Source organism: Bradyrhizobium sp. Bra64 (assembly GCF_024519875.1).
GTDB classification, from domain to species: domain Bacteria; phylum Pseudomonadota; class Alphaproteobacteria; order Rhizobiales; family Xanthobacteraceae; genus Bradyrhizobium; species Bradyrhizobium japonicum_G.
The window spans coordinates 219,519-261,938 of the sequence record NZ_JALJRD010000008.1; the positions used below are offsets into that span (position 1 = coordinate 219,519).

At 64.8% G+C, this 42,420-nt stretch carries 44 protein-coding genes and 1 pseudogene (1 of these 45 cut by a window edge); 25 read left to right on the forward strand and 20 right to left on the reverse strand.

Going from position 1 to position 42,420, the window contains the following annotated elements; genetic code table 11:
• From thrS to NR187_RS23475, 5 genes are all read left to right on the forward strand, one after another.
• A protein-coding gene (gene thrS, locus NR187_RS23455) for a threonine--tRNA ligase (RefSeq protein ID WP_256807824.1) crosses the window boundary here: on the forward strand, positions 1 to 740 show its final stretch. It extends 1,330 nt beyond the left edge of the window; only the last 740 of its 2,070 coding nucleotides appear in the window; its start codon lies beyond the left edge, outside the window; it ends in the stop codon at positions 738 to 740.
• Between the two features lie 87 nt (positions 741 to 827).
• On the forward strand, positions 828 to 1,832 hold the full coding sequence (locus NR187_RS23460) for a hypothetical protein (protein WP_211386843.1): 1,005 nt from the start codon (positions 828 to 830) through the stop codon (positions 1,830 to 1,832).
• 9 nt (positions 1,833 to 1,841) lie between these two features.
• The gene (locus NR187_RS23465; protein ID WP_211386842.1) at positions 1,842 to 2,066 is read left to right on the forward strand and encodes a hypothetical protein; all 225 of its coding nucleotides are present in this window, start codon (positions 1,842 to 1,844) and stop codon (positions 2,064 to 2,066) included.
• A gap of 126 nt (positions 2,067 to 2,192) precedes the next feature.
• Positions 2,193 to 2,756, forward strand: a complete 564-nt coding sequence (locus NR187_RS23470) for a nitroreductase (protein ID WP_211386932.1) — start codon at positions 2,193 to 2,195, stop codon at positions 2,754 to 2,756.
• Positions 2,757 to 2,819: 63 nt separating this feature from the next.
• Positions 2,820 to 4,088 (forward strand): serine hydrolase, encoded by a 1,269-nt coding sequence (locus NR187_RS23475; protein WP_211386841.1) that lies wholly within the window; start codon positions 2,820 to 2,822, stop codon positions 4,086 to 4,088.
• Here NR187_RS23475 and NR187_RS23480 read toward each other — a convergent pair.
• The 3 genes and pseudogenes from NR187_RS23480 to NR187_RS23490 form a co-directional block, all read right to left on the reverse strand.
• Positions 4,074 to 6,536 (reverse strand): annotated as a pseudogene (locus NR187_RS23480) (putative bifunctional diguanylate cyclase/phosphodiesterase). The gene NR187_RS23475 and the pseudogene NR187_RS23480 overlap by 15 nt on opposite strands.
• Positions 6,537 to 7,062: 526 nt before the next feature.
• On the reverse strand, positions 7,063 to 7,497 hold the full coding sequence (locus NR187_RS23485) for a hypothetical protein (RefSeq protein ID WP_256807825.1): 435 nt from the start codon (positions 7,495 to 7,497) through the stop codon (positions 7,063 to 7,065).
• A gap of 1 nt (position 7,498) precedes the next feature.
• Entirely contained in the window at positions 7,499 to 8,362 is an 864-nt protein-coding gene (locus tag NR187_RS23490) for a LysR family transcriptional regulator (protein ID WP_256807826.1), read from the reverse strand.
• A gap of 103 nt (positions 8,363 to 8,465) precedes the next feature.
• On the opposite strand from NR187_RS23490, the gene NR187_RS23495 reads away from it, so the two are divergent.
• A complete protein-coding gene (locus tag NR187_RS23495; protein WP_256807827.1) occupies positions 8,466 to 9,458 on the forward strand; it encodes a zinc-dependent alcohol dehydrogenase family protein in 993 nt (330 codons plus the stop codon).
• A gap of 40 nt (positions 9,459 to 9,498) precedes the next feature.
• Here NR187_RS23495 and NR187_RS23500 read toward each other — a convergent pair whose 3' ends face one another.
• Both NR187_RS23500 and NR187_RS23505 read right to left on the reverse strand, forming a co-directional pair.
• Entirely contained in the window at positions 9,499 to 9,693 is a 195-nt protein-coding gene (locus NR187_RS23500) for a hypothetical protein (RefSeq protein WP_211385092.1), read from the reverse strand.
• A gap of 302 nt (positions 9,694 to 9,995) precedes the next feature.
• Positions 9,996 to 10,979: an aldo/keto reductase gene (locus NR187_RS23505; protein ID WP_211385093.1), complete on the reverse strand. Its 984-nt coding sequence runs from the start codon at positions 10,977 to 10,979 to the stop codon at positions 9,996 to 9,998.
• A 102-nt stretch (positions 10,980 to 11,081) separates the two neighbouring features.
• On the opposite strand from NR187_RS23505, the gene NR187_RS23510 reads away from it, so the two are divergent.
• Positions 11,082 to 11,975, forward strand: a complete 894-nt coding sequence (locus tag NR187_RS23510) for a LysR family transcriptional regulator (protein ID WP_256807828.1) — start codon at positions 11,082 to 11,084, stop codon at positions 11,973 to 11,975.
• A gap of 112 nt (positions 11,976 to 12,087) precedes the next feature.
• Here NR187_RS23510 and NR187_RS23515 read toward each other — a convergent pair whose 3' ends face one another.
• Positions 12,088 to 13,185, reverse strand: a complete 1,098-nt coding sequence (locus NR187_RS23515) for a hypothetical protein (protein WP_256807829.1) — start codon at positions 13,183 to 13,185, stop codon at positions 12,088 to 12,090.
• Positions 13,186 to 13,431: 246 nt separating this feature from the next.
• Here NR187_RS23515 and NR187_RS23520 point away from each other — a divergent pair, with 246 nt between their 5' ends.
• The gene (locus NR187_RS23520) at positions 13,432 to 14,481 is read left to right on the forward strand and encodes a patatin-like phospholipase family protein (RefSeq protein ID WP_256807830.1); all 1,050 of its coding nucleotides are present in this window, start codon (positions 13,432 to 13,434) and stop codon (positions 14,479 to 14,481) included.
• Positions 14,482 to 14,498: 17 nt separating this feature from the next.
• Here NR187_RS23520 and NR187_RS23525 read toward each other — a convergent pair whose 3' ends face one another.
• Together NR187_RS23525 and NR187_RS23530 are read right to left on the reverse strand one after the other, a co-directional pair.
• A complete protein-coding gene (locus NR187_RS23525) occupies positions 14,499 to 14,927 on the reverse strand; it encodes a CBS domain-containing protein (RefSeq protein WP_211385097.1) in 429 nt (142 codons plus the stop codon).
• 190 nt (positions 14,928 to 15,117) lie between these two features.
• Complete coding sequence (locus NR187_RS23530; RefSeq protein ID WP_211385098.1) at positions 15,118 to 15,939, reverse strand: rhomboid family intramembrane serine protease; 822 nt, start codon at positions 15,937 to 15,939, stop codon at positions 15,118 to 15,120.
• A gap of 453 nt (positions 15,940 to 16,392) precedes the next feature.
• Between NR187_RS23530 and NR187_RS23535 the strand changes: the two genes are divergently transcribed.
• Together NR187_RS23535 and NR187_RS23540 are read left to right on the forward strand one after the other, a co-directional pair.
• Positions 16,393 to 16,947, forward strand: a complete 555-nt coding sequence (locus NR187_RS23535; protein ID WP_211385099.1) for a PAS domain-containing protein — start codon at positions 16,393 to 16,395, stop codon at positions 16,945 to 16,947.
• A 55-nt stretch (positions 16,948 to 17,002) separates the two neighbouring features.
• Complete coding sequence (locus NR187_RS23540) at positions 17,003 to 17,431, forward strand: cupin domain-containing protein (protein ID WP_211385100.1); 429 nt, start codon at positions 17,003 to 17,005, stop codon at positions 17,429 to 17,431.
• A 61-nt stretch (positions 17,432 to 17,492) separates the two neighbouring features.
• Here the strand turns inward: NR187_RS23540 and NR187_RS23545 are convergent, their stop codons facing one another.
• The gene (locus tag NR187_RS23545) at positions 17,493 to 17,882 is read right to left on the reverse strand and encodes a hypothetical protein (RefSeq protein ID WP_256807833.1); all 390 of its coding nucleotides are present in this window, start codon (positions 17,880 to 17,882) and stop codon (positions 17,493 to 17,495) included.
• Between the two features lie 139 nt (positions 17,883 to 18,021).
• Here NR187_RS23545 and NR187_RS23550 point away from each other — a divergent pair, with 139 nt between their 5' ends.
• Positions 18,022 to 18,543 carry a GNAT family N-acetyltransferase gene (locus NR187_RS23550; RefSeq protein WP_211385102.1) on the forward strand — a complete coding sequence of 174 codons (522 nt, stop codon included), beginning with the start codon at positions 18,022 to 18,024 and terminating at the stop codon, positions 18,541 to 18,543.
• 18 nt (positions 18,544 to 18,561) lie between these two features.
• Here NR187_RS23550 and NR187_RS23555 read toward each other — a convergent pair whose 3' ends face one another.
• Positions 18,562 to 20,511 (reverse strand): DEAD/DEAH box helicase, encoded by a 1,950-nt coding sequence (locus tag NR187_RS23555; protein WP_211385379.1) that lies wholly within the window; start codon positions 20,509 to 20,511, stop codon positions 18,562 to 18,564.
• 378 nt (positions 20,512 to 20,889) lie between these two features.
• Here NR187_RS23555 and NR187_RS23560 point away from each other — a divergent pair, with 378 nt between their 5' ends.
• On the forward strand, positions 20,890 to 21,243 hold the full coding sequence (locus NR187_RS23560) for a cupin domain-containing protein (protein ID WP_211385103.1): 354 nt from the start codon (positions 20,890 to 20,892) through the stop codon (positions 21,241 to 21,243).
• An 18-nt stretch (positions 21,244 to 21,261) separates the two neighbouring features.
• Here NR187_RS23560 and NR187_RS23565 read toward each other — a convergent pair whose 3' ends face one another.
• The 3 genes from NR187_RS23565 to NR187_RS23575 form a co-directional block, all read right to left on the reverse strand.
• Positions 21,262 to 21,774 carry a hypothetical protein gene (locus NR187_RS23565; RefSeq protein ID WP_211385104.1) on the reverse strand — a complete coding sequence of 171 codons (513 nt, stop codon included), beginning with the start codon at positions 21,772 to 21,774 and terminating at the stop codon, positions 21,262 to 21,264.
• A gap of 114 nt (positions 21,775 to 21,888) precedes the next feature.
• Positions 21,889 to 22,317: a VOC family protein gene (locus tag NR187_RS23570; RefSeq protein ID WP_249129203.1), complete on the reverse strand. Its 429-nt coding sequence runs from the start codon at positions 22,315 to 22,317 to the stop codon at positions 21,889 to 21,891.
• 113 nt (positions 22,318 to 22,430) lie between these two features.
• Positions 22,431 to 23,582 (reverse strand): zinc-binding dehydrogenase, encoded by a 1,152-nt coding sequence (locus tag NR187_RS23575; protein ID WP_211385106.1) that lies wholly within the window; start codon positions 23,580 to 23,582, stop codon positions 22,431 to 22,433.
• 107 nt (positions 23,583 to 23,689) lie between these two features.
• Between NR187_RS23575 and NR187_RS23580 the strand changes: the two genes are divergently transcribed.
• The 5 genes from NR187_RS23580 to NR187_RS23600 all read left to right on the forward strand — a co-directional run bounded on the left by NR187_RS23580 (position 23,690) and on the right by NR187_RS23600 (position 28,404).
• On the forward strand, positions 23,690 to 24,028 hold the full coding sequence (locus NR187_RS23580; RefSeq protein WP_256807834.1) for a GNAT family N-acetyltransferase: 339 nt from the start codon (positions 23,690 to 23,692) through the stop codon (positions 24,026 to 24,028).
• Between the two features lie 273 nt (positions 24,029 to 24,301).
• Positions 24,302 to 25,549 carry an MFS transporter gene (locus NR187_RS23585; protein ID WP_256807835.1) on the forward strand — a complete coding sequence of 416 codons (1,248 nt, stop codon included), beginning with the start codon at positions 24,302 to 24,304 and terminating at the stop codon, positions 25,547 to 25,549.
• A gap of 51 nt (positions 25,550 to 25,600) precedes the next feature.
• The gene (locus NR187_RS23590; protein WP_256807837.1) at positions 25,601 to 26,767 is read left to right on the forward strand and encodes a CynX/NimT family MFS transporter; all 1,167 of its coding nucleotides are present in this window, start codon (positions 25,601 to 25,603) and stop codon (positions 26,765 to 26,767) included.
• Positions 26,768 to 26,835: 68 nt separating this feature from the next.
• Positions 26,836 to 27,447 carry a PilZ domain-containing protein gene (locus tag NR187_RS23595; protein ID WP_094895511.1) on the forward strand — a complete coding sequence of 204 codons (612 nt, stop codon included), beginning with the start codon at positions 26,836 to 26,838 and terminating at the stop codon, positions 27,445 to 27,447.
• A gap of 330 nt (positions 27,448 to 27,777) precedes the next feature.
• Positions 27,778 to 28,404 carry a transglutaminase-like cysteine peptidase gene (locus NR187_RS23600; protein WP_211385108.1) on the forward strand — a complete coding sequence of 209 codons (627 nt, stop codon included), beginning with the start codon at positions 27,778 to 27,780 and terminating at the stop codon, positions 28,402 to 28,404.
• A 119-nt stretch (positions 28,405 to 28,523) separates the two neighbouring features.
• Here the strand turns inward: NR187_RS23600 and NR187_RS23605 are convergent, their stop codons facing one another.
• Together NR187_RS23605 and NR187_RS23610 are read right to left on the reverse strand one after the other, a co-directional pair.
• Positions 28,524 to 30,293 (reverse strand): CYTH and CHAD domain-containing protein, encoded by a 1,770-nt coding sequence (locus NR187_RS23605; RefSeq protein ID WP_256807840.1) that lies wholly within the window; start codon positions 30,291 to 30,293, stop codon positions 28,524 to 28,526.
• Positions 30,294 to 30,583: 290 nt separating this feature from the next.
• Positions 30,584 to 31,291 carry a GntR family transcriptional regulator gene (locus NR187_RS23610; RefSeq protein WP_256807841.1) on the reverse strand — a complete coding sequence of 236 codons (708 nt, stop codon included), beginning with the start codon at positions 31,289 to 31,291 and terminating at the stop codon, positions 30,584 to 30,586.
• 265 nt (positions 31,292 to 31,556) lie between these two features.
• On the opposite strand from NR187_RS23610, the gene NR187_RS23615 reads away from it, so the two are divergent.
• The 6 genes from NR187_RS23615 to NR187_RS23640 all read left to right on the forward strand — a co-directional run bounded on the left by NR187_RS23615 (position 31,557) and on the right by NR187_RS23640 (position 37,129).
• Entirely contained in the window at positions 31,557 to 32,543 is a 987-nt protein-coding gene (locus NR187_RS23615; RefSeq protein ID WP_211385111.1) for an ABC transporter ATP-binding protein, read from the forward strand.
• Positions 32,544 to 32,585: 42 nt separating this feature from the next.
• Positions 32,586 to 33,875, forward strand: coding sequence for a PotD/PotF family extracellular solute-binding protein (locus tag NR187_RS23620; RefSeq protein ID WP_211385112.1), 1,290 nt, complete (start codon positions 32,586 to 32,588; stop codon positions 33,873 to 33,875).
• A gap of 4 nt (positions 33,876 to 33,879) precedes the next feature.
• Positions 33,880 to 34,839 carry an ABC transporter permease gene (locus NR187_RS23625; protein WP_211385113.1) on the forward strand — a complete coding sequence of 320 codons (960 nt, stop codon included), beginning with the start codon at positions 33,880 to 33,882 and terminating at the stop codon, positions 34,837 to 34,839.
• A gap of 3 nt (positions 34,840 to 34,842) precedes the next feature.
• Positions 34,843 to 35,721 (forward strand): ABC transporter permease, encoded by an 879-nt coding sequence (locus NR187_RS23630; protein WP_211385114.1) that lies wholly within the window; start codon positions 34,843 to 34,845, stop codon positions 35,719 to 35,721.
• 4 nt (positions 35,722 to 35,725) lie between these two features.
• Entirely contained in the window at positions 35,726 to 36,457 is a 732-nt protein-coding gene (locus NR187_RS23635; RefSeq protein ID WP_211385381.1) for an aspartate/glutamate racemase family protein, read from the forward strand.
• A 177-nt stretch (positions 36,458 to 36,634) separates the two neighbouring features.
• A complete protein-coding gene (locus NR187_RS23640) occupies positions 36,635 to 37,129 on the forward strand; it encodes a hypothetical protein (protein WP_211385115.1) in 495 nt (164 codons plus the stop codon).
• Positions 37,130 to 37,298: 169 nt separating this feature from the next.
• On the opposite strand, the gene NR187_RS23645 is transcribed toward NR187_RS23640, so the two are convergent.
• Together NR187_RS23645 and NR187_RS23650 are read right to left on the reverse strand one after the other, a co-directional pair.
• Positions 37,299 to 37,634: a hypothetical protein gene (locus NR187_RS23645; protein WP_211385116.1), complete on the reverse strand. Its 336-nt coding sequence runs from the start codon at positions 37,632 to 37,634 to the stop codon at positions 37,299 to 37,301.
• Positions 37,635 to 37,738: 104 nt separating this feature from the next.
• Positions 37,739 to 38,041 carry a hypothetical protein gene (locus NR187_RS23650; protein ID WP_211385382.1) on the reverse strand — a complete coding sequence of 101 codons (303 nt, stop codon included), beginning with the start codon at positions 38,039 to 38,041 and terminating at the stop codon, positions 37,739 to 37,741.
• A 91-nt stretch (positions 38,042 to 38,132) separates the two neighbouring features.
• On the opposite strand from NR187_RS23650, the gene NR187_RS23655 reads away from it, so the two are divergent.
• Positions 38,133 to 38,348, forward strand: coding sequence for a hypothetical protein (locus NR187_RS23655; RefSeq protein ID WP_211385392.1), 216 nt, complete (start codon positions 38,133 to 38,135; stop codon positions 38,346 to 38,348).
• 30 nt (positions 38,349 to 38,378) lie between these two features.
• Here NR187_RS23655 and NR187_RS23660 read toward each other — a convergent pair whose 3' ends face one another.
• From NR187_RS23660 to NR187_RS23670, 3 genes are all read right to left on the reverse strand, one after another.
• The gene (locus NR187_RS23660) at positions 38,379 to 40,073 is read right to left on the reverse strand and encodes a PAS-domain containing protein (RefSeq protein WP_211385117.1); all 1,695 of its coding nucleotides are present in this window, start codon (positions 40,071 to 40,073) and stop codon (positions 38,379 to 38,381) included.
• A gap of 103 nt (positions 40,074 to 40,176) precedes the next feature.
• Positions 40,177 to 40,707 (reverse strand): gamma carbonic anhydrase family protein, encoded by a 531-nt coding sequence (locus tag NR187_RS23665; RefSeq protein WP_256807842.1) that lies wholly within the window; start codon positions 40,705 to 40,707, stop codon positions 40,177 to 40,179.
• 80 nt (positions 40,708 to 40,787) lie between these two features.
• The gene (locus NR187_RS23670) at positions 40,788 to 41,117 is read right to left on the reverse strand and encodes a hypothetical protein (protein WP_211385119.1); all 330 of its coding nucleotides are present in this window, start codon (positions 41,115 to 41,117) and stop codon (positions 40,788 to 40,790) included.
• A 221-nt stretch (positions 41,118 to 41,338) separates the two neighbouring features.
• Between NR187_RS23670 and NR187_RS23675 the strand changes: the two genes are divergently transcribed.
• Positions 41,339 to 42,046, forward strand: coding sequence for a hypothetical protein (locus tag NR187_RS23675; RefSeq protein WP_256807843.1), 708 nt, complete (start codon positions 41,339 to 41,341; stop codon positions 42,044 to 42,046).
• The last annotated feature ends 374 nt before the right edge of the window (positions 42,047 to 42,420 follow it).

Genomic DNA, 42,420 nt, shown 5'->3' on the forward strand with positions numbered 1-42,420 from the left:
TGTCGACTTACGCCGATTTCGGCTTCACCGGCGATCTCACCGTGAAGCTGTCGACGCGGCCGGAGAAGCGCGTCGGCACCGACGCGATGTGGGACCACGCCGAGCGCGTGATGGCCACCGTGCTGCGCGAGATCCAGTCGCAGAACAATCACATCAAGACCGAGATCAATCCGGGCGAAGGCGCCTTCTACGGGCCGAAGTTCGAATATGTGCTGCGCGACGCCATCGGCCGCGACTGGCAGTGCGGCACCACCCAGGTCGACTTCAACCTGCCGGAACGGTTCGGTGCGTTCTACATCGACCACGACAGCGGCAAGAAGCCGCCGGTCATGGTGCATCGCGCGATCTGCGGTTCGATGGAGCGCTTCATCGGTATCCTGATCGAGCACTATGCCGGCAACTTCCCGCTCTGGCTGTCGCCGGTGCAGGTGGTGGTCACCACCATCACGTCGGAGGCCGACGAGTATGCCAAGCAGGTGCTGGAGCAGGTCCGGCGCGCGGGGCTTCGGGCCGAGATCGACCTGCGCAACGAAAAGATCAACTACAAGGTCCGCGAGCATTCGCTGGCCAAGATCCCGGCGCTGCTCGTGGTCGGCAAGAAGGAGGCTGAGACGCAGTCGGTTTCCGTCCGCCGGCTCGGCAGCGACGGCCAGAAGGTAACGACGACGGTGGAGGCCATCGCCGCCCTCGTCGACGAGGCGACCCCGCCGGACGTGAAACGGGCGCGTGCGGCCGGCTAGCAGCCGCGCGTCCCTGCGACGCTTTGCGACTCGATTTCGCAACCTGAAGATGTAGTATCCCTCCGTCGTCATGACGGGGGGATCAGCATGAAGCTCGAATCCGCGCGCGCATTGAAGCTGGAGATCGCCAGCGAGGTCGTGCCTCCCGCCGTGGCCGCCATCAGCGCCGCCGGCGGTTTTTCGGTCACCACCTTCGCGCTGCACAAGCTGACCAATGCCGAACCCCTGGTCGCGCTGGGTGTTGCACCGGGAAAAACCGAGAATGACGTCAGGCTCGCTGTCAGATTGCAGCGCCATTCGCTGGAGCGATCGGGCGGATTGCTGGAAAATATCCGCAAGCGCGCCAAGAACGAGGTCGATGTCCGCTTCGTCGGCCGGATCGCCAAGCACGCCCTGCCTTGGTATCGCCAGCGCCAGCGGCCGCTTCAGTGCGGCTGTTCCGTCGGACACTTCAAGATCACGGCGGGAACGATCGGTGCGATCGCCAGGCAACGCAAGACCGGCCATGACGTCATCCTGAGCAACAACCATGTGCTCGCGAACGAAAACGACGCCAAAGCCGGCGACGCCATTCTGCAGGCGGGCGCCTTCGACAAGGGCAAGATGAAGGATGCGGTGGCCAAGCTCACGAAATGGGTGGACCTGCGGCCCAATGGCGCCAATCTGCTCGACGCTGCCATCGCTGCATTGTCAAAGGGCATCGACGCAGACCCGCTGGACTACAAAGGCATCGGCACGCTCGCCGGGGCGCGCATCGCGCCCCTGTCCCCCGGAATGGCGGTATCCAAGGTCGGACGGACCACCGGCGTTACCCATGGGCGGATCAGCGCGATCGAGCTCGACAAGGTCGTGATCCAGTATGACCTCGGAATGATCTCGTTCGACGACCAGGTGGAGATCGAATCCACCGGCGCCACCTCGTTCAGTGCGGGCGGCGATTCCGGCTCGCTGATCCTGGATGGGGAGAACCGCGGCTGTGCCCTGCTGTTCGCCGGCAGCGAAACCGGCGGATCGAACGGCCGCGGCCTCACCTATGCCAATCCGCTCGCAATCGTGCTCAAGAGGCTGGCAATCGACCTGCATGGCAACTAGATTACGGCCATGAACGAGACCAAGATGGCGGCGGTTCGCCGCGCCAAGGAACGGTTCAGCGCGTTGATGCCGAAGGGCCTCGACGTGGTCGGGGTCGGCATCGGCTTGAAGGGCGACGACCCGGCCCTGAAGGTCAATCTTGGAACCGCTCCGAAAGACGACAGCCTGCTGCCGGAAACGATCGACGGCGTGCCCGTTGTCTACGACTATGTCGGCAAAATCCTCAAACGCTGACCGAGGCCGCATCGCAAATCCGGCCGTCCGTCTTTTTACAATCTCTCGAAACAACCTTCCGGTTGCTTCGTCGCCGACCTATCTCGGTGACAGGAGTTGCCACTCCCTATGACGAAAGAGATCTCCGTGCCCGACGCCATCGAACTCCTGAAGACCCGCCGCTCGGTCAAGCCGCGCGAGATGTCCGGCCCCGGCCCCTCCCCGGCCGAGCTCGAGACGATCCTCACCATCGGGGCGCGCGTGCCCGACCACGGCAAGCTCGCGCCCTGGCGCTTCATCATTTTCGAGGGCGATGCACGCCAGCGCGCCGGCGAGGTGATCGCGAAGGTCTTTGCCCGGAAGAATCCCGGCGCGCCCGCGGCGGATGTCGAGACCGAGCGCAAACGCCTCACCGATGCGCCGCTGGTGATCGGCATCGTCAGCTTCACCAGGCCGCATCCCAAGGTGCCGGCCTTCGAGCAGGAATTGTCGGCGGGCGCCAGCGTCATGAACATCGTCACGGCCGCGACCGCGCTCGGCTACGGCGCCTGCTGGCTGACCGGCTGGTTCTCCTTCGATCGCGACGTGCTGGACGGTCTCGGCCTCAAGCCGGACGAGAAGCTTGCCGGCTTCGTCCATATCGGCAAGCCGACCAAGCCGAGCGAGGACCGCCCGCGACCGGTCCTTTCTGAAATCGTGACGCGATTTTAATCGAAGGCTTGTTGACGCCCCCGACGTCTTGCGGCTTTGATCCCGGCGAGGGAGGAAGCCCGGATGATGCGTCGTGAATTTCTGGTCGGGGCCGCGCTGCTTGCAGGTACGATGGCGCGAGGCCGCGCCGCCGACATCCCGGCGCCGTCGTCCGACGGGCTCGACCGCATCACGGCGTACTTCGACAACGAGGTGACGAGCGGCCGGCTGCCGGGCGCCGTGATCCTGGTCCAGCAGCACGGCAAGCCGGTCTATCTGAAGACGTTCGGCGTGCGCGACACCAGGACGGGCCTCGCGATGACGCCCGATACGGTCTTCGCCATCCACTCCATGACCAAGCCGATCACGTGCCTTGGCGCGATGATGTTGATCGACGACGGCAAGCTCGCGCTCGCCGATCCCGTCTCGAAATACATCCCCCTCTTTGCCGATACCAAGGTGGGCCTCGAGGTCACCAATCCCGACGGCACGCTGGCGGTGGATCTCGTGCCGCCGGTCCGTCCCGTCAACATCGAGGATCTGCTGCGGCACACCTCGGGCATCAGCTACGACTATATCGGCGGCAAATGGGTCGAGCAGGCCTACAAGGCCGCCAACATCTTCGAGGGGCAATTCAACAACAGGGAATTCGCCGAGCGCATCGCGAAATTGCCGCTGGCGCGGCAGCCGGGAACGCTGTGGCGCTACGGCCATTCCACCGACGTGCTCGGCAGCGTCATCGAGATCATCTCGGGGCAGACGCTGTACGCATTCCTCAAGCAGCGCATCTTTGATCCACTCGGCATGAGCAGCACCAAGTTCACGCTGGCGACGGAAGACGAGCTCGCGCGGATGGCGCGGCCGCTGCCGAACGACTACATCCTGCTCGCCGCCGAGCGCGACCGCCTCGACCATCCCGAATGGCAGTCCGGCGGCGGCGGGCTGCTCTCGACCATCAGCGACTATCAGCGCTTCTCGCAGATGCTGCTCAACGGCGGCGAGTTCGAGGGCAAGCGCTATCTGAGCGCTGCTGCCTTCAAGGCCATGACGACCGATCACATCGGGCCGGGCTCCGGCGTTGCCCGCGACTATTTCTATTTCCCGGGCGACGGCTTCGGCTATGGCTACGGCCTCGCGATGCGCACCGATCCCGGCAATGCGAAACCTCCGCCGCCGGGCTCGCTTGGCGAGTTGAAATGGGACTCAGGCAGCGGCACCTATTTCGGCGTCGATCCCAAGCTCGACATGGTCTATCTGTTGATGCAGCAGACCCAGAACGAGCGTGGCCGCATCACGCCCGCGTTCAAGGCGCTGGTCTATGATTGCTATCCCGAAGGGCTACGCCGCCCGTGAGGCGCGCCGGCCGAAATCGGCGAGCAGCTTTGCGATCTCGGCAGCAGGCCGCGCCGCGCTGAACAAGAAGCCCTGCACCTCGTTGCAGCCTTCGGCGCGGAGCCAGTCGAGCTGATCCTCGGTCTCGACGCCCTCCGCGGTCGTGGTGATGTTGAGGCTGCGGCCGAGGCCGGAGATCGCGCGCACGATCGCTCCGCAATCGGGCCGCAGCGCCAGATCCTTGACGAAGGAGCGGTCGATCTTGATCTTGTCAAAGGGAAAGCTGCGGAGATAGCTGAGGCTGGAATAGCCGGTGCCGAAATCGTCCATGGAGATGCTGACGCCGAGCTCGCGCAACTGATGCAGGATGGCGAGATTGGCGTCGGTCTCGGCCAGGAAGATCGACTCGGTGATCTCGAGCTCGAGCCGCTTCGGCGACAGGCCGGACCGCGCCAGTGCCGAGATCACGACCTGAACCAGATTGCGGCTGCGGAATTGCGCCGGCGACAGATTGACCGCGACCTTGACGTCGACCGGCCATTTCACCGCCTCGGCGCAGGCCTCGCGCAGCACCCACTCACCGAGCTGGGTGATCAGGCCGATGTCTTCTGCGACCGGAATGAACTCCGCCGGTGAGATCATGCCCTTGTCCTGGTGACGCCAGCGCAGCAGCGACTCGAAGCCGGAGATGCGGTCGGAGGCGGTCGACACCAGCGGCTGGTAGTGCAGCTCGAACTCGCCATTGGCAAAGGCGCGGCGCAGATCGAGCTCCATGTCGCGGCGCTTCTGCGCCTGCAGATCCATCTCGCGCTCGAAGAAATGATGCACGCCGCCACCGTCGGACTTCGCCCGGTACAGCGCCATGTCGGCGTTGCGCATCAGCTCTTCCGACGTCACGCCGTCACCCGGCGACAGCGCGATGCCGATGCTGGCACCGATCACCATCTCCTGGCCATCGAGCTCGTAGGGCGCCTTCAGCATGTCGATCAGCAGGCTCGCACAGGCGCTGGCTTCGTTCGGCGAGACATCGGCCGCGAGAATCACGGCGAACTCGTCGCCGCCGAGCCGCGCCGCGATATTGGCGCCGCGGACCGTGGTGCCCAGACGTGCGGCGACTTCCTTCAACAGGCGGTCGCCCACCGGATGGCCGAAGGAATCGTTGATGTTCTTGAACAGATCGAGATCGATGTAGAGCACGCCGACCCGTTTCCCCGCGGCCTGGTCGAGCGCCTGCTTCAGGCGCTCCTGGAAATATTCGCGGTTCGGCAGGTCGGTGAGCCCGTCATGGTGCGCCATATGGGCGATCCGCGCCTCCGCCTTGCGCCGTTCGGTGATGTCGACCACCGCGACGAGATAACCGTCGCGATCGTCGAAGGCAACGCGGCGGCCGAAGGTGAGCACCTCGATCTCGCTGCCGTCGGCGCGCAGATGCCGCCAGTTGCGCGAGGAGTGATAGGTGTCGCCGACGCATTCGAGCGCCTCGGCGTGGCTGTCCCACTCGTCCTGCGGCCAGATCTCGTGCAGCCTCATGCGCAGGAAGACGGCACGGCTGTAACCGTAATGCTGGACCGCCGCGTCGTTGACGCCGAGGAACTGCTTGGTCTAGGCATCGAACACCCACATCGGCATCGGGTTGTTGTCGAACAGCAGGCGGAACGAGGCGTCGCGCCGCTTCAACACGGTGACATCCGAGATCGTCAGCGAAACCATGTCGGCGAAGGCGGTGGCGCTCAGCCGCAGGTTCCGGCCATCGCTATCGATCTCGAAACAACGAGGGGCGCCGTCCGCAATGACCTCGCGCAATCGATCCATCACCTCGGGCGAAGACAGCAGGCTCTCACCATCGAGGAGTCGTTGCCATTGCAGGGTATGCGGTCCTGCTCCCAGCAGCTTCGAGGCGCCTTGATTGTGGTGCACGACTTGAAAGTCGAACGGCCGTCCACCGGCGTCGCGCAGGGTCGCCAGCGACACCACAGCGTCGTCGGTCGAGGCGAAGATCGCATCCAGCAGGTTGTACTGCGCGCCCCGCTCGTTGACGTAGGCACCGACCAGCGTCGCGCCCCAGCGCGAGGACGTCGGCAGCGCCAGCAGATCGTAGGTCCTGACCATGCCGTCGCGAACGCAATGTGCGCTGGCCTGGTGCGGCCGTCCGTTGTGGAGTGCGCCGGCCACCGCTTCCGACAGCGCCGCGGCGCAATCGGGCGCGAGCTCGGCGACCGGTATGTCCCAGCGCTCCTCGCCCAGCCATTTCTGCACATAACGTCCGCTGCGCGACAGTTCGAGCGCACCGTCGCCCTTGAGCAGCGCGATGTGGTCGGCGAGCCGTCCCAGGCTGCCGAGCATCACGTCCTCGTAGCGCGGCAGCCGTTCGCCCGGCTTCAACGCGGCATGCCATTTGCGTTGAAGCACCGGGATGTCGTCAAACATTTCGGCGGCCGGTTTTCCCGACACTTTCTTCGCGGCACTCATGGCAGTCCCCAACGCACTTTCCGAGGGCATCCAATGCAGGCGCGCTTAAGGACGTGTAAAGAGCGCTCGGGCGCAGGTTCCATTCGGCGACTATGACAGTTTTAAGTCGGGTGTTGGTTAGTGCGCGTTAGAGACCATGACGGTTGTGCGAAGGCGCCGAGCGCGTCCGCCGCTCTCGTGTCCCGGAAGCGCTGCAGCGTTCTTGCGCTGCCGCGCAGAGGCGGGACCCAGAAGACCACACGGATCACGGCGGCATGGGCCCCAAGCTCTACAGCGCATCACTTCGTGCTGCGCAGCGTCCGGGGCACGAGAGCGTTGTCGAATGACCGACATGGGCTCGCATCCTCGCGGCGAATTTCGCCCGAGCTTTGCTTGATCGACTCACCCTCATGAAAGAGGGCGCAGGGAAGACCGGGTGCCGGCTGGCACCCGCGGTCCACTGTGCGAAGTTGCAGTAGGAAATCTGCACAGCGGCATACAGGTGTAGCCAGGACATCCGGCCTTCCCTGCGCAGTGGCTTTACGGCTTATGTCGCGCTCTCCCCGGGGAGCGATGCACTATTGCCCCCGTCGCCTTGCGGATGGCTGATGCGCGCGCCCGGTTGGACGGCACGCATCACCACAAGACTTGGCGCACAGACCCCGGGCGCCAGGACCACACGATTTTGCCGTACGCGGATCACACCGGTCGTGTGCGCGAGGCCTTCACTCACGGTTGCCCGCCCTGCGAAGCCGTTCGCGCCGGTGTGGCCTGCGTCCACCGCCGTCCGGCCCGCGTTCGTGACGATCGCGATACGCCCCTCTTCCTTGGGCCGGAGTGAGACGACACATACGTTGTTTCCGAATTTCGGTAAAGTGGAATATTTTTGCCGATCGGTATCGACCCATGGATGGCGTGTTTTGCCCGTCGTGTAACGCAAGGTGTTGTGGATGCGCAGGGTGAGTTCCCGCAGCGCAACCACCCTACGAGATCACCTCACCCGCCAACCGCTCGACCACGATATCGAGCAGCGCGCGCAGGCGTGCCAGCCGGCGCAGATCGCGGTGGTAGCCGACAAAAGTGTCCCGGCCGGGCGGCGTTGTACCGATATCGAGCGCGACCAGCCGGCGATCGCGGTCGCCGAGCGGACGCGGCAGCACGGCGAACCCGCCACCGCTCGCGCAGAGCTCGGCCTGCGCCTGCCTGTTATTGCTGCGCGAGGCGATTTCCGCATTCGGCAGCGTGCGCTTCAGCCAGACCGCGTCGGGCATGTCGGCGAATTCAGCATTCATGGTGACGACGCGGGCGCCGCTTCCGTTGCCGACGCGCGGCGCTTTACTGCCCTTCCTGCCGTAGAGCGCGTAGGGAATGTGGAGCAGCTTCCTGGAAATGACTTCAGGCTCGTCGAACCGCTTGATGCGGAAGACGAGGTCGGCCTCGCGGCGCGGCAGGCTGTAGAGGCGCGCATCGGTCAGAAGTTCGACCGTCACCCTGGGATGGCGCTCGCCGAAGGCGGCGATCACCGGCGACAGCATCACCGTCCCGAACCACTCCGACGACGACAAACGCAGCAAGCCGTCGAGCTGGGTCTCCGTGCCGGACGCTCGCCGCTCAAGGGCGATCGCCTCCTCCTCGATCCGCTCGGCATGCTGCAGTACGGCCGTACCCTCGTCGGTGAGGACAAAACCATCGGCGGTGCGCTGGAACAGCGTCTGCCCCAATGCCGTTTCGAGGGCTCGAAGCCGTCGTCCCATGGTCGGCTGGGTCTGGCCGATCTTTCGCGCGGCAGCGCCAAGCGTGCCTTCGCGCGCAATCGCCAGGAAGATGCGCAGATCGCTCCAGTCCATGGGCGTCTCACCATACAAAATTGTATGATAATCGTACATCATTGTTCCTTCTCATGCAAAAATTCATGAGCATATTGGAGGCCGACAACGGAGCAGGACGATCATGACGAGACAATCGACGATGCGTGCGGCTGTGCTTGAGACCCACAACGCACCGCTGCGCATCTCAACCATCTCCACGCCCGACATCGGCCCGTCAGAGGTGCTGGTGCGGGTACGTGCGAGCGGGGTGAATCCACTCGACACCAAGATTCACGCTGGTGCTGCGGCGCATGCGCGCCACCCGCTGCCTGCCATTCTCGGAATCGATCTCGCCGGCACGGTGGAGCGCACCGGGGACCACGTGACGCAGTTCAAGCCCGGCGACGAGGTCTATGGCATGACCGGCGGCGTCGGCGGCGTGCCGGGATCGCTGGCCGAGTTCGCCGCTGTCGGTGCCGACCTGCTGGCGCTCAAGCCTGGCAATCTCAACATGCGGGAAGCGGCCGCCCTGCCCCTCATTTTCATCACGGCCTGGGAGGGCCTGATCGACCGCGCGGCGTTGAAAGCCGGCCAGAAGGTCTTGATTCACGGCGGCGCGGGCGGCGTCGGCCATGTCGCGATCCAGATTGCACGCGCCTTCGGAGCAGATGTGTTCGCGACCGGCTCGCCGTCGCAGCGCGCCACGATCGAAAGCCTTGGCGCTGTCTTCATCGACCGCGACGTTGCGCCCGAAGATTACGTTACGGAGCAGACCGGAGGACGCGGCTTCGACATCGTCTATGATACCGTCGGGGGCAAGGTGCTCGATGCCTCCTTCGCGGCGGTGCGCTGCTTCGGCCATGTCGTGAGCGCGCTCGGCTGGGGCACGCATGCGCTGGCGCCGCTCTCGTTCCGCGCCGCCACCTATTCCGGCGTGTTCACGCTGCTGCCGCTGCTGTCAGGCGAAGGCCGCGCGCATCACGGAGAGATCATGACGGAGGCGACGCGGCTGGTTGAGGCCGGCAAGCTGATGCCGCGGCTCGACGCCAGGCACTTCACGCTGGAGAGTGTTGGCGATGCCTATGCGCTGATCCGGGATCACGCGACGAAGGGCAAGCTGGTCGTGGATGTCTGAGGCGGAGTCTGCAGCCCGGCTCTGCAAAGCTACGGTCGGGCTAGTCCTCGCTGGACGCCGCGAAACGGTTGCGCAGATAGGCTTGCGACAACAGGAAGAATAATGCGCGCTCGCCCTGATATTTGGCGGACGGCCGCGTGCGCTCGAAGCCATCGGCAAAGACCTTGCCGGACTGGTCGCACACCTGCCATCGCCAGCCAAACCGCTTACGCCTGGTGAGTATCACTTCGTACATGCTGACGGGCTTGGTCCCCTGCTCCTGCCGGTTTCACAGGCGCACGAGCCCGCTCCGGCTTCCCCCATATGAAGGATACCCGACATATAACCCAGCCCAACCGAAAGAGAACAAAATTGATTATCGGAAATACGTATCTTGCACCGGCTTTGACGAAGTCGCGATGCTGCTGGAATAAGCCGGTAAGGCCGGTGTTTAGCGCCGCTCCGGCGCAGCTTGGTAGCCCTGGCAAGGGTATTCAAATCGGAACACAGGCGCGAAAGTCCGGTAAGCAGATGCTCACCGGACTTCCATGACGGACGTCAGCGCCCGACGCGGGCCTGCAGATGCGCGGGATAGCGGTCGCCTTGCACGGCCACCCTGGCCAACACCGCTGCAATGGCCGCGAGATCCGCATCCGACAATGTCACCGCCGCCGCGCCGACATTCTCCTCGAGCCGGTGCAGCCTGGTGGTGCCCGGAATCGGCACGATCCACGGTTTCTGCGCGAGCAGCCAGGCCAGCGCGATCTGCGCCGGCGTCACTTTCCGCGCCGCGGCGATCTCGCCAAGCAGATCCACCAGCGTCCGATTGGATTTTCGTGCGCTGGATGAGAAGCGCGGTACGATATTGCGGAAGTCGCTCGCATCGAACGTCGTGCTCTCGGTGATCGCGCCGGTCAGGAAGCCCTTGCCGAGCGGGCTGAAGGGAACGAACCCGATGCCGAGCTCTTCCAGCGTCGGCAGGACCTCGTGCTCCGGCTCGCGCCACCACAGCGAATATTCGCTTTGCAATGCGGTCACGGGCTGGACCGCATGAGCACGGCGGATGGTCGAGGCGCCCGCCTCCGACATGCCGAAGTGCAAGACCTTGCCCTCGCTGATCAATTCCTTCACGGCACCGGCGGTATCCTCGACGGGCACGCCGGGATCGACACGGTGCTGATAAAACAAATCGATGCGGTCGGTCTTGAGTCGCTTCAGCGCTGCCTCCGCGACTGCCTTCACATTGGCCGGCGTGCTGTCGAGCCCGGCGTCGACCTTCCCGCCCTTGAAGCCGAACTTGGTGGCGATCACCACCTTGTCGCGAAACGGTGCAAGCGCATCACCTAGCAGTTCCTCGTTGAGGAAGGGGCCATAGGCCTCCGCAGTGTCGAACAAGGTCACGCCGCGCTCGAAGGCGGTCCTGATCAGCGTGATCGCCTGCGTCTTTTCCGTCGCCGGACCGTAGCCGTAGCTCAGTCCCATGCAGCCGAGACCGAGGGCGGAAACCTCCAGACCACTCTTGCCCAGTTTGCGCGTCTGCATTGCAGCTCTCCTTGAAAATCACGTTCGACTGCGAACTTAAGCCGCATGACACCCTGCGATTAGGTGATAAAATCGGCATGTACTCATGATCGGGACTCATGAATGGCCCGCACCAACATCAATGACCTCGTCGCCTTCCTCGCGGTCGCGCGGGAGCGCAGCTTCACCCGCGCCGCGGCCCAGCTCGGCGTGTCGCAATCGGCGCTCAGCCACACGGTCCGGGGCCTGGAGGAACGGCTCGGCCTGCGGCTCTTGACCCGCACAACCCGCAGCGTCGCGCCGACCGAAGCCGGCGAGCGCCTGCTCCGCAATATCGGACCGCGCTTCGCGGAGATCGACGCGGAGCTGTCGGCGCTGACCGCACTGCGCGAGACCCCCGCCGGCACCGTCCGCATCACCACGGGCGAACATTCGGCGCAGACCATCCTGTGGCCGGCGCTCGCAAAGCTGCTGCCGCGCTATCCCGACGTAAAGGTCGAACTCGTCGTCGACTACGGCCTGACCGACATCGTCGCCGAGCGCTACGATGCCGGCGTCCGCCTCGGCGAGCAGATCGACAAGGACATGATCGCGGTGCGGATCGGGCCGGAGATGCGCATGGCGGTGGTCGGCGCGCCCGCCTATTTCGCCGCGCGCGGCAAGCCGAAGCAGCCGCAGGATCTGACCGCTCACAATTGCATCAATCTTCGCCTGCCGACCTATGGCGGAATCTATGCCTGGGAATTCGAGAAGCGCGGCCGCGCCGTGAAGGTGCGGGTCGACGGCCAGCTCGTGTTCAACACCGGCCTGCTCAGAATGAATGCCGTGCTGGCGGGGCTCGGTCTTGCCTATCTTCCGGAAGACCTCGTGAAGCGGGAGATCGCCGACGGGCGGCTGGTCCGCGTGCTCGCCGACTGGTGCGCGCCGTTTGCGGGCTATCACCTCTATTACCCGAGCCGGCGGCAGCCGACACCGGCTTTTGCGGTGCTGGTGGAGGCGCTCAGGTATCGGAAGTGACCCCCCTGCAATCCAGAGGCCCTCAGCGGAAAGATTCTGGATTGCTTCGCTACGCTCGCGATGACGGCACGGAGAGAGCTGACGCCCGGTCAGATCGACCCGCGGAGCAGAATCAGCGCGCGACCACTTCGACTTCGCCGTCGACGCCGTTGACGACGTTGAAGCCGCGCTCGTAGACCTTGCCCTCGTTCTTGGCGATGGCGCGGTATTCGCCTTCGGAGAGCACGACGCGGGGGAAGGCGCCGATCGATTCCTTGATGACGTCGCCGCCGGGGGTCAGCACCGACCAGGCGGTGTTGGCAAGCGCCTCGCCGCCCTTGTCGCTGACGAGCTTCAGCGTGATGACGGCAGCACGGTGGGTGATGGTGACGTCGGTGAGCTTGCCGGCCTGGACACGGATGTCCGAGCGCACCACCGAATTGGCGTCGCCATAGTTGGAGATGATGTAGTAGGTCCCCTCGGGGATCAGCACGACGTCGCCGGCGGCGACGTTGGGCACCAGCGCGGCGCGCTCGCCGGCCTCGAACTGGCTGCCCTTGTAGATCGCGAACGAGATCTGGTTCTGCGGAATGCGGCTGGTGCCGACGCGGCCCTCGATGCGCAGGCCGCCGGCCGGCAGCACGAAGGACTCGCGATCGGTCTCGGCCTTCAGGCTGACCGTGCGCACCGCGCTGACGAGGCCGAAGGCGACATGCACGACGTAATTGCCGGGCGGCAGAACGATGTTCGGGGTGGCGTTGCGGTCCTCGCGGATCAGCTTGAAGGTGCCGTTCTCGTCGGGGCGGTCGGCGAACACGCGCCAGACCAGGCCGCTGGTGATCGCGGGAGCTTCCTTGCCGTATTTCGCGGTCAGCGACAGCACGCCCTGGCCGGGCACGGCGGCGTTGAGCGGCGCGGCCGGCGGCACGGTGCTGACCGCGGGCGGCGGCATGCTGGGCGAAACCGGCTGCGTCAGGGTCGGCGGCAGGCTTGGCTGAAGGCTTGGCTGAAGGCCTGGCGGTCCGGCGCCCGGCCCGGAGGGCGGTGCCAGATTGATGGCGCCGCCGGGATCGGGCACCGAGGCGGGCGGCACCGGCGGCGGACGATCAGAGAAAAGCTGCGCCTGCGCAGCGCCTTGACCAAGGGTAACGAGGCACGCAGCAACGATCAGCGCCGGCAGCAGCGATACGCTGCGCCGCCATCCGATGATGCCGTCACGCCTGAGAGTCATGCCCCTGCTTTTCACCGAAAACGCGGCAAATTCAAGCCTCTGAAACCCCGGGAAATACGGCCCGATACGGTTTTTTGGAACCCGCTTGACGCCTGCGTGATTACGCTGAAGGCAACCGCCCCCGCCATACTCCTGCCCCGTGCCCTTCCCAAACCGGCATAAACCATGCTTCGCGCCGGTTCTGGCGAAGCGCAAATACGGTGCCTAGTCTGATGAGTGGGGCTGGCCCGGCGTAGGAGAGTTTCGGTGCTGGATATCTTGAAGGGTCGAGGCGCGAACGGCTCGAATGGCGACAAGGTGGCCGAGAAGGTTGGCCTGGGCAGCATCCGCCGGCCGGTCATTGGCCTTGCCCTCGGTGGCGGTGCCGCCCGCGGCTTCGCCCATATCGGCATTATCAGGACCCTGCTCGCCAACGGAATCGTACCCGACGTCGTGGTCGGCACCTCGATCGGCGCGGTGGTCGGCGGCCTCTATGCGGCCGGTCGGCTCGATACTCTGGAAGAATGGGGCCGCAGCCTGCAAGGCATGCGCAACATCCTCGGCTATCTCGACATCCGCCTCAACGGCTCGGGCCTGATCGGCGGCGAGAAGCTGGCGACCCGGCTCGAGGAAGCCTGTGGCCAGACCCCGATCGAGGACCTCCCGATCAAGTTCGCCGCGGTCGCGACCGAGGTTCGCACCGGCCACGAGATCTGGCTGACGCGCGGCCGCGTGGTCGATGCGATGCGCGCCTCCTACGCCCTGCCCGGCATCTTCACTCCGGTCCTGATCGGCGATCGCTGGCTGGTCGACGGCGCGTTGGTGAACCCGGTGCCGGTCTCGGCTGCCCGCGCGCTCGGCGCCGAAATCGTCATCGCCGCAAATCTTTCCAGCGATATCTTCACCTATTCGACGACAGTCTATTCGCACGGCGCGATGCCTGAACCGGTGATCCCCGTGAGCGAAGAGACGACGTCAAAGCGGCGCTTCCCGAGATTCTTCTCGCCTGAGAAGACGGTGAAGCGCGAGTTCTTCGGAGGTGGCAGCGCCCGGCCCGGCCTCTCTTCGGTGATGGTCGACGCCTTCAACATCATGCAGGACCGCATCACCCGCGCCCGCCTCGCCGGCGATCCGCCGGATCTGCTGATCACGCCGCGGGTCGGCCAGTTCGGCTGGTTCGACTTCCACCGCTCCGAAGACCTCATCGCCTTGGGCACCCGCGCCGCCGAGCGTGCACTGGACTCCATCCAGGAGGCAATCCACGTGCTGGCGCCGCCGCCCGAGGGCACGGCGCCGAAAGCCGGCGCGCAAGACTGATCAGGCCGTCTAACTGATCAGGCCGTCTTGATGTAGTCGCGCAGGGCTTCCTGCTCGGCTTCGTATTCGCGGACGCGCCATTTGACGATGTCGCCGATCGAGATCAGGCCGACCACCTTGCCGTTGTCGACGACGGGCAGGTGGCGGAACTTGCCTGTTGTCATCATCTCCATGAGCTCGGCGACCGTGTCGGCTTCCTTGCAGCTCACGACCTTGCGGGTCATGACCTGAGCGACCGGTTCCTCCAGCACGGAAGCGCCGCGCTCGCCGAGCACGCGCACGATGTCGCGCTCGGACAGGATGCCTTCGAGCCGGCTCTGGTTCATCACCAGCACCGCGCCGATCTTCTTCTCACCGAGCAGCTTGACCGCGGCGGCCAGCTTGGCGTCGGGCTCGACGCTCATGATCTGGTGGCCCTTGCTGTTGAGAATCGAACGTACCGTCATTGTCGCCTCCCTGAATCGGAACCGTCCGCCTTTGGCGGTCCGGACTTGTTCTTCGAGTCTTCAACTAACAGTTTCGGCGCCGGTTTCACGCTTCAGGCGCTTTGCGAAGCATCGCCGCTAGCGGCTTGTCGCTTCGGAACATTCTTGGCGCAAATGATGGATGAATTCGGGCGGCACCGCAAGCGCCGCTTCAAATACGGTCTGAAACGTCCTGTGATGACGCATCCGCAGCATCGTTTCGCATGCGCGGCACGGGATCGAACAACGCAAACAGCAGGAGTCCCGCGAAGAAGCCGCCGATATGCGCCTGCCAGGCGACGCTCGTGGTCTCTGAATCGATCCCGATCGCACCGACGCCGAAGATGATGTTGACGCCGAACCACACCGCGAGAAAGCCCACCACCCGCCCGTCGCGCAGCGCCCGCGACAGCGGCAGCGCCGGAACTCTTGCGGCGGTATCGGCGTCCGATCGGTTGAACGACAGGAAGCTGCCGCGGACGAAGGCGAAGCGGATCGCCGCCGCCATCGCGCCCGACACCGAGGCCGAGGCGCCGATCATCGGCGCCACCGCGTGCTCGTGGGTCACGAGATGGGCGAGCGCGCCGGCCGCCGCCGTCACCGCGAGAAACAGGAAGAACCTGACAGGGCCAAAGCGCCGCGCCAGCGCACTGCCGAACGGCAGCAGCCAAAGCACGTTGAAGCCGAGATGGGTGAGATTGGCGTGCAGCAGCGAATAGGTGACGAAACTCCAGACCTTTGCGCCGGCCCCGCCGGGAATCTGCAGATTGAGCAGCGAGGCATCGTAGCGCTTGGGGATGAAGCCGAAGACGTCGATGGTCCAGTTCTCGAGCTCCGGCGGCAGCAGCACCCGCAGATGGATGACGGCCAGCAGGACGATATAGGCTGTCAGGGCCAGGGGCAGCGTCAGGATCGGCTCGCGCGGAGCCGCCTCGACGACGGCCGGCACGTCTGGCGACGAATCCTGCGGCGGAGAATCTTGCGGGGAATCCAAGGCAGCGTCGCTTTCAAGCCCGATCGGAGCGATCCGCTTGGAGATAGTCGCCTTTACCTGCCTTGCGCAAGTGAACAAAAGGAAAAGGCAGGGCCCTGGGAAGCCCTGCCTGTCCGTGCCGGCCTTCCGGTACTCCCAGGGAATAAGGTGTATCCCCACCCCTCCCCGCAGCCCGTGACCAAACTGTTTGACGCCCGTGTACAGGCCTCGCCGAGAACCTGGAGAAAAGCGGCGAGGCTTGCGACCGCGGTCACCATAGCAGGCGCCATGCCGGCGCAAAGCGCATAGTTAATTTAACGTTAACGACGCAAAGACGGCTCCGGAGGCGGCGAAAACGCCCTCGCGGCATGGACGCTGCAAATCCCCTCCTGCACAACAACAAAGGGATCGCGGGTGCACTGATGCGGGACAGGTTTGTCCCGCAAGGTTGCACCCCGGGGTGAGCGTTCAGTCATGAAACATCCGTCGAGCCGCGCGTTCTTCGCGTATTGGGACAACAAGCGCGGCGCTGCGCGGGCCCCTGACCGGGCCGATATCGACCCGGCGGCCGTCCGCGGCCTGCTCGGCGACATCTTCGTGCTGTCCTGCGAGCCCAGGTTCGGCTTTCCGTTCCGCGTCGCCGGCACGCGCGTCTGCGCGCTCGCGGGGCTGGACCTCAAGGACCAGAGTTTTGCGGCGCTGTTCACGGATGCCAGCCGCCGCGAGATCGAGGAGATCACGACAATCGTCGCCGACGAGACGCTGGGTGCGATCGCCGGTGTCACTGCCGCGCGCGAGGACGGCAGCAAGGCGCATCTCGAGCTGCTGCTGCTGCCCTTCAACGCCCGCCCGCATACGCCGGTGAGCGTGACCGGCGTGCTCGCGCCGTTCGACGACGAATGCGGCTCGCTTGGCCCGTTCGCCCTCACCTCCTGGCGCTATCTGCACCAGCCGGAGAAGCTGCTGCCGCGTGCGATCCGCAAATTGCAGGTCGCCCGCGGTCTGATGGTGTATGAGGGGCTGCGGTAGCTCTCGTTTCGATCTGAGCGACCTCGATGCAGGCTCTCACCGGGATGACAATGCCATGTCCGACATCATCAATTTCGGCGCGCTCCAGCTCCGCTTCCTGCAAAGCAAGGATGACACCGGCGGCAGCGTCGATATCTTCGAAATGACGCTGCAGCCGAATGCGCGGATGCCGATCCCGCACTATCACGACCGCTGGGACGAAACGATCTACGGGCTGTCCGGCGTCTCGACCTGGACGATCGACGGCAGGCAGACCGATCTTGACCCCGGAGAATCCATCTTCATCAAGCGCGGCATCGTACACGGCTTTATCAACCGTTCGACCGGGCCGGCGACATGCCTGTGCATCCTGAGCCCCGGGGTGTTGGGCCCGCAATATTTCACGGAGATGGCGGCGCTTCTGTCAGCCGGCACACCACCAGATCCCGCGAAGATGAAAGAGACGATGCTGCGCTATGGCCTGGTGCCGGCGCCGCCGGCGTGACACGCGCGAGAATGGGGACGGGCTGCCAAGCGCAGCCCGCCGGCACGTCTCGAAGGATCGCTTACGGCATCGCCAGATGCCAGGCACCGTTGAGAAAACCGTCGCCGGTGACGTCGCCGGGCTTGGTGTCCTTGGCGAAGGTGTAGAGCGGCTTGCCCTTGTAGGCCCACTGCTTAGAGCCGTCGTCGCGCGTGATGACGGTGTAGCCGTCGGCGGCGGTATCGCTGGCCTCGGCCTTCAGCACCGGCCAGTTTGTCGCACACGGGCCGTTGCAAGCCGATTTGCCGTCCGCGTCCTTGTCGAAGGTGTAGAGCGTCATGCCCTTGGCGTCGGTGAGCACGCTGCCCTTGTCGGTCTTGCCGGTCTTGGTCGGCGGCGCTGCGAACGCGGCGGGAACGATCGCGAGCGAAACGGCGAGCGTGAGCGCAAGGCGGATCGGGGATATCGTCATGGTCTCTCCTGTCATGCAATGGGCTTGCATGAGGTAGGACGCCGCCCGAGCCGTGGTATTCCTGAGAGCACGTCAAAGATATTTTTCGCTGCGCGCATCGTCGCATCGGAATAAAACGGGTTGAATGAGACCGACCGACATGAGCAAGCCGCATTGGCGTCCCGCGCACATATCCGACCTGCCGGCGATGAGTGCGATCGCGGCGCGCATCCATCCCGACCTTCCCGAGCGTCCCGAGGTGTTGGCGGAAAAGATGCGGCTCTATCCCGACGGCTGCTGCGTGCTCGCGGCGGACGATGCGATCGCCGGCTACGGCCTGTCGCATCCCTGGAAGCGGCAGCAGATCCCGCCGCTCGACCGATTGCTCGAACGGTTGCCCGGCGATGCCGATTGCCTCTATGTGCACGACGTCGCCGTGCTGTCCGACTTTCGCGGCGGCGTCGCGCGCGACTATGTCGCAACCATCGAGAAGCTCGCGCGGGCATCCGGCATCGCGGCGCTTGCGCTGGTGTCGGTCTACGCCACGCGGCCGCTGTGGGAAAGTTTCGGCTTTCAGCCCGTCACGGCGGATGCAGAGTTACGCAGCAAGCTTGCATCCTACGGGGAAGGCGCAATCTACATGCTTCGTGATCTCGCCGCAGCGCCGCGTGCCGACATCTGAACTTCCGCGGCTGGAGTTCTAGCCGCGGTGTTTCTTCTTTGCCTTCTTTCCCGGTGCGCCCTTCACAGACCACGGCGTGACCGAGGGCTCTGCCTGGCCCGGCTTGTTCTTGTGCTTCTTTTTCTTCCCGAAGGCCGGAGCATCTTCGAATTTCGGCGCGCGCTCGCCGTGAGGCTTAGGGCGTGGCTTGAATTCGCTCGGTTCGCGCGCACGGTCCTGACGTTCACGACGATCACCGTCGCCGCTCTCGCCCCGAGGCGCGTGGGACCGCTCTTGCGAAGGCGCCTGCCGCTGCGGCGCGTCCGCCATCGGCTCGAGGCGGATATTGTCTTCCTTGTCCGGACGCTTGATCTTGACGGCGAAGGAATCGGCGACCCGCTCGGAAATCTCGAACTCGGTCGTGGTGTCCATGATCTTGATGGCGCCGATGTCGCCCTTGTCGATGCCGCCGCGACGGCAGATCATCGGCAGCAGCCAGCGCGCTTCCGCGTTCTTTTTGCGTCCGATGTTGGCGCGGAACCAGACGCTGCCGTCCGCCATGCCATGTTTCGACGATTTTCCCGATTTGGGTCGAGGCCTTTCGGGGCGATCGTCGCCGCGCGAGTTGCGGGCATCGTCGCGCGGTGCACGGACATTGTCACGCCCGCGATCGTCGCGCGGCCGGCTGCTGCGCTCGCCGGGATCGATGATATCTTCGGGCGACGGCAGCCGCGCGCGATAGAGCCGCGCCAGCGCGGCGGCGATATCCTCGGCCGACCGCTCGGCCAAAAGCGCCTGCGCCAGCACCAGATCGTCGGCGGTCGTCTCCTCCGTGAACAACACGTCCTTCATGCGCTCATGATCGAGCTTGCGGATTTCCTCAGCCTGCGGCGCCGTCCCCCAGACCGCGTCGATGCCCGAGAGATTGAGCAGCAGCTCGGCGCGCCGCCGTCGTGCCGGCACCACCAGCAGGACGCTTGTGCCCTTTCGGCCCGCACGTCCGGTGCGGCCCGAGCGATGCTGCATGACCTCGGCGTCGTTGGGCAGATCGGCATGAATGACGAGGTCGAGGCTCGGCAGGTCGATGCCGCGCGCGGCGACGTCGGTCGCCACACAGACGCGGGCGCGTCCGTCCCGCAAAGACTGGAGCGCCACGGTTCGCTCGTTCTGTGTCAATTCGCCTGACAACGCGACGACGGAGAAACCGCGCTCCAGCAGCGCCGCCTGCAGATGCCTGACGCCATCGCGCGTGCTGCAAAACACCAGGGCGCTCGGCGACTCGAAGTAGCGGAGCACGTTGACCACCGCATGTTCGACGTCGCCGGGGGCGACCCGGATGGCGCGGTACTCGATATCGGCGTGACCGCCTTCGTCGCCGGCGACCTCGATCCGGAACGCCTGCTGCTGGTACTGCTTGGCCAGCGCGACGATGCCGCGCGGAAACGTCGCCGAGAACATCAGGGTGCGGCGCGTGTCCGGCGTGGTCTTGAGGATGAACTCCATATCCTCGCGAAAACCGAGATTGAGCATCTCGTCGGCCTCGTCGAGGACGACCACCTTCAATTCCGAGATGTCGAGGCGGCCACGGCGCAAATGATCGCACAACCGGCCGGGCGTGCCGACCACGATGTGAGCGCCGGCCGCAAGCTCGCGCTGCTCGCGCCGCGGATCCATGCCGCCGACGCAGGAGACGACGCGCCCGTCGGCGTGCTGAAAAAGCCAGGCCAGTTCGCGATGAACCTGCAAGGCGAGTTCGCGGGTCGGCGCGACGATCAAGGCGAGCGGTGCGCCTGCGCGCGCGAAGCGCTCGGCGTCGCCCAGCAGGTCCCTGGCCATGGCGAGCCCATAGGCCAGCGTCTTGCCGGAGCCGGTCTGGGCCGAAACCAGGAGGTCGCGGTCGGCAGCCTCGTCCGCGAGCACGGCGAGTTGAACGGGGGTCGGACGGTCGTAGTTGCGCTCGGCCAAAGCTCGGGCGAGCGGCGGACTCATGGTCGGGAAAGACACGGGATAAAACCTTGGTTGGTCCAGGCGCGGAACGTCGAGCCGCGCGACCTGAAGCTGCGCAGGCGGCAAATGGTCCGGCCGCACGCGTGGTGATTTGATTTGGACGCTCTTTACGCCAAGCGCGGGCAAATCACCATGCCTATGACGCATGGCCTTGGCGCCATCGGGAATAAGCTTACCGGCCGCGTGACCCACTACATCCAGCGTTTTCTGGCCGATTTGCTGCATATAGCGGGATTCTGCGTCAAATCAGGTCCGGGGACCGCATAGCCAGGCAAGATCGCCCGATTGGCTGGCACCAAGTCTTGTCGCATCCGAAATTCGATCCCAGATCGTGCCTGACGGGAGAGCAACGGGTGAAACATGGCCGACAACATATCGCTTGCCGACAAGCTCGCGACCTTTGAGGACTTCTGGTCTCCACGGACGATCACGACCTTCAACGATTGCGACGTCATGGTGGTGAAGGTGAAGGGAGAGTTCACCTGGCACAAGCACGACGACACCGACGATTTCTTTCTCGTCCTCAGGGGTCGTCTGGACATCGAGCTGCGCGACCGCACGGTGACGCTCGGTCCGGGCGAACTCTACGTCGTGCCCAGGGGTGTCGAGCATCGCCCGGTGGCGCGCGAAGAGACTCACCTCCTGCTCATGGAGCCGACGGGCACGCCGAACACGGGCGACAAGGCCACCGCAGCGTTGCGCAAGCTCGCATAGAGGGGCAACGCGCCGGCCCTAATCCCGGGAGGTCACCAGCCTGCCGAAGCCGCCGACCAGCCTGCCTCTTGCCCGCGCGACAGCGTCCCTCGCCGCGCGGCTCAAGGCGCGGATGGCGCGCCAGGCTTCGGTCGCCTGCAGCCATGCCTTGACGTCGGTGAACTTGCCATAGGCCCAGGCGAAAGCCGGAATCCGCATCAGCTTGTCACGCGTGAGATGGAATAGGCGCTCGACCAGCACGAGCTTGAGCAGCTCGCCCACGATGAACGTCACAGCACCGCCCAAAACCTGTCCGGTTGCGGCAAGATAGGCCGCCACGGGCTTGATCGGCTCCAGAATGATCACGGGTACGGAAAACAGGGCGAGCGACGGATAAGGCGACAGCGATCTGATCCAGGCGCGCAATCGCCTGAACTGGAGATGCCGCCCGAGCCAGCGCGAGATTGGCCTCGCCACGGCCATGAAGACCGCATCCACCAGAAAGTAGATGGCGGCCAGGATGTAAGTGACGGGTTTCAGGATGCGCTTCACGATGAACTCTCCCGTCAACTCAAAGCCGGAACCTGGACCTAAGTTTCACCCCGGCGTGAATAACTCGCGGATTTTCGATGGAACTTTTCGGGCGCCGGTCCCAGTCTGCGCGGTTCAGAGCTCCGCGTAGACTTCCAGGAGATTGCCGTCGGGGTCGCGGAAGAACAGCGTGCGATGCCCGAAGGACTGGTTCGTCGGCGGTGACAGCAGCGCCACGCCCTGCCGCACCAGCTCATCGGCGCACGCATCGACTCCGGCTGCGGACACCTTGAAGGCCAATTGCAGCGAGGCAGTGCCGGTCGGGATCGGCGCATCGGCGGCGGTCCGGCCTGGCTTTGCGAGAGCCAGCGTGTTGCTGCCCAAGCCGTACTCGATCCAGTTCGGCGACAGCTCCCGCAGCAACGGAAAGGCGAGGATATCCTCGTAGAAGCGCCGCATCGCCGCCATGTCGCGCACGAAGACGACGGTGTAGTCGATCGCGCGGATGGCGCGGAAGGGCGAACTGGTGCGGTGGTCGGGTTCGGTTGTTTGTTCGTTTGTCATCTCGTCCTTCATTCCAAACTCAGTCTCTTAGCCTGCATGAGCGAACCGATATGCGGGAACGTTTGATCCCCAAACACCCCGGATATCGCATCGCTCATCCGGGCCACAAAACCTTATTCCACCAGTTCCGGCCATGGCACGATCGTCGACTTCACCGTCTTCATCGCCATCGCATCCCTCACCGCTTGCGCGACGCCCTCTTCCGTGAACGGATAGATCGTCTGCATCTTCAGCCAGGGGTATTTGCCCGCCGTGCGATAGAGCATGTCGACGCCGAGCGGCAGATCGTTGCCGGTAAAGCCCCAGGAGCCCAGCACGTTGAGGTCCTTGGTGCAGATGCGGTGCCAGGACGTCTCGATCGAGCCGGCATCGGTGAACTGGCCCATCTCGACATAGGTGCCGCCGTCGCGCAGCATCTCGATGCCTTCGGGACCGGCGGTCGGATGTCCCGAGCAGTCCATCACCAGATCGGCGCCGAAGCCGCCGACGATGTCGCGCACGCGCGCGATACGATCTTGCGGTGTCTTGAGCTCCTCGATGTTCACCGTCGCCTCCGCGCCGAACTCGCGGGCGAGCTTGAGCCGCGGCTCCTCCGGCGCGCCGACGCAGATCACGCGCCCTGCTCCCATCTCCCGCGCGGCCGCGACCGCCAGAATGCCGATCGGACCTGAACCCTGGATCACCACCGTGTCGCCCCAGCTGAAACCTCCGGCACGGGTCGCGCGGTTGAAGGCGCGGATACAGGAGGTCAGCGGCTCGGACAGTGCGCCCAGCCGCAGCGACATGTCGTCGGGCAGCTTGTAGATCTTGGTGCCCGGCAGCATGTCGAGATCGACATAGACATATTCGGCCCAGCCGCCCCACATGTGAGGCGCCATCTCGAAGCCGAGATAGCGGCCGTAATAGACCGGCGTCAGGCATTTGTTGGCGGTCTGCGGGTAATGGATGCAGTAATAGCAGCGGCCGCAGGGCATCAGCGGCGGGATCATCACTTTCGATCCGACCTTGAGCGGCTTGCTCATGAAGTCCTCGGTGAACTCGTCGCCGCATTCGACGATGATTCCGCCGAGTTCGTGGCCGAGCGTGAACGGCCAGGGCAGCGGCTTCGGCCAATGCCCTTTGAGGATGTGAAGATCGGTGCCGCAGACCCCGCAGGCACCGACCTTGATCAGCGCGGCCTTCTTGCCGACCTTCGGCCACGGCACGGTGCGGATGACGGGCTCCGAGCCCGGTCCTGCGTGGGTGCAGACGCGGATCTGGTCCATGGTGTGTCCTCGATGCCCGTCTGTTATGATTGGTGGTGCGGGCGTGAGGCGAAGCGTATGTGAGATGCGCGGTCGTGCCAAGGTGCGGCAGTTCGAGGGCAACGCCGATGCTGCGTGATTGTCGAAACGAGGATGCCGAGGCGATCACGCGCGTCGCGCCCGCAGCGTTCGCGGAGTTCGAGCAGCATTATTCCGACTGGCCGATGTTCTCCGCCAATGTCGCAAGGATACCGGAGCTGGCCAAGACCGGCGAGATCATCGTCGCCGAAGATGACGGCCAGATCGCCGGCGCCGTAACCTATGTCGGTTCGCAAGCCCCGAAGCCGGCCTTCTTCGAGCCGGCCTGGCCGATCATCCGCATGCTGGTGGTCGATCCGGCCACGCGCGGCAAGGGCATCGGCCGGCAATTGACCGAAGAATGCCTGCGCCGCGCCGAGCGCGACTAGGCGCAAGTCATCGCGCTGCATACGACGCCGATCATGACGGTCGCGCTGCCGATGTATCTGCGGATGGGATTTACCTGAGTTCGCGAGGCGCCGGATATTTTGGGCGTGCCCTACGCGTTTTACGTGAGGCCTGTGGCGTAGGCTACGGCGCCTGCCCGTCGCAACGGTGGAATGTGTGGCGGCGATGCATGGCTGATCTCCAGGCACACCCAAGTGTCTTGAGCGACAGATCGCCAACGTGTATGGCCGCAAGAGTCCCACCCAGGTGATCGCTTGAACCCCCTCCCCCAAAATCCCGTGGTCGCGTCCGGCTCGTTCGCGGCGATGAAGTCGGTGCCCTACCGCCTTCAGTTCATCGCCTACGTGCTGGCGATGATGGCGGACAATATCGAGCATGTGATCAGCTACTGGGTGGTGTTCCAGAAATTCCATTCCCCGACGTTGGGTGGTTTTGCCGTGCTGTCGCACTGGCTCCCGTTCCTGCTGTTCTCGGTTGCCGTCGGCGGGCTCGCCGACCGGTTCGATCCGCGCCGCATCATCCAGTGCGGCATGCTGCTGTTCATTGTGGCCTCCGCGGGATGGGGCTTCTTCTTCATCACCGACACGATCCAGATGTGGCACGCGATGCTGCTGCTGGTGATCCACGGCTGCGCCGGCGTGTTGTGGCAGACGCCGAACCAGCTCCTGCTCTACGACCTCGTCGGGCCCGCCGATCTTCCGAGCGCGGTGCGGCTGAACGCCATGGCGCGCTATCTCGGCATCCTGGTCGGGCCCGCCGTCGGCGGAATCATCATGCTGACGCTGGGCACCTCGCACGGCATCATCTTCAACACGCTGTTCCACCTGCCGATGCTGCTCTGGCTGTTCTGGGCGCCGGTGCGCGACAAGAGCGTCGCGGTGCGGCGCTTCGCGGTGCGCGGCCTTGCCGACATCATGCTGACGATCCGCGCCATCGGCACGCAGCCGGTGCTGACGGCGATGACGTGGCTCGCTGGCCTCACCTCCTTCATGATCGGCAATGCCTATCACGCCCAGATGCCGGGCTTTGCCGGCGATCTCGGCCATGGCGATCCCGGCGTCTCCTACAGCGTGCTGCTCGCGGCTGACGCGGCCGGTGCGCTGCTCGCCGGCATCGCGCTGGAATCCTGGGGACGCCTCAAGGGCACGCCGCGCACAGCGATCATGCTGGCGATGCTGTGGAGCGTGACGCTGCTCGGCTTCGCCGCGGTGCGGATTTATCCGGTTGCAATCGTGCTGCTGTTCTCTGCGGGCTTCTTCGAGCTGTCGTTCAACACCATGGCGCAGGCGCTGGTGCAGTTGAATGCACCGCACGACATCCGCGGCCGCGTCGTCGGCCTCTACAACATGGCGGGGCTCGGGATGCGGGCTTTCAGCGGCATCACGGTCGGGCTGTTCGGCGCGGCGATCGGCATTCACTGGTCGCTCGGGCTCTCGGCCGCGGTGCTGCTGGCGCTGCTGTGTCTCCTCTACGGGCGCGCGACGAGAAAGAGGGCCAGTTGACTCCGGCGTCTCGCCACCGCACGTTTGCACAGGGCTTGGGGAGATGAGGCGTTGCGCAATCGCTGGGGCATTCTTGCGATCCTGTTCGTCGTTCGCCTCACCATCGCGTTCCAGTTCCAGAGCGTGGCCGCGGTCGCGCCGCTGCTGCAACAGAGCTTCGGCGTCGGGCTCGCCGATATCGGCATTCTGATCGGACTTTATTTCACGCCGGGCGTGGTGCTGGCGCTGCCGGGCGGCGCGATCGGCCGGACCCTCGGCGACAAGCCCACGACCATCGCGGCGCTGCTGCTGATGACGGCCGGCAGCCTCGTCATGGCCGCAACCGATGTGTGGGGCTGGCAGATGGCAGGCCGGCTCGTCTCGGGCGCCGGCGGCGTGCTGCTGACGGTGCAGCTCACCAAGATGGGCACCGACTGGTTTGCGGGCAAGGAGATCGCCACCGCGATGGCGATCTTCGTCAACTCCTGGCCAGCCGGCGTTGCGATCTCGCTGCTGGTGCTGCCGGCGATCGGCACGGCCTATGGCGCAAGCGCGGTGTTCCTGGCGGCGGGCGCACTCACTGCAATCGGGATCGTGCTGATCACACTCTATCAGCCGCCGCCGGGGGCAACGGCCAGCGCGACCGGCTCCGGCCGGCTTGATCCCCTCGCGCTGCTGGCGGTGATCGTCGCGGGCGCGATCTGGGGTCTCTACAATGTCGGCTTCGCCATGATCTTCTCGTTCGGCCCCTCGCTGCTGGTCGAGCGCGGCTGGAGCATCGCGGCGGCAGGATCGGCAATCAGTCTCGTGATGTGGCTGTCCGTGATCTCGGTGCCAACAGGCGGCTATCTTGCCGATCGCTTCAAGCGGCCGTTCTTGCTGGCGATCGCAGCCAGCCTCATCGTGGCCGGGCTGCTGGCCTGGCTGACCCGCTCGGACGCGGTGATCACGATCCTGGTCCTGATCGGCCTCATCGGCGGCCATCCGGCCGGCCCGATCATGAGCCTGGCCGCCCGCGTGCTCCGCCCGGAGACAAGGGCGATCGGGATGGGCGTGTTCTACACGCTGTTCTATGCCGCGATGATGCTGGGACCGGCGGTGGCGGGCCGGCTCGCCAAATCGGCCGGGACCGCCGCGGTCGCGCTCGACCTCGGCGCGCTGACGGTGCTGGCCTGCCCGCCGCTGATGTGGCTTTTCGAGTGCATCGTGTCTGTCCGTAGTCGACGCACCCAATCCTAACGCGGCATTAACCCTGTGCACCTTAGGGTCGTGCCGGACTCCGCCAGGCGGGGGGTCGGGTTGTGAAAATGGCGTTGGCGAACAAAAAATTTCTTCCGGCCGCCGAGGAACGTCGGCGTTTCCAGCGGGTGAAGGTTCACCTGCTCGGCCGCTATATGCTGCCGGACCGCCGTGAATTCCCCTGCCAGGTGATCAACATGTCGCCGGGCGGACTGGCGCTGTTGGCCCCCGGCATCGGCAATGTCGGCGACCGCGTGGTGGCCTATCTCGACCATATCGGTCGCGTCGAAGGCAAGATCACCCGCATCATCGACAACGGCTTCGCCATGACGGTCGGCGCGACGCCCCGCAAGCGCGACAAGCTGGCCGCCCAGCTCACCTGGCTCGCCAACCGCGACATCCTCAATTTGCCTGAGGACCGCCGCCACGACCGTATCGTGCCGCGCAACCCGATCGCGGTGCTGACGCTCGAGGACGGCACCAAGATGACCTGCCGCATCATCGATCTCTCGCTTTCGGGCGCGGCGATCGCCGCGGAGAACCGGCCGCCGCTGAAATCGACGGTGCTGCTCGGCCGCGTGCAGGGCCGCGTGGTCCGAAACCTCGAAGACGGCTTCGCGCTGGAGTTCGTGCACGCGCAGCCGATCGAGACACTCGAAGAGAGCGTTACCGCGCGGTAAAGCGCGACAGCGCCAAAACCACTGTATTTCAAGCCTTGAAGGCGGCCTCCGCAATGCGGACGCCGCCTTTTTCGTGCACGTGACGCGCCCGGCGCGGGTTAACCCGAGGGCCGCGCAAGCGCGCAAACAACGGTTCCAGCAGCGTTTCCGCGTTAACACGTAAAATTTGAATCAATTGCAGTCATTTCAAATTTTACGAGAATTCGATTCAAGTATAGATCGAATTCGCTGCGTCTTTTACTTGTATTCGTCTCGACTTGACTTGGCTGACTTAGCGGCAACTCAAAAGCTCCCTGCGCAATGTGGTCCCAACAAGAAACGGGGGCCGCAATGTTGGACTTCAGGGGACAGGGGAAGGGCTTGGCGCTGGCCGTCATGCTCTTCGGGATCGGCGCGACGGCGCAGGCCGGTGAGAACCGGCTGCTCTACGCGAGCCTCGGCGACACCACGCGCGCGCCGATCGGCTGGGTCGAGTTCTGTGCGGAGAATTCTGCCCAGTGCCAGGGCGCACCGACGCAGGCGCGCGACATCGTGATGTCGCAGGCCGCATGGCGCGACCTCGTCAAGGTCAATCGCTGGGTCAACGAGACCGTCAAGCCTTTGACCGATCAGGAGCACTGGGGCGTGATCGAGAAGTGGTCGCTGCCGACCGATGGTTACGGCGACTGTGAAGACTACGTATTGCTGAAGCGCAAGATGCTGATTGATGCCGGTTGGCCGCGCCAGGCCCTGCTCATCACCGTCGTGCGCGACAAGAAGGGCGAAGGACACGCGGTGCTGACGGTGAAGACCGACAAGGGCGAGTTCGTTCTCGACAATCAGAACGAGAACGTCGTTGCCTGGACGGAGACCGGCTACCGCTTCGTCAAGCGCCAGTCGCAGAGCGATCCCAACGTCTGGGTCTCGCTCGGCGATACCAAGCCGGCGGTCTCCACCGCCAGCGCAAGAGATCAGTAGCGACAAACGAAAGAGATACGCGACCCGGTCACATCCCCACCCCTCCCCGTCCCAGACCGGTTCGCGCGCGGCCAGCCATCCCCCAATGGCTGGCCGCAACTTTTTTTGAGGATGCGCGATCAGGCCTGCTGCGTTTGCCGCGACCACGGCACGCGCGCCGCGGTGAAGTCGCGCCAGGTGCCTTGCAAGGAAGGCTGCACGCCGGCCGATGCACGCGCCTGCCAGCCGGTGATCGCAGCAGCAGCAATGGCGCAGTCGGGCTCGGCGCCGAGCCCGTCGAGCAACGATGCCGTGACCGCCATGTCGTTGAAGGCGCCAAGTTCCTCCTGCAAGCCGGCGAGCCGGTGCGAGAATTTTCGCGCCGATTTGCCATCCGCGAACAGCGGCAGCAGGAACTCGCCGAGATAGCGCAGCCGCTTGGTCGCGAGCCGGACCCGGTGCAGCTGTTCGGCGGGAAGCGACTTGAAGCGGCGGCCGCGCTTGAGCACCTTGGCATATTGCGCCGACAGGATGCGCTGCGCGAAGTCGATCGCGGGCTCGGCGAGCTGGCCAAGATCCTCGGTGGCGACGTCGTTGCGCCAGCCGCGCGCCTCGATCCAGTTACCGAGACCGATCAGGAAGATGGCGCAGCGCCGATCGTCGAGCGCATCATGCGCCTTGCGATAGGCATCCGACTGGCGCCCGGCCGCAAGCCGGTCCAGCGCATCGAATCCGGCGATCGAAGGGCAGGCTTTTGCGATCGTCGGCAAGGTGTCGAGCCGGAACACATCCCAGTCGCGCGCGGCGGACAGATCCTGCGCCAGCCATTTGGCTTCCGTCCGCAACGTGTCGAGATTGCTCAGCGCCCCCGCCGATCGCATCAGATCCAGCACCGACCGGAGCCGGCGCAGCGAGACGCGCAGCTGATGGATTCCTTCCGGATTGCGGCCATCCTCGGCGGCCGGCAGCGACTGGAGCAGATGGAGGAAGCAGGAGCGCAGGATGGTGGCGAAGGCCTCGTCGAGCGTGACCGACGCATCGAGGCGAAGTTTTCGCGGGCGTCGCGCCGAGGGCGGCTTGCCGGCGGCAAGATCGAAGCCGCGTGCCGACTTGGTCCGGATCGACGGCTTCACCGCCCCGTGCTCGGCAAGCCGCAGCGCGATCTCGTAGATCGTGCTCGCGCTACCGCTCTTCAGTTCAAGTTCGATCTCGCTCACGGGCAGCGAATTGTCGTCGGCCGTCAGCTCGCCCAAGTCGAAGGCGATCTCGACCGTGCCGGATGGCAGGTCGATCATCCGCGCATGGCGATGGATGTCGGCGGTGAAGACCGCTTCAAGGGGCTGCGCTTCCAGATGGCCGCGAAGCTTCTCCGGAATGAAGGGCATCGCCAGAGCAAGATCAGGCGCAAGCGACGGCACGCTCGCCTCCCACTCGCCGCGACGCAGCGGGTCGTCCGCCGCATCGGTCTTTACGGTCTGCACGAAGCGGGCGCCGCTCCGACGTACGCGCAGGCTCAATCCGTTGCGCCGAAGTGTCCGCTCCGGCGTGTCATAATAGACCGACTTGAGACGCTTGTGCGTGCCCTTGCTGCGCGCGTTCATCGCGATCACGGGCGCGGCGTTGAAATGCGCCATGCGGTCGGCATCGACGAGAAGCTTGAGCTCGATCTCGCCGGCGGCACGCGCGGCAGCGCTCGACTGGCGTGGTTCCTGTGCCGGCTCCGCGTCTCGCGGTGGCATCTGATCAACCACAGCGCCCTCGACGATCACAGGTTCCGCGGCGAGTTCGGCGGGTTCAAGCTGCCTGAGGAAGCCGGCGACGATTTGCGTTCTCTTGTCGTCCTTAGGAACAGGATTCCGATCCGGCGCGCTCATGGTTTTGCGAGCCGGTGTAGCGTCTGATTTCAACATTTCCGGTGACATGACAGTTCAATGACAGAACGTCAGCATATAGCCGGTACGGCCCGGGAGGAATAGTAACGTTACGTCGCAACGCACTGTCATAGTTCGGCGCGGCTGACGAATTAAATTGCCGACGCGTACAGTAAGCGGTCGAATGACTAGCGAATCTCACGGTTCCCGAAACCAAGATGAACGCGTCAGCGAGCTTGACTCATTCGAGCCGGAGATCGCGTCCGGTTCACAGCGAAGAAAGTCGGGCGACGACGACCGGCGGTAAGAGCCGCCAAGCAATCGCGCGCTCACGCGCCCAGCACATCCGCGAGCCGCAGCTCGTCGGCGGCGGGATCCTTCAGGAACAGCTCGGCCTCGATCTCGTTCAGATGCGACAGCATCTGCGCGCGCGCAGCCTGTCTGTCGCGCTTGCGGATCGCGGCGACGATGCCGGCGTGATGATCAGTGCCGCAGGCCGGCGTGTCGTGGCGGCGGTAGAGCAGGATGATGAGCGAGGAGCGCGCAATCAACTCCTTCAGGAAGCCGAGATAGATGCTGTGGCCACTCATCTCGGCGACGAGACGGTGAAACTCTCCGGAGAGCCGGACCGAGGCACGCGCGTCGCCGCGCAGTTCGGCTTCGCGTTCCTCGGTGAGATGTTGCTGGAGACGATCGATCCAGGCCGGCGACATCGCTTCAACGGCGTGATCGACGATCGTCGGCTCGATCAGGCGGCGCGCCTCGAACACCTCGCGGGCATCCGCGGGCGTCGGTCGCGCGACGAAGGCGCCGCGGTTCTTCTCGATGTTGACGATGCCCTCATGCGCGAGTTGCTGGAGCGCGGTGCGGACCAGCGTGCGGCTCGCGCCGTAGATCTCGCCGATCTCGTCCTCGCCGAGCTTGGTGCCGGGCAGCAGACGATGCTCGAGGATCGCCGCGGTCATGCCCTCCCGGATACGGCTGACGCGATCGCTCGCATCTGGCGCGTCGGATTTCGGGCGAATCTTGGCAGCCATCAGTTCGAGGGGTTGGGGTTGAGGGCTCGGCGACGTTCAGCCACGAATGTTAGTCGACGAGCTGTATCCAATCACAGGCGAAACTTTATACAATCTGCGCCCGTTTTGTGTGCAGACCGCGGTGCATGCGGCGGACGGCCCGGATCCGGCGGATTCGATCTAACGATTTGACTCCGCTGCACTGTTTCGGAATTCGGCCGGCCATGGGCGATTGGCATGGACCTTGCGGAGAGAGGCGAAGCATCGCCCTCGCCCCGGACACGCCATGGCCACTCCCGCCGCCCTCGAACTGGTCTCCGTCACCAAGCGCTACGACACGACGCTGGCGGTCGACACCGTCAATTTGAAGATCCCGGCCGGCACCTATTGCTGCCTGCTCGGCCCGTCCGGCTGCGGCAAGACCTCGACGTTGCGCATGATCGCCGGTCACGAGGCGGTCAGCGAGGGCGACATCATCCTCGGCCCGCAGAACGTCACCGATCTCGAACCTGCCAAGCGCGGCACGGCGATGATGTTCCAGTCCTATGCTCTGTTTCCGCACCTCACCGTGCTCGATAACGTCGCGTTTGCCCTGAAGATGCGCGGCGTCGACCGGGCGACGCGGCACAAGCGCGCCGGCGAGTTGCTGGAGCTGGTGGCGATGACCCCTTATGCGGCAAGGCTTCCCGCCCAGCTCTCCGGCGGCCAGCAGCAGCGCGTCGCGCTGGCCCGCGCGCTGATCACCGAGCCGCAAATCCTCCTGCTCGACGAGCCGCTCTCGGCGCTCGATCCGTTCCTGCGGGTGAAGATGCGCGGCGAGTTGAAGCGACTGCAGCGCGAGCTCGGCATCAGCTTCATCCAGGTTACCCACGGCCAGGAAGAAGCGATGGCGCTCGCCGACCACATCGTCGTGATGAACCAGGGCAGGATCGAGCAGCAGGGCTCGGCCCGCGACATCTTCCACCATCCCCGCACCGAATTCGTGGCCCGCTTCATCGGCGGCCACAACGTCCTCAGCGACGCCGGCAAACTCATCGCAGTGCGCGCCGATCAGCTCGGCATCGTGCCGTTCACTGACGGCGCGTACGGTGCGCCCGCGCTGCTGACCCAGACCGAGTACCAGGGCTCCTACATCGCCGTCTCGCTCACGCTCGAGGACGGCACCGCCCTGTTCTGCCACCTCCCCGAGGCCGCCTTCGACGTCCACCCGTTCCGGCCGGGCGATCGCGTGCTGGCCACCTGGGATCCCGCCAAGGCGCAACGCCTGCAATAGCGCCGAACAATCAACGGAATGCGCAACAGAGGAGTGACTGACATGACCGAAACGACCAGGAAGAAGGGCTTCAGCCGCCGCACGCTGCTCAAGGGCACCGCGGGTCTCGCCGGCCTTGCCGCCGGCTCCGGCGCCATCACCGGCTTTCCCTATGTAAAGTCGGCCGAAACGAAGGTGCTGCGCTATCTCGGCACCGCCGTGAACGAGGGCGACGACATCTCCAAGCAGTGCCTGAAGGACACCGGCATCAAGATCGAATACATCACCGCAACCACCGACGACGTCACCAAGCGCGTGATGACCCAGCCGAACTCCTTCGACGTGCTGGACACCGAATATTTCTCGCTCAAAAAGCTGGTGCCGTCGGGCAACATCCTTGCCCTCGACGCCAAGAAGATCAAGGAATTCGACAACATCACGCCCGTCTTCACCAAGGGCCAGACCCCCGGCGGCAAGAAGATCGGCAACCAGGGCACCGCGCCCTGGAAAGTGCTCTATCTCGAAGGCAAGGACTCCAAGAAGTTCGCGACGTCGGCGACCGAATTCGTCACGTTGATCCCGACGGTCTACAACGCAGACACGCTCGGCATCCGCCCCGACCTGATCAAGCGCCCGATCAGCTCCTGGTCGGAGCTGCTCAATCCCGAATTCAAGGGCAAGGCCTCGATCCTCAACATCCCCTCGATCGGCATCATGGACGCCGCGATGGTCGTGGAAGCCACCGGCAAGTACAAATATGCCGACAAGGGCAACATGACCAAGGAGGAGATCGATCTCACCATGAAGGTGATGACCGAAGCCAAGAAGGCCGGCCAGTTCCGCGCCTTCTGGAAAGACTTCAACGAGAGCGTCAACCTGATGGCATCAGGCGAAACCGTGATCCAGTCGATGTGGTCGCCGGCGGTGACGAAGGTGCGCTCCATGGGCATCGCCTGCACCTTCCAGCCGTTGAAGGAAGGCTACCGCTCCTGGGCGTCGGGCTTCTGCGTCTCCAAGGGCGTCTCGGGCGCAAAGCTCGAATGGGCCTATGAGTTCGTCAACTGGTTCCTGTCCGGCTATGCCGGCGCCTATCTCAACCGCCAGGGCTACTACTCTGCCGTGCTCTCCACCGCCAAGGCGCATATGGAGCCCTACGAGTGGGCGTACTGGATGGAAGGCAAGCCGGCCGAGAAGGACATCAAGGCGCCCGACGGCTCGCTGCTGGAAAAGGCCGGCGCGGTGCGCGACGGCGGCTCCTACGAAGACCGCATGGGCGGCGTGGCCTGCTGGAACGCCGTGATGGACGAGAACGACTACATGGTCCGCAAGTGGAACGAGTTCATCGCGGCGTAATTTGATGGACACGTCGGAGGACATCCTGCAACAGGCCCCCCCGGGATTGATCCCGGGGTCGGGCACAGCGCGCGCCGCAAAGCCGACGCGCCTGTCGCCGTCCTTCATCTCCTGGCTTCAGGCCGGGCCGATGATGCTGGTGTTTCTCGCCTTCTTCCTGATCCCGCTCGTCTTCGTCGTCATCGTCTCGTTCTGGGACTACAATGAATATCAGTTGCTGCCGGCCTTCTCCGGCCGCGGCTACACCGACACGTTCGAAGGCTGCATCGCGCAGCTTCCCGATCTCTGCACCATCGCCAGGACCTATCTGATGACCTTGAAGCTGTGCTTCCTGGTGTGGGTCATCACGCTCTTCATCGGCTTCTGGGTCGCCTATTTCCTCGCCTTCCACGTCAAATCCAAGACCTGGCAGATGGGATTGTCGCTGCTCTGCACGATCCCGTTCTGGACCTCCAACGTGATCCGCATGATCGCCTGGATTCCGCTGCTCGGCCGCAACGGCCTCGTCAATTCCGGCCTCGTCAAAACAGGGCTGATCAACCAGCCGCTGGAATGGCTGCTGTTCTCCGAATTCTCCGTGGTGCTGGCGCTGGTGCACCTGTTCACCTTCTTCATGGTGGTGCCGATCTTCAACTCGATGGTGCGCATCGACAAGTCGCTCATCGAAGCCGCCTATGACGCCGGCGCGACCGGCTTCCAGACGCTGGTCAACGTCATCATCCCGCTTGCCAAGCCCGGCATCGTGATCGGCTCGATCTTCGTCATCACCATCGTGATGGGCGACTTCATCACCATCGGCGTGATGGGCGGCCAGCAGATCGCCGCGGCCGGCAAGATCATCGAGACACGGGTGAACGCGCTGCAGTTCCCGGCCGCTGCCGCCAATGCCGTGATCCTGCTCGTGATCACCTTCCTGATCATCACCATGATGTCGCGCATCGTCGACATCAAGAAGGAGCTCTAGAGCATGAAGGAAGGACGCCCGCGCTCTTTCTACGTGCTCGCGATCTTCTTCGCGGCCTACACGTTGTTTCTCTATGGCCCGATGATCGCGATCTACGTCCTGTCGTTCCAGGGCCCCCAGGGCGGCCTGACCTTCCCGATGAACGGCGTGTCGACCTTCTGGATCGCAAAACTGTTCCAGGGCACCGGCATCGTCGATCTCGGCGCCGCCTTCCGCCGCTCGCTGCTGCTCGGCATCATCGTGATGATCGTCACCGTCGTGCTGTCGGTCGCCGCCGGCATGGCCTTTCGCCGCAAGTTCAAGGCGCAAAGCATCCTGTTCTACTCGGCGATCGCGAGCCTCATCGTTCCCTCGATCATCACCTCGCTCGGCATCTCGCTTGAATTTCGCATCATCGACGACCTGATCAAGGCCCACTGGAACGAGAACTTCGAGACCTCGATGGGTCTGCTGACGTCAGGACTCGGCGCGCATCTGACCTGGACGCTGCCATTCGGCCTGCTCATCATGTTCGCGATCTTCAACCGCTTCGATCCCCGGCTCGAGGAAGCCGCGCGCGATCTCGGGGCGACGCCGTGGCAGGCCTTCCGCCATGTCGTGCTGCCGATCATCCTGCCCTCCGTGATCGGCATCGGCCTGTTCGGCTTCACGCTGTCCTGGGACGAACTCGCCCGCTCCAGCCAGGCGATCGGGGCGGTGAATACATTGCCGCTCGATCTGCAGGGCCTCACCACCACCGTGACGAACCCCGACATCTATGCGCTCGGCACCGTGATCTCAGCCGTTTCGTTCACGGTGATCACGCTTGCGCTCGGCACCATTCACGTGCTGAACAAGCGGCAGGCGGCCAAGGGCTCGGACGCCGGCAAAGGGCTTGTCTGATCTGATGCGACTTCACGTCGTCAATCCCAACACCACCGCGTCGATGACGGCGAAGATCGCGGCCGCGGCGCGCGCGGTCGCCCTGCCGGGCACCGTGATCGACGCGCGCCAGCCGGCGATGGGCCCGGTTTCGATCGAGGGATTTTACGACGAGGCCTTTGCCGTGCCCGGCATGCTCGGCTGCATCCGCGAGGCCGACCGTGACGGCGCGGATGCGCACATCATAGCCTGCTTCGACGACACCGGGCTCGACGCCGCGCGGGCCGCAGCCAGGGTGCCGGTGATCGGCATCGGCGAAGCCGGCTTCCACATGGCAAGCCTGATCGCGGCGCGCTTCGCCGTGGTGACGACGCTCAATGTCTCCATCGTGCCGATCGAACATAATTTGCGGAATTACGGCCTCGCTGAGCGCTGCGCCCGCGTCCGCGCCGCCGAGGTGCCGGTGCTCGCGCTCGAAGAGCGCAACGCCGATGCCATCGGCAAGATCTCCGCGGAGATCACGGCTGCAATCCGCGACGACCGCGCAGAGGCCATCGTGCTCGGCTGCGCCGGCATGTCCGATCTCGCCGCCGAACTCGCCGACACGCACGGCCTGCCCGTGGTCGACGGCGTCGCGGCGGCGGTCACGCTGGCGGAATCGCTGGTGCGGCTGGGACTGACGACGTCGCGGCTCGGGCCCTACGCGGCGCCGCGGTCGAAGCCCTATTCCGGACCGTTTTCGCCGTTTCAGCCGTGATCGCTGCCCTGGCCGGGTATTCGGAAGCCTTAAGGCCTCCTGATTGCTGGTTTTTTCGCGCTTAGCCTCTTTTTGGTCCCATTCCTTGCCGAAACGTAGCGCTTTCGGGACGCCCCGGCCGCCCAAGGGTTGCCGGTCTTCGCAACGCACCAAGTTTCAATTTGGGTTTTGTCAGCGATGATCGATCTCGCAGAGGACACACGGTCCAACCCCCTTCTTCGCCTCGGCGCCCAGCCCATCGCGCTGACCGCCGCCGCCCTCCTCCTGCTCATCACCGGCGTGACCTCGATCGCGATCTGGCGGGCCTATACCGGCGCAATCCCCGAGACCGACCGGGTGGTGGCGTCGCGGCAGCTCCAGGCCCGCACCGCCCAGGCCTCCGAGCAACTGGTCGAGAAGACCAAGGGGCTGGAGGCGACCCAGCAGGAATCGATCGACCAGCTTCAGGTCGTGCAGGATCAGCTCACGACGATGAAGCGGCTGATGGCGGCGCAGCAGGCCGACAACAAGCGCCTGTCCGAGCAGGTCGCCTCGCTGAACGAGTCGATCGACAGTCTGCGGCAGTCCTTTGCCAGCGCCCGGGCGACCGAGACGGAGGCCCCCTCGGTTACCCGCAGGAAACCGGTGCGGCACCGCGTCCAGGCCAGCACGCGCAAGCGTTCGCGCGGCTGAGAGGCTCGCGACGCGACTTTAAATTCTTCGACTTGTGAACTGGATCACATTCGCCCGTATGATTCCGCGCGATGCTTGCCGTTACCGGATGGCGTGAGCCGATTTCAATGTCCGGGGCTGGCAAGGTCGTTGACGGTATACTGCGTCAACGACCTTGTTTTTTAACGGGTCATTCGCAGACGTCGACGCGACGGAATCGCCATCCCGCAGGCGTCATCACCCGCCTCCGGGCGACGTAGCAGCCGCCATAACCATCGTCGTAGCCGGTACCATAATAGTAGGGGCTGCCGTAATAGGGGTAGCCGTAGCCGTAATAGCCGCCGTAGTAGCCGGCGCCGGCAAGACCCGCTCCGATCGCAACCCCGGGCCAGAAGCCGCCGCCGTGCCAGTGGCCGCCATGGCCCCAGCCCCCGCCGTGCCCGAAACCCCGCGCCTGTGCCGCCTGCGGTGCCGACAGTCCGACCGCCGCGACGGCCAGCGCCGCCAAGATCATCTTGCGTAACATCACTTGATCCTCTGCGTGGATACGCTCCACCGCTCCAAAGCAGGACCAAGCTAATCACCTTGGGGCGTTCCGGACAGCCTCGCTGTCTCACTTCCCCGCGAGCATCAGCAGCCTCGACAGATGCTCTTGAGCTTCTTGTCGAGCGTGCGGTTCTCGGCATTGACGGCGGCGTCGGTGGATCCGCCTGCACCGGTACCGGTGGTGGCTCCGGGGGCGGCATTCGTTCCGGATGATTGCGCCGTACCCAGGCTGTTGGTCCCGGGCGGAGGTGCCGCAGAATTGGCGACACCCCCGGCCGATCCCGCAGAGCCGCCGGTCGCTTGCGCGAACGATACGGCCGGCATCGCCGCAAGGCCGAAGATGACGATCATGATCTTGATTGAACGGGCTGCGGACGATGGTGCCATTCGGATTCTCCTTTCCCGATCAACCGCCGCAGCGATCACCGGTTCCGGAACAATTGCCGTCGGTTCAGCTTGAACAGGGAGAGTCACGATCATGCGAAAGCCGATCGTGTTCGACGCGGCAAACCGGAAAGGCGAAATCAGGATGACGGATCGCGATCCTTTTGCAGAGGGCGAACGCGCCGCGCAGGAAAACATTCCGGCAGAAGCCAATCCCTACTCGGACGGCAGCGACGAACACGCGTTGTGGGCCGCCGGTCACGAGAAGGTCGCGGGCGCAATCGAAGCGCGCGAATCCGAGCGAAGCTGACACGTTGCTCCGGATGGCGCGCGCCGGTGGCTATGCGGCCGCCACCATCGTCTCGGTCCGGTCCTCGACCATGGTCACGAACATGTGGGACTCTTCACCGGCGCCGCCGATCTGGACACGGCGGGCGGAGATCACGCGCCGCCCTCGCGTGGGATTGTCGATGGTGTCGATGATCGGCTCGAGCTGCTGCTTCTGCGCCAGAAGCTGCCGGTCGCGCCGCTCGATCAATTCGGCCGCTTCGGCGGAAAACAGCTCCCGCGCGGTCTTGCCGATGATCTCGCCACGCGACATGCCGATCATCTTCTCGGCGGCCTTGTTGACGAAGACATAGCGCAAATTGCGTGCATCCTTGGCGATGATGCCTTCGGCCACGTTCTCGATGATGGTGGCGAGGAAACGCTCCATTCGCTCCAGGATGCGCTGGCGCTGACGTTGTTCGGTGACGTCCTCCTGCACCGAGACCCAGCCGCCACCGTCCATCGGACGCTCGTAGATCTTGATGATGCGGCCATCGTTCAGGGCGACCTCGTAGGCCGCGGGCTCGCGCTTGGCGATCCGGTCGACAACCGCCGCGACATATTTCACGACGTCGCCGGTGAACAACCCGCTCTTGACCCGGTGCTGGAGAATCTCCTCGAGCGTCGATCCCGACTGGATTGTCTCGGGCAGATTGTAGATCCGCCGGTAGTTGGCGTTCATCGCGACCACATTGGCCTTGCCGTCGAGCATGATCAGGCCCTGCGGCATGCTGTTGATCGCGGCCGACATCTGCCACTTCTTGGCCTGGTACTTGTCGTTGAACTTGTCGCGCTCGGTCATCGCCGCATCGCGCGCCTGCGCGGTGCCGAGCTCGATCTCCTCGAGCTCGAAGATGCGCGCCACCGCGTCGCGGAAGTTCTGCACGGCGCGCGCAAGATGCCCGATCTCGTCGTGACGGCGCAGATGCGGCACCTCGCTCTTGACGTCGCCTTGCGCGACCCGGTCGGTCGCCTGGGTGATCTCGGCCAGCGCTCCCACCACCGAGCCTCGCATCACGACGACGTTCAGCCCCGCGAGCAGCAGGGCCGCCAGACCGAGCGCGAACAGATAGGCCGCGGCATATCTGTTCTCGTTGGCGAGATCGTCCGCCTCGCGGGCACGTTGCCCGTAAATTCTCTCGAGCGTCTCGAGATCGCTGTTGAGCTTGTTGCGCAACGTCCGGTTGGCGTCGTTGTCGCCCCATTCGCGCGCCGCCGCCGGACTGATCTCCAGGCCGCGCCGTACCAGCTCCTGGCGAAACTCGACGAATTGCGAGATGCGCTGGCGGAAGGCGGCAATCTGTTCGGCGTCGTCGTCACCGACTGTCCGCTCCATGTTCTTCACCGCCGCAGCGAGCTCGCGGTTGCGCCTGAGCAGCCCGTCGGCGAACTGCTTCATCGCGGCCCGATCGGCGGACATGTAGATGCCGCGCGATTCCATCACGATGGCGTAGATCAGCGCGTTGATGCGGCCGACGTTGATGGCCGCCTCGGCGGAGGTGGCGTGCATGTGGCGATAGGTCGTCTGCAGGCGGACCGACTGGATCGACATCACGAGCAGGAAGGTGGTGACGATCGCCAGGAAGCCGGCGATGCTGTAGACCTTTTCCGCCACGCTCAGCGTGTCCGTGCCGCGCGCGAAACGAACGAATTTCTTCAATAGTCTGGTTCCGGCGTCGAGGCCGGATCCCACCGCCGCAGCGTCCATAGCGCCGCTCCTCTTGATTGAGAACGCACCACGATACCAGTCGTGGCGCTAGCGGAGCCTTAAAGTTCTCGGCGGTATTGTTACGGTATGGAACCGCGGCATCTCACCCGATCCGCTTCAGGCCCTTCGTGAATCGCGGGCCATTGGCGACGTAGAACCTGGCCGCGCTCCCCATCTTCTGCACCTGGGCGTCGTCGAGCGTGCGGATGACGCGCGCGGGCGAGCCGATGATCAGCGAGCGTTCGGGGAACTTCTTGCCCTCGGTGATGACGGAGCCGGCGCCGACGATGCTGTTGCGCCCGATCCTGGCGCCGTTCATCACGATCGAGCCCATGCCGACGAGCGCGCCATCCTCGATGGTGCAGCCGTGCAGGATGACGTTGTGGCCGACGGTGCAGTTCCTGCCGATGTGAAGCGGAAAGCCGAGATCGGTGTGGCAGGTCGAGCCGTCCTGCACGTTGGCGCCCTCGCCGATCTCGATCCACTCATTGTCGCCGCGCAGCACCGCGCCGAACCAGACGCTCGCCCCCGGCTTCAGGCGCACGCGGCCGATCACGGTGGCGGTCTCCGCGATGAAATAATTGCCGTCGGCGGGAAGATCGGGCGCCTGCCCGTCGAGCTCGTAGATCGCCATGAGGGTCTCCTGTCACGTCGAGACTGGCATAGCGAAACGGCGACCTGGACGCAAAGGGGGCGGCCGGGCCGGGCGGCCCTTCAGGTCAGAACGCCGGCCGCGCGCAGCGTCATCAGGAAGAAGGTGCCGCTCATCATGCTCCAGAAGCCGGCGATGACGGTCGCCATCATCACGAATTCGACGCGACGGCTTTCCACGCGCATGCCGCGCAGCGTATTGCGCATGATGATGAAGGGCGCCGCGAACACCAGGAACGGCACCGCGGCGAAGGTCTTCGGCGCCACGCCGTCCTGCAACAGGCCGAAGCCGGCGGGCCGCTGCGCGACCGCCTGGTATCCGCTCACGAGCGCGCCCGCGAGCGCGAAACCGATGCAAATCGAGAAGAAGGTATTGAGAGCCTCAGGTGTCATCGGAACGGTCCGCCCTTACGCAACGCCGGAGTCTTCCTGTGACAAATGGCGCTGGTTAACGCTACATTATCCTTAAGGGAAGGTTAACGCCGCCGGCCATCTGGCGCAGGTCCCCCTCCCTTCTCCGCGGCCCCCCGGTGCTGCGCGAAATCGCCGCCGCGTGGCATATTCGCAGCTGATTCGTCGGCCAACGGCCGACTGCTTCTCCGGTCGCGCGGCTCATGACGGTGTTTTCGGCAACCTCCCCTCAGTCTTCCCGGATGCGCACAAGGGCGCATGTCGTCCCGATCGTGCTCGGCGGCATGGCCGCATTGTGCGCTGTCGCTCTCGTCGCGTATCTGCTGTGGCCGACCTGGGGCACGAGCGGCGCGAACGGCCCCGACAAATTGCCGGTGAGCGTCGGCGGCACGCTGTTCAACCTGCCGACGACGGCGATCCGCATGAAGATCCAGCGCCACTCCGGGCCGCAGGAGCGCATCGATCTCGACTTCCTCTATCCCTCGCTGGAACCCCCGGGCGCACCGAAGCACGTCACCGCCGACACGGTGGAGGCGGCGATGCAGCCGATCGACCGCATCTTCCTGTCGATCGCGGCGCATCACGATGCACTCGCCCCCGAACAGCGAACGGCCACGATCTATCCGCGCTATCTCGACCAGGCCGCGACGATGCCCGAGGACGGACTGACGATGCGGATGTTCCGCGCCGACACGCCTTACGGCAACGAGGACTTCTATTCCGCTGCGAGCCCCGCGCTGGCCGCGCGCTGCACGCGCGATGCGGCAACGCCGGGCATGTGCCTCTCCGAGCGCCGCGTCGGCGGCGCCGACCTCACCTTCCGCTTCCCCCGGAGCTGGCTGTCGCAATGGCGCGATGCGGCGGAGGCGATGGACCGGCTGACGGCGCAGCTGCGCGGGCCGAGGAGCTGAGCCTCCCTGCCCTGCCGCGAGACCAACTTGCCGAACGGGCTGAAGGGACCAACGAAAAAAACATCGAAACAACCCCATGCACAGTAGCCAAGTCGCGGGGGCTTCGTATTTTTCGAATTCAACTTGACCCGTCGGGCAAAACGGGAGCATCATGTCGTCAGGGACAAATCAATTGAACGACACGGTCGCACATCTGTCGCCCGGCGCCCAGTTGTCTGGACGGCCGCAGGGATGTGTGACTGATATCACTGATAGAAAATTGCGTTTGGCCATTCTGCAAATAATCTGACGCTCTTGCATTCGGGGGCTGGAATGCGGCTTCGGCTGTTTGGTTTGTTGATTGTTGCGAGTTGCTTGGCGACCTGGCTTGGGAC

Coding starts and splice junctions, on each gene's coding strand:
- NR187_RS23460 (WP_211386843.1), top strand. CDS start 828: ATGAAGCTCGAATCCGCGCGCGCATTGAAGCTGGAGATCGCCAGCGAG.
- NR187_RS23465 (WP_211386842.1), top strand. CDS start 1,842: ATGAACGAGACCAAGATGGCGGCGGTTCGCCGCGCCAAGGAACGGTTC.
- NR187_RS23475 (WP_211386841.1), top strand. CDS start 2,820: ATGATGCGTCGTGAATTTCTGGTCGGGGCCGCGCTGCTTGCAGGTACG.
- NR187_RS23490 (WP_256807826.1), bottom strand. CDS start 8,362: ATGGACTGGAGCGATCTGCGCATCTTCCTGGCGATTGCGCGCGAAGGC.
- NR187_RS23495 (WP_256807827.1), top strand. CDS start 8,466: ATGACGAGACAATCGACGATGCGTGCGGCTGTGCTTGAGACCCACAAC.
- NR187_RS23500 (WP_211385092.1), bottom strand. CDS start 9,693: ATGTACGAAGTGATACTCACCAGGCGTAAGCGGTTTGGCTGGCGATGG.
- NR187_RS23505 (WP_211385093.1), bottom strand. CDS start 10,979: ATGCAGACGCGCAAACTGGGCAAGAGTGGTCTGGAGGTTTCCGCCCTC.
- NR187_RS23510 (WP_256807828.1), top strand. CDS start 11,082: ATGGCCCGCACCAACATCAATGACCTCGTCGCCTTCCTCGCGGTCGCG.
- NR187_RS23515 (WP_256807829.1), bottom strand. CDS start 13,185: ATGACTCTCAGGCGTGACGGCATCATCGGATGGCGGCGCAGCGTATCG.
- NR187_RS23525 (WP_211385097.1), bottom strand. CDS start 14,927: ATGACGGTACGTTCGATTCTCAACAGCAAGGGCCACCAGATCATGAGC.
- NR187_RS23535 (WP_211385099.1), top strand. CDS start 16,393: ATGAAACATCCGTCGAGCCGCGCGTTCTTCGCGTATTGGGACAACAAG.
- NR187_RS23540 (WP_211385100.1), top strand. CDS start 17,003: ATGTCCGACATCATCAATTTCGGCGCGCTCCAGCTCCGCTTCCTGCAA.
- NR187_RS23545 (WP_256807833.1), bottom strand. CDS start 17,882: ATGACGATATCCCCGATCCGCCTTGCGCTCACGCTCGCCGTTTCGCTC.
- NR187_RS23550 (WP_211385102.1), top strand. CDS start 18,022: ATGAGCAAGCCGCATTGGCGTCCCGCGCACATATCCGACCTGCCGGCG.
- NR187_RS23555 (WP_211385379.1), bottom strand. CDS start 20,511: ATGAGTCCGCCGCTCGCCCGAGCTTTGGCCGAGCGCAACTACGACCGT.
- NR187_RS23560 (WP_211385103.1), top strand. CDS start 20,890: ATGGCCGACAACATATCGCTTGCCGACAAGCTCGCGACCTTTGAGGAC.
- NR187_RS23570 (WP_249129203.1), bottom strand. CDS start 22,317: ATGACAAACGAACAAACAACCGAACCCGACCACCGCACCAGTTCGCCC.
- NR187_RS23575 (WP_211385106.1), bottom strand. CDS start 23,582: ATGGACCAGATCCGCGTCTGCACCCACGCAGGACCGGGCTCGGAGCCC.
- NR187_RS23580 (WP_256807834.1), top strand. CDS start 23,690: ATGCTGCGTGATTGTCGAAACGAGGATGCCGAGGCGATCACGCGCGTC.
- NR187_RS23595 (WP_094895511.1), top strand. CDS start 26,836: ATGGCGTTGGCGAACAAAAAATTTCTTCCGGCCGCCGAGGAACGTCGG.
- NR187_RS23600 (WP_211385108.1), top strand. CDS start 27,778: ATGTTGGACTTCAGGGGACAGGGGAAGGGCTTGGCGCTGGCCGTCATG.
- NR187_RS23605 (WP_256807840.1), bottom strand. CDS start 30,293: ATGTTGAAATCAGACGCTACACCGGCTCGCAAAACCATGAGCGCGCCG.
- NR187_RS23610 (WP_256807841.1), bottom strand. CDS start 31,291: ATGGCTGCCAAGATTCGCCCGAAATCCGACGCGCCAGATGCGAGCGAT.
- NR187_RS23615 (WP_211385111.1), top strand. CDS start 31,557: ATGGCCACTCCCGCCGCCCTCGAACTGGTCTCCGTCACCAAGCGCTAC.
- NR187_RS23620 (WP_211385112.1), top strand. CDS start 32,586: ATGACCGAAACGACCAGGAAGAAGGGCTTCAGCCGCCGCACGCTGCTC.
- NR187_RS23625 (WP_211385113.1), top strand. CDS start 33,880: ATGGACACGTCGGAGGACATCCTGCAACAGGCCCCCCCGGGATTGATC.
- NR187_RS23630 (WP_211385114.1), top strand. CDS start 34,843: ATGAAGGAAGGACGCCCGCGCTCTTTCTACGTGCTCGCGATCTTCTTC.
- NR187_RS23635 (WP_211385381.1), top strand. CDS start 35,726: ATGCGACTTCACGTCGTCAATCCCAACACCACCGCGTCGATGACGGCG.
- NR187_RS23640 (WP_211385115.1), top strand. CDS start 36,635: ATGATCGATCTCGCAGAGGACACACGGTCCAACCCCCTTCTTCGCCTC.
- NR187_RS23645 (WP_211385116.1), bottom strand. CDS start 37,634: ATGTTACGCAAGATGATCTTGGCGGCGCTGGCCGTCGCGGCGGTCGGA.
- NR187_RS23650 (WP_211385382.1), bottom strand. CDS start 38,041: ATGGCACCATCGTCCGCAGCCCGTTCAATCAAGATCATGATCGTCATC.
- NR187_RS23655 (WP_211385392.1), top strand. CDS start 38,133: ATGCGAAAGCCGATCGTGTTCGACGCGGCAAACCGGAAAGGCGAAATC.
- NR187_RS23660 (WP_211385117.1), bottom strand. CDS start 40,073: ATGGACGCTGCGGCGGTGGGATCCGGCCTCGACGCCGGAACCAGACTA.
- NR187_RS23665 (WP_256807842.1), bottom strand. CDS start 40,707: ATGGCGATCTACGAGCTCGACGGGCAGGCGCCCGATCTTCCCGCCGAC.
- NR187_RS23670 (WP_211385119.1), bottom strand. CDS start 41,117: ATGACACCTGAGGCTCTCAATACCTTCTTCTCGATTTGCATCGGTTTC.
- NR187_RS23675 (WP_256807843.1), top strand. CDS start 41,339: ATGACGGTGTTTTCGGCAACCTCCCCTCAGTCTTCCCGGATGCGCACA.